The sequence below is a fragment of the Amycolatopsis anabasis genome, from assembly GCF_009765355.1.
Taxonomy (GTDB): Bacteria; Actinomycetota; Actinomycetes; order Mycobacteriales; family Pseudonocardiaceae; genus Amycolatopsis; species Amycolatopsis anabasis.
In genome coordinates this window covers 1-55,405 of record NZ_VTHK01000046.1, presented here as the reverse complement: position 1 = coordinate 55,405, position 55,405 = coordinate 1, and the positions used below count along the sequence as shown (strand labels likewise).

At 70.3% G+C, this 55,405-nt stretch carries 56 protein-coding genes (1 of these 56 cut by a window edge); 31 read left to right on the top strand and 25 right to left on the bottom strand.

What is annotated here, in order from left to right:
* Positions 1-2,324 carry the 5' portion of a GH92 family glycosyl hydrolase gene (locus FXO23_RS38810; RefSeq protein WP_179956994.1) on the bottom strand. The gene continues 1,942 nt to the left of window position 1, outside the view, so the window shows 2,324 of its 4,266 coding nt (coding positions 1-2,324); it begins with the start codon at positions 2,322-2,324; the stop codon falls past the left edge of the window.
* Between the two features lie 240 nt (positions 2,325-2,564).
* Entirely contained in the window at positions 2,565-3,422 is an 858-nt protein-coding gene (locus FXO23_RS38805; RefSeq protein ID WP_158891770.1) for a helix-turn-helix domain-containing protein, read from the bottom strand.
* 101 nt (positions 3,423-3,523) lie between these two features.
* Between FXO23_RS38805 and FXO23_RS38800 the strand changes: the two genes are divergently transcribed.
* A complete protein-coding gene (locus tag FXO23_RS38800) occupies positions 3,524-4,129 on the top strand; it encodes an NADPH-dependent FMN reductase (RefSeq protein ID WP_158891768.1) in 606 nt (201 codons plus the stop codon).
* Between the two features lie 69 nt (positions 4,130-4,198).
* Here FXO23_RS38800 and FXO23_RS38795 read toward each other — a convergent pair whose 3' ends face one another.
* The 5 genes from FXO23_RS38795 to FXO23_RS38775 all read right to left on the bottom strand — a co-directional run bounded on the left by FXO23_RS38795 (position 4,199) and on the right by FXO23_RS38775 (position 8,821).
* A complete protein-coding gene (locus FXO23_RS38795; protein ID WP_158891766.1) occupies positions 4,199-5,338 on the bottom strand; it encodes an epoxide hydrolase family protein in 1,140 nt (379 codons plus the stop codon).
* A 49-nt stretch (positions 5,339-5,387) separates the two neighbouring features.
* Positions 5,388-5,675, bottom strand: a complete 288-nt coding sequence (locus FXO23_RS38790) for a hypothetical protein (RefSeq protein WP_158891764.1) — start codon at positions 5,673-5,675, stop codon at positions 5,388-5,390.
* Positions 5,676-5,741: 66 nt separating this feature from the next.
* Positions 5,742-7,037, bottom strand: a complete 1,296-nt coding sequence (locus tag FXO23_RS38785) for a M20/M25/M40 family metallo-hydrolase (protein ID WP_158891762.1) — start codon at positions 7,035-7,037, stop codon at positions 5,742-5,744.
* Positions 7,030-7,857: a M55 family metallopeptidase gene (locus tag FXO23_RS38780; protein WP_158891760.1), complete on the bottom strand. Its 828-nt coding sequence runs from the start codon at positions 7,855-7,857 to the stop codon at positions 7,030-7,032. The genes FXO23_RS38785 and FXO23_RS38780 overlap by 8 nt, the downstream gene beginning before the upstream one ends.
* 55 nt (positions 7,858-7,912) lie before the next feature.
* Positions 7,913-8,821: an NAD-dependent epimerase/dehydratase family protein gene (locus FXO23_RS38775; RefSeq protein ID WP_246258278.1), complete on the bottom strand. Its 909-nt coding sequence runs from the start codon at positions 8,819-8,821 to the stop codon at positions 7,913-7,915.
* A 335-nt stretch (positions 8,822-9,156) separates the two neighbouring features.
* On the opposite strand from FXO23_RS38775, the gene FXO23_RS38770 reads away from it, so the two are divergent.
* The 6 genes from FXO23_RS38770 (at position 9,157) to FXO23_RS38745 (ending at position 17,019) form a co-directional block, all read left to right on the top strand.
* On the top strand, positions 9,157-10,911 hold the full coding sequence (locus FXO23_RS38770; protein WP_158891807.1) for an ABC transporter substrate-binding protein: 1,755 nt from the start codon (positions 9,157-9,159) through the stop codon (positions 10,909-10,911).
* 12 nt (positions 10,912-10,923) lie between these two features.
* Entirely contained in the window at positions 10,924-11,955 is a 1,032-nt protein-coding gene (locus FXO23_RS38765; RefSeq protein WP_179956993.1) for an ABC transporter permease, read from the top strand.
* A complete protein-coding gene (locus FXO23_RS38760; RefSeq protein ID WP_158891755.1) occupies positions 11,952-12,860 on the top strand; it encodes an ABC transporter permease in 909 nt (302 codons plus the stop codon). The genes FXO23_RS38765 and FXO23_RS38760 overlap by 4 nt, the downstream gene beginning before the upstream one ends.
* Positions 12,857-14,506: a nickel ABC transporter ATP-binding protein NikE gene (gene nikE, locus FXO23_RS38755; protein WP_158891753.1), complete on the top strand. Its 1,650-nt coding sequence runs from the start codon at positions 12,857-12,859 to the stop codon at positions 14,504-14,506. Before FXO23_RS38760 ends, nikE begins: the two co-directional genes overlap by 4 nt.
* A 98-nt stretch (positions 14,507-14,604) precedes the next feature.
* Entirely contained in the window at positions 14,605-16,230 is a 1,626-nt protein-coding gene (gene mptB / locus FXO23_RS38750) for a polyprenol phosphomannose-dependent alpha 1,6 mannosyltransferase MptB (protein WP_179956992.1), read from the top strand.
* A gap of 60 nt (positions 16,231-16,290) precedes the next feature.
* Positions 16,291-17,019: an MBL fold metallo-hydrolase gene (locus FXO23_RS38745; RefSeq protein ID WP_158891751.1), complete on the top strand. Its 729-nt coding sequence runs from the start codon at positions 16,291-16,293 to the stop codon at positions 17,017-17,019.
* On the opposite strand, the gene FXO23_RS38740 is transcribed toward FXO23_RS38745, so the two are convergent.
* Entirely contained in the window at positions 17,016-17,936 is a 921-nt protein-coding gene (locus FXO23_RS38740) for an SDR family NAD(P)-dependent oxidoreductase (RefSeq protein ID WP_158891749.1), read from the bottom strand. The two genes, FXO23_RS38745 and FXO23_RS38740, sit on opposite strands and share 4 nt — an antisense overlap.
* A 90-nt stretch (positions 17,937-18,026) precedes the next feature.
* On the opposite strand from FXO23_RS38740, the gene FXO23_RS38735 reads away from it, so the two are divergent.
* The 8 genes from FXO23_RS38735 (at position 18,027) to FXO23_RS38700 (ending at position 25,942) form a co-directional block, all read left to right on the top strand.
* A complete protein-coding gene (locus FXO23_RS38735; RefSeq protein ID WP_158891747.1) occupies positions 18,027-18,725 on the top strand; it encodes a TetR/AcrR family transcriptional regulator in 699 nt (232 codons plus the stop codon).
* Between the two features lie 14 nt (positions 18,726-18,739).
* Positions 18,740-19,867 carry an FAD-dependent oxidoreductase gene (locus FXO23_RS38730; RefSeq protein WP_158891745.1) on the top strand — a complete coding sequence of 376 codons (1,128 nt, stop codon included), beginning with the start codon at positions 18,740-18,742 and terminating at the stop codon, positions 19,865-19,867.
* Positions 19,868-20,020: 153 nt separating this feature from the next.
* The gene (locus FXO23_RS38725; RefSeq protein ID WP_158891743.1) at positions 20,021-21,388 is read left to right on the top strand and encodes an MFS transporter; all 1,368 of its coding nucleotides are present in this window, start codon (positions 20,021-20,023) and stop codon (positions 21,386-21,388) included.
* A gap of 81 nt (positions 21,389-21,469) precedes the next feature.
* Complete coding sequence (locus FXO23_RS38720) at positions 21,470-22,192, top strand: GntR family transcriptional regulator (protein ID WP_158891741.1); 723 nt, start codon at positions 21,470-21,472, stop codon at positions 22,190-22,192.
* Positions 22,193-22,320: 128 nt separating this feature from the next.
* Positions 22,321-22,863 (top strand): thiamine pyrophosphate-binding protein, encoded by a 543-nt coding sequence (locus tag FXO23_RS38715; protein WP_158891739.1) that lies wholly within the window; start codon positions 22,321-22,323, stop codon positions 22,861-22,863.
* A 3-nt stretch (positions 22,864-22,866) separates the two neighbouring features.
* Positions 22,867-23,451: a thiamine pyrophosphate-dependent enzyme gene (locus tag FXO23_RS38710; RefSeq protein WP_158891737.1), complete on the top strand. Its 585-nt coding sequence runs from the start codon at positions 22,867-22,869 to the stop codon at positions 23,449-23,451.
* Positions 23,448-24,809, top strand: a complete 1,362-nt coding sequence (locus tag FXO23_RS38705) for an aldehyde dehydrogenase family protein (RefSeq protein WP_158891735.1) — start codon at positions 23,448-23,450, stop codon at positions 24,807-24,809. The genes FXO23_RS38710 and FXO23_RS38705 overlap by 4 nt, the downstream gene beginning before the upstream one ends.
* Complete coding sequence (locus FXO23_RS38700; RefSeq protein ID WP_158891733.1) at positions 24,806-25,942, top strand: mandelate racemase/muconate lactonizing enzyme family protein; 1,137 nt, start codon at positions 24,806-24,808, stop codon at positions 25,940-25,942. Before FXO23_RS38705 ends, FXO23_RS38700 begins: the two co-directional genes overlap by 4 nt.
* Before the next feature lie 5 nt (positions 25,943-25,947).
* On the opposite strand, the gene FXO23_RS38695 is transcribed toward FXO23_RS38700, so the two are convergent.
* Complete coding sequence (locus FXO23_RS38695) at positions 25,948-26,376, bottom strand: TIGR03668 family PPOX class F420-dependent oxidoreductase (protein WP_158891731.1); 429 nt, start codon at positions 26,374-26,376, stop codon at positions 25,948-25,950.
* Positions 26,377-26,390: 14 nt separating this feature from the next.
* On the bottom strand, positions 26,391-26,789 hold the full coding sequence (locus FXO23_RS38690; protein ID WP_158891729.1) for a DUF4326 domain-containing protein: 399 nt from the start codon (positions 26,787-26,789) through the stop codon (positions 26,391-26,393).
* 115 nt (positions 26,790-26,904) lie between these two features.
* Between FXO23_RS38690 and FXO23_RS38685 the strand changes: the two genes are divergently transcribed.
* Complete coding sequence (locus FXO23_RS38685; RefSeq protein ID WP_158891727.1) at positions 26,905-27,780, top strand: helix-turn-helix domain-containing protein; 876 nt, start codon at positions 26,905-26,907, stop codon at positions 27,778-27,780.
* The gene (locus tag FXO23_RS38680) at positions 27,777-27,959 is read left to right on the top strand and encodes a DUF397 domain-containing protein (RefSeq protein ID WP_158891725.1); all 183 of its coding nucleotides are present in this window, start codon (positions 27,777-27,779) and stop codon (positions 27,957-27,959) included. The genes FXO23_RS38685 and FXO23_RS38680 overlap by 4 nt, the downstream gene beginning before the upstream one ends.
* Here the strand turns inward: FXO23_RS38680 and FXO23_RS38675 are convergent.
* Both FXO23_RS38675 and FXO23_RS38670 read right to left on the bottom strand, forming a co-directional pair.
* Positions 27,937-28,845 (bottom strand): S66 peptidase family protein, encoded by a 909-nt coding sequence (locus FXO23_RS38675; protein WP_158891723.1) that lies wholly within the window; start codon positions 28,843-28,845, stop codon positions 27,937-27,939. The two genes, FXO23_RS38680 and FXO23_RS38675, sit on opposite strands and share 23 nt — an antisense overlap.
* Positions 28,842-30,782, bottom strand: a complete 1,941-nt coding sequence (locus tag FXO23_RS38670; protein ID WP_158891721.1) for a prolyl oligopeptidase family serine peptidase — start codon at positions 30,780-30,782, stop codon at positions 28,842-28,844. Before FXO23_RS38670 ends, FXO23_RS38675 begins: the two co-directional genes overlap by 4 nt.
* A gap of 75 nt (positions 30,783-30,857) precedes the next feature.
* On the opposite strand from FXO23_RS38670, the gene FXO23_RS38665 reads away from it, so the two are divergent.
* Positions 30,858-31,433 (top strand): DUF3090 domain-containing protein, encoded by a 576-nt coding sequence (locus FXO23_RS38665; protein ID WP_158891719.1) that lies wholly within the window; start codon positions 30,858-30,860, stop codon positions 31,431-31,433.
* Between the two features lie 7 nt (positions 31,434-31,440).
* Positions 31,441-32,247: an SCO1664 family protein gene (locus FXO23_RS38660; RefSeq protein WP_246258277.1), complete on the top strand. Its 807-nt coding sequence runs from the start codon at positions 31,441-31,443 to the stop codon at positions 32,245-32,247.
* A gap of 31 nt (positions 32,248-32,278) precedes the next feature.
* On the opposite strand, the gene FXO23_RS38655 is transcribed toward FXO23_RS38660, so the two are convergent.
* Together FXO23_RS38655 and FXO23_RS38650 are read right to left on the bottom strand one after the other, a co-directional pair.
* Complete coding sequence (locus FXO23_RS38655) at positions 32,279-33,139, bottom strand: alpha/beta fold hydrolase (protein WP_179956991.1); 861 nt, start codon at positions 33,137-33,139, stop codon at positions 32,279-32,281.
* Positions 33,140-33,172: 33 nt separating this feature from the next.
* A complete protein-coding gene (locus tag FXO23_RS38650) occupies positions 33,173-34,558 on the bottom strand; it encodes a pyridoxal phosphate-dependent decarboxylase family protein (protein WP_158891715.1) in 1,386 nt (461 codons plus the stop codon).
* 93 nt (positions 34,559-34,651) lie between these two features.
* On the opposite strand from FXO23_RS38650, the gene FXO23_RS52765 reads away from it, so the two are divergent.
* On the top strand, positions 34,652-36,472 hold the full coding sequence (locus tag FXO23_RS52765) for an MBL fold metallo-hydrolase (protein ID WP_425484948.1): 1,821 nt from the start codon (positions 34,652-34,654) through the stop codon (positions 36,470-36,472).
* Positions 36,473-36,524: 52 nt separating this feature from the next.
* Positions 36,525-37,154: a flavin reductase family protein gene (locus FXO23_RS38635; RefSeq protein WP_158891711.1), complete on the top strand. Its 630-nt coding sequence runs from the start codon at positions 36,525-36,527 to the stop codon at positions 37,152-37,154.
* On the opposite strand, the gene FXO23_RS38630 is transcribed toward FXO23_RS38635, so the two are convergent.
* Positions 37,155-37,964: an SDR family NAD(P)-dependent oxidoreductase gene (locus FXO23_RS38630; protein WP_158891709.1), complete on the bottom strand. Its 810-nt coding sequence runs from the start codon at positions 37,962-37,964 to the stop codon at positions 37,155-37,157.
* An 86-nt stretch (positions 37,965-38,050) separates the two neighbouring features.
* Here FXO23_RS38630 and FXO23_RS38625 point away from each other — a divergent pair, with 86 nt between their 5' ends.
* The 4 genes from FXO23_RS38625 to FXO23_RS38610 all read left to right on the top strand — a co-directional run bounded on the left by FXO23_RS38625 (position 38,051) and on the right by FXO23_RS38610 (position 41,470).
* On the top strand, positions 38,051-38,653 hold the full coding sequence (locus tag FXO23_RS38625; protein WP_158891707.1) for a TetR/AcrR family transcriptional regulator: 603 nt from the start codon (positions 38,051-38,053) through the stop codon (positions 38,651-38,653).
* 11 nt (positions 38,654-38,664) lie between these two features.
* Entirely contained in the window at positions 38,665-39,471 is an 807-nt protein-coding gene (locus FXO23_RS38620) for a DUF3097 domain-containing protein (protein WP_158891705.1), read from the top strand.
* A gap of 84 nt (positions 39,472-39,555) precedes the next feature.
* Positions 39,556-39,987, top strand: a complete 432-nt coding sequence (locus tag FXO23_RS38615) for an NfeD family protein (RefSeq protein WP_158891703.1) — start codon at positions 39,556-39,558, stop codon at positions 39,985-39,987.
* A 28-nt stretch (positions 39,988-40,015) separates the two neighbouring features.
* Entirely contained in the window at positions 40,016-41,470 is a 1,455-nt protein-coding gene (locus tag FXO23_RS38610; protein ID WP_158891701.1) for an SPFH domain-containing protein, read from the top strand.
* A gap of 67 nt (positions 41,471-41,537) precedes the next feature.
* Here FXO23_RS38610 and FXO23_RS38605 read toward each other — a convergent pair whose 3' ends face one another.
* Positions 41,538-41,732, bottom strand: a complete 195-nt coding sequence (locus tag FXO23_RS38605) for a ferredoxin (RefSeq protein ID WP_158891699.1) — start codon at positions 41,730-41,732, stop codon at positions 41,538-41,540.
* Between the two features lie 3 nt (positions 41,733-41,735).
* Positions 41,736-42,938: a cytochrome P450 gene (locus FXO23_RS38600; RefSeq protein ID WP_158891697.1), complete on the bottom strand. Its 1,203-nt coding sequence runs from the start codon at positions 42,936-42,938 to the stop codon at positions 41,736-41,738.
* A gap of 221 nt (positions 42,939-43,159) precedes the next feature.
* On the opposite strand from FXO23_RS38600, the gene FXO23_RS38595 reads away from it, so the two are divergent.
* Positions 43,160-43,882, top strand: a complete 723-nt coding sequence (locus FXO23_RS38595; protein ID WP_158891695.1) for a GbsR/MarR family transcriptional regulator — start codon at positions 43,160-43,162, stop codon at positions 43,880-43,882.
* On the opposite strand, the gene FXO23_RS38590 is transcribed toward FXO23_RS38595, so the two are convergent.
* The 3 genes from FXO23_RS38590 to FXO23_RS38580 form a co-directional block, all read right to left on the bottom strand.
* Positions 43,864-45,219, bottom strand: a complete 1,356-nt coding sequence (locus tag FXO23_RS38590) for an MFS transporter (RefSeq protein WP_158891693.1) — start codon at positions 45,217-45,219, stop codon at positions 43,864-43,866. The two genes, FXO23_RS38595 and FXO23_RS38590, sit on opposite strands and share 19 nt — an antisense overlap.
* 386 nt (positions 45,220-45,605) lie before the next feature.
* The gene (locus FXO23_RS38585) at positions 45,606-46,439 is read right to left on the bottom strand and encodes a helix-turn-helix domain-containing protein (protein WP_246258276.1); all 834 of its coding nucleotides are present in this window, start codon (positions 46,437-46,439) and stop codon (positions 45,606-45,608) included.
* Positions 46,440-46,464: 25 nt separating this feature from the next.
* Entirely contained in the window at positions 46,465-46,983 is a 519-nt protein-coding gene (locus tag FXO23_RS38580; RefSeq protein ID WP_158891689.1) for a DUF6879 family protein, read from the bottom strand.
* A gap of 348 nt (positions 46,984-47,331) precedes the next feature.
* Here FXO23_RS38580 and FXO23_RS38575 point away from each other — a divergent pair, with 348 nt between their 5' ends.
* Complete coding sequence (locus FXO23_RS38575) at positions 47,332-47,898, top strand: TetR/AcrR family transcriptional regulator (RefSeq protein WP_158891687.1); 567 nt, start codon at positions 47,332-47,334, stop codon at positions 47,896-47,898.
* Position 47,899: 1 nt separating this feature from the next.
* Here FXO23_RS38575 and FXO23_RS38570 read toward each other — a convergent pair whose 3' ends face one another.
* Complete coding sequence (locus FXO23_RS38570) at positions 47,900-48,664, bottom strand: SGNH/GDSL hydrolase family protein (protein WP_179956990.1); 765 nt, start codon at positions 48,662-48,664, stop codon at positions 47,900-47,902.
* 69 nt (positions 48,665-48,733) lie between these two features.
* On the opposite strand from FXO23_RS38570, the gene FXO23_RS38565 reads away from it, so the two are divergent.
* Complete coding sequence (locus tag FXO23_RS38565) at positions 48,734-48,922, top strand: hypothetical protein (RefSeq protein ID WP_158891685.1); 189 nt, start codon at positions 48,734-48,736, stop codon at positions 48,920-48,922.
* Between the two features lie 9 nt (positions 48,923-48,931).
* Here FXO23_RS38565 and FXO23_RS38560 read toward each other — a convergent pair whose 3' ends face one another.
* Positions 48,932-49,807 carry an enoyl-CoA hydratase/isomerase family protein gene (locus FXO23_RS38560; RefSeq protein WP_158891683.1) on the bottom strand — a complete coding sequence of 292 codons (876 nt, stop codon included), beginning with the start codon at positions 49,805-49,807 and terminating at the stop codon, positions 48,932-48,934.
* Between the two features lie 96 nt (positions 49,808-49,903).
* Between FXO23_RS38560 and FXO23_RS38555 the strand changes: the two genes are divergently transcribed.
* Positions 49,904-50,371 carry a winged helix-turn-helix transcriptional regulator gene (locus tag FXO23_RS38555; protein ID WP_158891681.1) on the top strand — a complete coding sequence of 156 codons (468 nt, stop codon included), beginning with the start codon at positions 49,904-49,906 and terminating at the stop codon, positions 50,369-50,371.
* A gap of 6 nt (positions 50,372-50,377) precedes the next feature.
* On the opposite strand, the gene FXO23_RS38550 is transcribed toward FXO23_RS38555, so the two are convergent.
* Both FXO23_RS38550 and FXO23_RS38545 read right to left on the bottom strand, forming a co-directional pair.
* On the bottom strand, positions 50,378-51,595 hold the full coding sequence (locus FXO23_RS38550; protein ID WP_158891680.1) for an RNA polymerase sigma factor: 1,218 nt from the start codon (positions 51,593-51,595) through the stop codon (positions 50,378-50,380).
* Positions 51,595-51,951, bottom strand: coding sequence for a YciI family protein (locus tag FXO23_RS38545; protein WP_158891678.1), 357 nt, complete (start codon positions 51,949-51,951; stop codon positions 51,595-51,597). Before FXO23_RS38545 ends, FXO23_RS38550 begins: the two co-directional genes overlap by 1 nt.
* A 451-nt stretch (positions 51,952-52,402) precedes the next feature.
* Here FXO23_RS38545 and FXO23_RS38540 point away from each other — a divergent pair, with 451 nt between their 5' ends.
* Positions 52,403-53,779: an aminotransferase class III-fold pyridoxal phosphate-dependent enzyme gene (locus FXO23_RS38540; RefSeq protein WP_158891676.1), complete on the top strand. Its 1,377-nt coding sequence runs from the start codon at positions 52,403-52,405 to the stop codon at positions 53,777-53,779.
* A 5-nt stretch (positions 53,780-53,784) separates the two neighbouring features.
* Here the strand turns inward: FXO23_RS38540 and FXO23_RS38535 are convergent, their stop codons facing one another.
* The gene (locus FXO23_RS38535) at positions 53,785-54,618 is read right to left on the bottom strand and encodes a class I SAM-dependent methyltransferase (RefSeq protein WP_158891674.1); all 834 of its coding nucleotides are present in this window, start codon (positions 54,616-54,618) and stop codon (positions 53,785-53,787) included.
* 110 nt (positions 54,619-54,728) lie between these two features.
* Between FXO23_RS38535 and FXO23_RS38530 the strand changes: the two genes are divergently transcribed.
* The gene (locus tag FXO23_RS38530; protein WP_158891672.1) at positions 54,729-55,295 is read left to right on the top strand and encodes a helix-turn-helix domain-containing protein; all 567 of its coding nucleotides are present in this window, start codon (positions 54,729-54,731) and stop codon (positions 55,293-55,295) included.
* Positions 55,296-55,405: the final 110 nt, after the last annotated feature.

Below are 55,405 nucleotides of genomic sequence, written 5' to 3'. Positions count from 1 at the left end.
GTGCCCACCATCAGGTTGGCGTAACCGGGGGAGGACCAGCGCGAGATCCAGCCGCCGTCGCGGTACTGCTGGACGAACCCGTCGATCATCTTGCCCGCCATCTCCGGTGCGAACAGCGCATACGCGGGCCAGGTGGTCCGGTAGGTGTCCCAGAACCCGTTGTTCACATACATCTGCCCGTCGACGACCTTCGACCCGGTCTGGGTTGGACTGTCCACTCCGGACTTCGGGGAGACCGGGCTGGCGTACCGGTAGGACGGTTCTCGCGGGGTGCCGACGTTCTCGAAGCCGGAGTTCGGGTAGAGGAAGAGGCGGTACAGGTTCGAGTACAGGGTGGTGAGCTGGTCGGCGCTCGCGCCTTCCACCTCGATCACGCCGAGGACTTTGTCCCACGCCTGCTGCGCCGCGTCGCGGACGGATTCCAGGGAGGCGTTCGGCGGGATTTCGGCGTCGAGGTTCTTCTTCGCCTGGTCGACGCTGATCAGCGAGGTGGCGATCCGCATGGACACCGTCTTCGTGCCGCGGGTGTCGAAGCGCAGGTAGCCGCGGACGTTGTCGCGGCCCTCACCGGGCAGTTTGCTCCCGGCGGAAACGGGTTTGTCGAAGGTCGCGTAGACGAACAGCCGCCCGGCGCCCGCGGACAGCCCGCTCTTCGCGTCGGAGTATCCGGTGACCGTCCCGGCCGCCGGGTCCAGGGTCAGCCCGCCGAGGTTGTTCACGTTGTCGAAGATCAGGCTGTTCTCGTTGCCGGGGAAGGAGAACCGGAACAGCGCGGCGTGGTCGGCAGGAGCGAGTTCGGTCTGGATGCCGTTGTCGAACCGCACGCCGTAGTAGTGGGGTTTCGCGGTTTCGTTGTCGTGGCTGAACGAGAGCGCGCGGGCGGCGCGGTTGGCGTCCGGCACGCCCGCCGCGAGCGAGGGCATGACCTGGAAGCTCTGCCGGTCGCCCATCCACGGGCTCGGTTCGTGACTGGCGCTGAACGCCTGCAGGGCCGGCCGGTTCTGGGCGTTGTTGGCCGAGTGGTAGTCGTAGAGCCAGCTGCTCGACCCGGCGTTGGTCACCGGGGTCCAGAAGTTGAACCCGTGCGGGACCGCGGTGGCCGGGAAGTTGTTGCCGCGGGAGAAGGTCCCGTTGGCGTGCGTGCCGCGGGTGGTCAGCACGTGCTCGGAGGGCCGCTTGCTCGTGGCCGCCGCGGGGGTCGCGCCGGGGGCGATCCGGATGTCGTCCACCCAGCCGGAGAGCTGCGCCGGGCCGGACGGGTTGTCGTAGCCGATCAGGATCCGGTCGATCCGCTTGCCGGTCGCGACCCCGCCGATCGCCGAGCGGATCAGGTTCCACTGGTTGGTGTAGAGCGCCTTTCCGGCGCCCTGCCCGCGCGGCGAGAGGCCGAAACCGTACTGGTCGTGCGCGCCGAGGTCGCTGAGGTAGGTGCCGTCGGTGAACGCGAGGTCGATCGCGACGTTCGTGCTCGGGTACTTCAGGTCGTCCTTGATGAACTCCGGGAAGACCTTGTAGGACAGTTCGGTGTTCGCGGCGACCGGGAGGTCGACGTCGAAGATCTTGTTGAAGGAGTAGCCGCGGCCCGGCCCGGGTTGCGAGCCGCCGTAGTGGAAGGCACGCAGCCCGCTGTACCCGGCGCGGGGTTTGTTCGTGTAGCCCCGGGCCGGGCCGTTGTCCGGGTAGCTGCGCATGTTCGGCAGCGGCGGCGGGGCGGGATCGTCGTTGGCCAGGAGCAGTTCGGCGAGCTGGAGCAGCGGGCCGCCGTTGTTCCGGGTCACGTCGATCCGGTAGTGGCGGTACGCCGCGGTGGGCGGGATCTGGTACTCCTTGGTCTCGAACCGGGCGCCGAAGGACTGGCCGGTCCGCTTGTCCAGATCGGTCCAGGTGGTGCCGTCGTTGGAGCCCTGCAGGGCCCAGTCCTTGGGGTCGCGCTCGGGGGCGTCGTTGGCCGAGGTGACCGCGTAGTGGGTGATCGCCGTGGGCGCGGAAAGCGTGAACCGGGCCCAGCCGGTCGGGGCGAAGGCGAGCCACTTGGATTCGGGGGAACCGTCGACGAGGTTCGCCGCGATCTCGTTCGCGTCGGTGTTCTCGTTGCTGGCGGCCGATTCGGTGACCTTGCCGCGGATGTCCCCCGGAATCGCGGTGCCGTTGGCGCCGTTCACCCCCGCCGCGCGCGGCTTGCCCGTCGGATCGGTGTCCACGGTGTCGACCCAGGTCGGCTGCGGGTCGTTCGCCTCGAACGAGGAGTAGAAGTCCGGGACCGGATCGGCGGCGGCGCTCGTCGGGAGCGTGACCAGACCGGCCGCGGTGACAACGACGGACATCAGCAGGCGCACCACGGGTCGAGCGCTTCGGGGCATCGTTGCTCCAAGGTTCCTGGCGGGGACCGCAGATCACGCGCCGGACCGGGTGGTGCGAGTCGGCGCTCAGGTAGCACAACTCGCCGTGACATCGATGTCAAGATCGACGCGGAAACCTGGCCTGAATCGGACAATTCCCAACCGGTCCGCCCCGGAGTCGTGAGCGGTCAGGCCGGTGAGAACCGGTCCAACCACTCACGACGATCAGCCGTTCACGGCGCGGAGGGCGCCCGGGTGGCGGCCGGCGAGGCGGTCCAGGGCGGCCGAGGTGGCGTCATCGGCGGGGAGGTAGATCAGCATCCGCTGGGCGTCGGCTTCGGGGAGTTCGAGCGTTTCGTAGGACAGCCGCAGCGCGCCCGCCGCGGGATGGGCCCAGCGTTCGACGCCGGTGCGCCGGGGGAGCAGGTTCGGCGCCCGCCACCGATCGGCGAACGCGGCGCCCGCGATCACGGTCAGCTCGTCGGCGAGCTGGGTGATGTGCGCGTCGGGCAGCACGGACTCGGCCTTCAGATGGGCGACCTGTTCGTCGGCGACCCGGTCCCATTCGGGATACAGGGCGCGGGCGCGGTCGTCGGTGAACACGAACCGCGCCAGATTGGGCGTCTCGGCGTCGTCGAGCAGGCCCACCGGCCCGGCGAGTTTCTCGTATCCCGCGGTGTAGGCGAGCACGTCGTTGATCCGGTTGAGCAGGACGGCCGGTCCGGGACCGAACCGGTCGAGCATCGCCCGCACGGCCGGGCGGACCGAGCGGGCCGGTGGCGTGACCGTGGGGCACAACGCGGCGCCGCCCGCCGCCTTCGACAGGCGGCGGAGGTGCACACGCTCGTCGAACGACAGCCGTAGCGCGTCCCCGAGCACCGCCAGCACCTGGGCGGACGGGTGGCGATCACGCCCCTGCTCCAGCCGCGTGAGGTAGTCGACGCTGATCCCGGCGAGCGTGGCCAGTTCGGCGCGGCGCAGGCCGGGCGTGCGGCGCCGCGGCCCGGTGGGCAACCCCACCTCGGCGGGCGTGACGGCCTCCCGGCGCGTGCGCAGGAAGACACCCAGCTCGTTGTCGCTCACATCCCGAACCTACCTGCTCGTCCGAGTCGGAGCGTGGCCCTGCCGGGGCCAGCCTCAACGCGGCCTTCCTCCCCGCCGTCCGCCCACGCAGGGTGAAAGCCATGAGCAATCGCACCCTTCAGCTCGCCGTGATCGTCGCCAGCGTCCGGGAAGGCCGGTTCGGCCCGGCGGTCGCGCGCTGGTTCCGCGAGGAAGCCCGGCAGCACGGGCAGTTCGCCGTGGACGTCATCGATCTCGCCGAAACACCCCTTCCGCTCGCGCTCCCGCCGGTCTCCCCGAAAAACGAGGCCAACTACCCCCGCCCGGCCGGAATGGCCGAGGTGACGGCGACACTCGCGGCGGCGGACGCGTTCGTCGTGGTGACCCCGGAGTACAACCACAGCTTCCCCGCGTCGATCAAGGCCCTGATCGACTGGCATTTCACCCAGTGGCAAGCCAAACCGGTCGGATTCGTCTCGTACGGCGGGCTGGGCGGCGGGATCCGCGCCGTCGAGCAGCTGCGGCTGGTGTTCGCCGAAATGCACGCGGTCGGCGTGCGGGACACGGTCAGCTTCGCCAACTACTGGGAACTCTTCGACGCCGAAGGGCGGCTCGTCGAACCGGAAGGCCCGCAGGGGGCCGCGAAGATCATGCTCGACCAGCTCGTGTGGTGGGCCACCGCGCTGTACCACGCCCAAGCCGAGAACCCGTACCAGGTGGCGGGCTAGTTCAGCCGACGGAGTGGCGGTCACGAGATCGTGGGTTGCCCCAGCGCCGCGGTCGTCGCCTTCGGGTAGCTAGCGCAGGGGCCGGAAGAATTCGCGCAGGTCCTGGGCGAGCAGTTCCGGCTCCTCGCTGGCGTAGAAATGCCCGCCGCACGGCATTTCCGTCCAGCGCCGCACATTGAACCCGCGCTCCGCGTAACTCCTCGGCGGGAACGGGTTCGACATGATCGGGTCGCCCGGCCAGAGCGCGACGGCCGTCGGCACCTCGACGAAGGTCGGATCGGCGGGGGCGTGGTGTTTCGCGTCGTAGTACGGCAGGAACGACGAGCCGATCGTGCCGGTCGCCCAGTACAGGGTGACCGTGGTCAGCAACTGGTCTTTGCCGAACCGCCGTTCCACGTCTCCGCCGCAGTCGCTCCAGGCGCGGAACTTCTCCACGATGTAGCTCGCGAGCCCGGCCGGCGAGTCGTTCAGCCCGAACGTCAGCGTGCTGGGTTTGGTGGCTTGGAACCGGCTGTAGGCGCCTTCCTCCTCGACCCACGCCAGGAGTCCCGCGTAGAACGCCTTCTCCTCGTCGGTTCCCTCCGCGGGATCGACGAGCGGGCGCTCGACCAGCGCGATCGGGTCGATGTGGATGCCCACCACGTTCTCCGCGTGGTGCATGCCCAGGCGGGAGGTGACGTAACTGCCGAGATCGCCGCCCGCCGCGGCGAACCGTTCGTAGCCGAGGTGGTCGCGCATCAGGCTCGTCCACAACCGGGCGATCCCGGCCGAGTTGAAGATGCCGGGCTCGGCTGGTTTGCCGGAGAAACCGAAGCCGGGCAGCGAGGGCACCACCACGTCGAACGCGTCGGCGGGATCCTCGGGGTGGGTCAGCAGCGGAATGACCCGTTCCAGTTCGGCGAACGTACTCGGCCACCCGTGGGTGAGGATCAGCGGCAGCGGGTTCGGGCCGTCGCCACGTTCCCAGACGAAGTGCACGCCGGTGCCGTCGACGGTGACGCGGTGGTGCGACAGGCCGTTGAGCCGTTCCTCCTGGGCCCGCCAGTCGAACGAGGAGAGCCAGTACTCGACCAGTTCGCGCAGGTAGGCGGCGTCGGTGCCGTAGCCCCAGCCCGGTTCGGGAAAGGCACCCGGCCAGCGGGTCGCCACGAGCCGATCCCGGAGATCCGACAGCACGGAATCGGGCACGTGCAAGGTGAACGGCTCCATCGCTTCGCTCCCCAGAAGATCGTTCCTACCGGGAAGTGTGCCAGTCCGCTCAGCAGCACTCCACCGAGTTCGCGTGCTTCGCGCGGCAGTAGGGGCAGAACGGGAGCGCGGCCAGGTACTTCTTGTCGGCGGGAATGCACAGGGCGCCGCAGTCGGACAAATAACCGACCGGCCAGCCGTCGCGGTCGGCTTCCGGTGGCGCGGAGCGGAGTACGAAGTGCTTGGCGCGTTGGGTCATGCCCAGCTGCTCGGCCATCCAATGCCCGACCACCCGCTCTTCGGGCGCCGCGATGCGCACCGAAGTCGTTACCTGTCCACTAGGCCCCTTCGCCTGCATGTGTCGAGGATCGTCCACGGATGGAGATCCGCACCACACCCAGATGGAGATCTCTTCACAAGAAGTTCAGCAGTTCGCCAGAAACCGCTCCAGCACACGTACCCCGAACCGCAACCCGTCGACCGGGACCCGTTCGTCCACGCCGTGTGCCATCGCCCGGTACGGGAAGCCCTCGGGCAGCAGCAGCGGGGAGAAGCCGTAGCACTGGATGCCCAGCGGGCTGAACGCCTTCGCGTCCGTGCCGCCGCCGAGGCAGTAGGGCACCACGACGGCTTCGGGGTCCTCGGCGCGCAACGCGTCGGCCATGGCGGTGAACCACGGCGAGTCCACCGGGGCCTGCACCGCGGGCTGGTTGGCGACGAACTCGCGGTCCACCCCCGCGCCGAGCAGCGCGTCGACCTCGGCCAGCAGCTCGTCCAGCGTGCCGGGCAGCACGCGGGTGTCCACCTGCGCCTGCGCGAGGGTCGGGATGACGTTCACCTTGTAGCCCGCGTCGAGCATGGTCGGGGTAGTGCTGTTGCGGATCGTCGGCCGCACCAGCGCGCCCGCCGGGCCCAGGCGGTCGACGGTGGCGTCGACGTCGGTGAGGTCGACCGGCACCCCCAGCGCTTCGCCGGTGCGGCGCAGGAACGCCTCGACCGCCGGCGTGAGCCGAATCGGCCACCGGTGCTCGGCGATCCGGTGCAGTGCCCCGACGAGCCGGATCACCGCGTTCTCGTCGTTGGGCCGCGAACCGTGCCCCGCCCGGCCGCGGGCGGTCAGCCGCAGGTGCGCGGTGCCGCGCTCGGCGGTGGCCACCGGGTACAACCGGACGGTCCGGCCGTCGGCGGCGGGCACGTGGTAGGTGTACCCGCCGGATTCGCTGATCGCGGCCGCGCACCCCTCGAACAGGGACCGGTGCTCGGCGGCCAGCCAGTGCGCGCCGTATTCGCCGCGGTCCTCCTCGTCGGCGACGAAGGCGAGCACGAGGTCGCGCCGCGGCCGCAGGCCGGACGCGACGACCGCGAGCACCATCGCGCAGAAGTCCTTCATGTCGACCGCGCCCCGGCCCCACAGGTACCCGTCCCGGATCTCACCGGAGAACGGCGGCACCGACCAGTCGCTCGCCTCGGCGGGCACCACGTCCAGATGTCCCTGCAGCAGCAGCGCGGGCAGGCTGGGATCGCGACCGGGAATCCGCGCAATGACGTTGGCGCGCCGGGGAGCGCTCTCGATGATCTTCGACTCCACCCCGGCATCGGCGAGCACGCCCGCGACGAACTCCGCCGCGTCCCGTTCGCCCGCGGAGTCGCCGTTGCCGCGGTTCGTGGTGTCGAAGCGCACCAGCGACGCGCACAGTTCGACTACGTCTGCGTCAGCCATATTTCCCCTGCACTGCACCGGCCGCGATCGCGGTGACCACCTTGAACGCCTTCATCGCCTCGGTCATGGTCGCCGCGTCGAACCCGACCCGGCGGACGTCGATCTGCTCGACCGTGGGGATCACCGCGGTCGCCTGCGCGAGGTGGCTGGCGTCGAACTCGACCTCGATGCGGTGCGCGCCCTCGGCCGGGGCGCCGCGGCCCGCGCGGGCCATCCCCTCGGCGGCCGCGGTGGTGAGCAGTTCGGCGGTGCGGGCCGGGGGCAGGCAGATCGCCGCGTACCGGCTCACGCATTCCTTGACCGCGACCAGTTTCGCCCGCGGCGCGTAGTCGCGGGCGTCCTCGCAGGCCAGGTCGTCGCCGGTCACCACGAGCACCGGAACGCCGTACTCGGCGGCCAGGCCCGCGTTCAGGCGGCCCTCGCTGGCGGGCACCCCGTCCAGCCAGACACCGGTGATCTGGTTCTCCAGGTAGGTGTGCGAGAGGACGCCGTCGAACCCGGCGCCGGCGTGGTAGCCGAGGAAGACCACGCCGTCCACACCGGAATCGATGCCCTGCATCATCGACAGCGGTTTGTGGCGGCCGGTGAGCATCCGCGCCCGCGGGTCGAGGTCCTCCAGCAGCAGGTTGCGCTGCGAGGAATGCGCCTCGTTCACCAGCACGTCGGTCGCGCCGCCGTCGAAGAGCCCGGCGATGGTCGCGTTGACGTCCCCGGTGAACAGCTTGCGGAAGCGCTGCCACTGCTCGGTCCCCGGTACGACGTCGTCGGTCCAGGTGACGCCGGTGGCGCCCTCCATATCCGCCGAGACCATGATCCGCATGCTCCGACCGTAGCGTCTCGGGTGTCATCGCGCGGCAAGTGGTCTGAACCTTGAGCTAGCCGACCGCGGCCAGGCCTTCGTGGCAGGACGGGAACCGCGGTGCCCAGCCCAGCTCCCGCTTCGCCTTCGCGTTGGACAGCCGGATGCGGGTGCCGACCATGAGCGCGTGCAGGTACGGGGTGGTGCGGAGCAGCCAGGCCGGCACCCGGCGCGGGGCGGGCGCACCGGCGGCGGCCGCGAGCGCGGTGACGTACTCGTCGAAGCCGAGCGGATGGTCGTCGACGACGTTGTAGGCCTGACCGCCGCGGCCGCGCTCGAGGGCGGCGACCGTGGCCGCCGCGGCGTCCTCGATGTGCACGGGCGAGGTGACCCCGGAGGGCCGGGGCACCGGCAGCATCCGCTTGCGCGCCTGGTCCATCAGCTTGCGCGTGCCCGGCTCGGGCCCGTAGAAGAGGCCGTACCGCAGGGCGATGCCTTCGATCCCGTCGGCGGAGAACACCTGGTCCTCATTGGACCGCATCGAGCGCAGGTGGACGTCGAACTCGTCGCCCGCGAGCTCGCCGAAGGGCTGGTCCTCGGTCACCCAGCCGTCGCCGTGGTCGCGGTAGCCGTAGCCGAGGAAGAAGGACTGGGTGACGAACCGGGTCGCGCCCACCTGCTCGGCCGCCCGGAGCAGGTGCGCGGTGCCGGTGTCGCGCAGTTCGTCGGTGGCGTGGAGGTGCCGGTGCGCCACCGGGGTCCGGGTGAGCGCGGTGGCCTGGTGGATCACCGCGTCCGCCCGGTGGCCCCGGAGCGCCGTGAGCAGGCCGGGTTCGTCCAGCACGTCGGCGAGCACGGCCTCGGCGCCCGCGTCGGCGACCCGCCGGGCGCCGCCCGCGGACCGGGTGAGCGCCACGACCGAATGTCCCGCCTCGACGAGGCGGGGGAGCAGCGCGCTGCCCAGGGTCCCCGTCGCTCCAGCCAATACGACCTTCATTTCCCTGCCTCCGACCCGCTGAACTCGATTGACGATCTGTTCAGCGGACGAGATTCCGGCCCGGGATGTGACAGCGGAGGCGGAAGTTGGGTGACGTAACGCAACAAGGTCTAGACCATGGGTGAACGTGCTGCCACGGGAAGGCAACGAATAGGCACCTACTGCGGTGGGGATATATTGCGCCCTTCCTCGGGTATGTGTTTAGTTTTCCGCCTCAGGGCGAGCTGGGGCGAGCCCGTTTTGAGCTGATTAGGGGTGGTCAAGTGCGTTTCACCAGCAGGCGGGGCGGCCAAAGAGCCGTCGTGATCCTGGCCGCGGTGACGATGGCGGTGGGGCCGTTCGCGGTCCCCGGGTCGGCGCAGGGGCAGGGAGGGAAGACGCTGCGGGTGGCGCTCGTGCAGCAGATCGATCACCTCAACCCGTTCACCGCCGGGTTCGCGTCCAGCTCGATGATCGGCCGCATGGCCTACGAGTTCCTCACCCTGCCCTCGGCCGAGGACGCGACGCCGACCGGCGGGCTGGCCGAGAAGTGGGACACCTCGCCGGACAAGCTGACCTGGACCTTCACCATCCGGCAGGGCGTGAAGTGGTCCGACGGGAAGCCGGTCACCGCCAAGGACGCGGCCTACACGTTCAACCGGATCATGACCGACGAGAAGGCCGCCGAGGCGAACGGCAACTACGTCACCGGCTTCGACACGGTCACCGCGCCCGACGACCGGACGCTGGTCATCAAGACCAAGCAGCCGCAGTCGACGCTGACCTCGCTGGACGTGCCGATCGTGCCGGAGCACGTCTGGAGCGGCATCCAGGACATGGCCGACCCGAAGACCGACACGCCCGAGGTCGTCGGGATCGGTGACGGCCCGTTCCTGATCACCGAGTATCGCCCGAACGAGGTCGTCAAGCTCAAGGCCAACCCGGACTACTGGCGGGGCCGGGCGAAGATCGACGAGCTGCAGTTCATCAAGTACGACAACGCCGACGCCGCGGTCAACGCGCTGAACAACGGCGAGGTGGACGTCGTCAACCGGCTGACCCCGGCCCAGTTCGAGTCGCTGCAGAACAAGAGCGGCATCACGACCAACAAGGCGCCCGGCCGCCGGTACCGCGAGATGCTGATCAACCCGGGCGCGCAGAACGTCGACCGCCAGCCCATCGGCGACGGCAGCCCGGTGCTCAAGGACGTCCGGGTGCGCAAGGCGATCGCCCAGGCCATCGACAGCAAGACCATCGTGGACAAGGTCCTCGGCGGTTACGGCGAGGTGGCCACCGGATTGATCCCGCCGGTGTTCGCCAAGTACCACCTGTCCCCGGAGGAATCGGGCAAGGCTCCGTTCGACCTGGCCGCGGCCAGCCGGGCGCTGGATCAGGCCGGATACCCCAAGGGCGCGGACGGCGTCCGGGTCTCCCCGGACGGCAAGCGCCTCGAGTTCCGGCTGGTCGGCCGGGCCAGCGAGAACTTCGCCCAGCGCGCCGCGGACTACGTGACCGGCTGGCTGGGCGAGATCGGCATCAAGGTCACCAAGCAACTCGTCTCGGACAACGAGGTGGACGAGAAGACCAACGCCGGTCAGTACGACCTGGCCTTCTCCGGCTACGCGACCAACCCGGACCCGGACTACACGCTGGCCAAGCAGACCTGTGCGAAGCTGCCCACGGCCTCCGGCGGCGGCAGCAGCGCCTCGCTGTTCTGCGACCCCGAGTTCGACAACCTCTACCAGCAGCAGATCGTCGAGATCGAGCCGGACAAGCGGGCGGCCATCGCCAAGCGGGCCCAGCAGCGCTACAACGACCAGGCGCCGAGTGTCGTCATCGAGTACGACAACGTGCTGGAGGCCTACCGGTCGGACAAGTTCGCCGAGTTCACCAAGCAGCCGAAGTCCGGCGGCCCGATCGTGGAACAGCTCGGCTACTGGAGCATGTACGGCGCGACCCCGGCCGAAGAGGGCTCCGGCGCGGGCGGCGGGAGCAACACCGGCCTGTGGATCGGCATCGGCGTCGCCGCCGTCGTGATCCTGGTGGCCGGTGGCGTGTTCGCGGCCCGGCGCGGCAAGTCCGCGGACGATCGGGAGTAGGGGCGCAAGGGGTTGACCGAGATTTCGAGCTCGCTCGAGCAACCGGACGCACTGGGCGACCCGGACGAGCGGCGAGGTGGTACCGGCACGGCCAGGTTCGTCCTGACCAAGATCGCGGAGGGGCTGGGCAGCCTGGTCCTGGTCGTGGTGCTGGGGTTCCTGCTGTTCCGCATGATTCCCGGCGATCCGGTCGCGACGATGACCCGCGACCGGCCGACCAGCCCGGAACAGCTGGCCCAGCTGCGCGAGAAGTACGGCGTGGACAAACCTCTGGCACAGCAGTTCGTCGACTACATCGGCGGGCTGCTGCGCGGGGACCTCGGTGACTCCTACGTCTACACGCGACCGGTCGTCGACCTGATCGGCGAACGGTTCTGGCCGACCATCCTGCTGGTCGGCACGGCGACCATTCTCGCCGTGCTGCTCGGCCTGTGGCTGGGCGTGCGGGCGGCCTGGCGGCGCGGCAGCCTGTTCGACCGCACGCAGACCGGGATCGCGCTGACGTTCTGGTCGATGCCCCAGTTCTGGCTGGGCATCCTGCTGCTGACCGCCACCTCGGGGCTCTTCCCGAGCCGGGGCATGCGGTCGGCGGACATCCCGGACGGGTTCTTCGCCCAGAGCCTGGACGTGCTGCACCACCTGGCGCTGCCCTGCGTCACCCTGCTCGCGGTGATCTACGCGCAGTACATGCTGGTGATGCGGTCCTCGCTGCTCGGCGAGATGAACGCGGAGTACCTGGTGACCGCGCGCGCCAAGGGGCTGCGGGACGATCTGGTCCGGCGGCGCCACGCGGTGCCCAACGCGCTGCTGCCCACGGCCACCCTGATCTTCCTCCAGTTCGGCCTGGTCGTGTCCGGCACGGTCACCGTGGAAACCGTGTTCTCCTGGCCCGGGCTGGGCCTGCTCACCTACGAGGCACTGCGCGGGCCCGACCTGCCGATGCTGCAAGGAGTCTTCTTGGTTCTCGCCGGTTCGGTGATCGTGATGAACCTGCTCGCGGAACTGCTCTACCGCGTGCTCGACCCGCGGGTGCGCACGCAATGACCGCGCAGGCGACCGGCGCGCGGGCGATCGCCTGGCAACGCCGCGCGGCCGCGATCGGGCAGACCTGGCGGGAGTTCGCGACGAACCGGGGCGGGCTGGCCGGGCTGTTCCTGCTCGGGCTGATCGTGGTGCTGGCGTTGCTGGCCCCGCTGATCACCGACTCGTCCGGGCTCGACGTCACCAAGGCGACCGGGAAACCGCTGGCGGCGCCCGGTGGCGACTTCCTGCTCGGCACCGATCCGGACGGCCGCTCGGTCCTGCTGCTGACGTTCTGGGGCGCCCGGGTCTCCCTGCTCGTCGGTTTCGCGGCGACCGTGCTGTCCGTGGTGATCGGCACGCTGGTGGGCATCACGGCGGCCCACTTCGGTGGCTGGGTGTCGGCGATCCTGTTGCGCTTCACCGACTTCTTCCTCGTGCTGCCCTCGCTGGTGCTGGCGATCGCGCTGTCCACCGTGCTGCCGCACGGGCTCGGCACGATCATCGTGGCCATCGGGCTCACCTCGTGGCCGAGCACCGCGCGCCTGGTCCGCGCGCAGACGCTGACCATCGAGAGCCGGCCGTACATCGAGCGCGCCAAGGCGCTCGGCGGCGGCCACCGGCACATCGTCGGGAAACACGTGCTGCCCGGTGTGATGCCGCTGGTGCTGGCGAACACCACACTGGTCGTCGGCAACTCGATCATCGCCGAGTCCACGCTGTCCTTCCTCGGCCTGGGCGACCCGACCGCGGTGTCCTGGGGCTCCATGCTGGCGACCGCGGTGAGCTCGGGCGCGGTCAGCAAGGGCGCGTGGTGGTACCTGCTGCCACCGGGCCTCTCGATCGTGGTGATCGTGCTGTGCTTCACCCTGGTCGGCCGCGCGCTGGAAACCGTGCTCAACCCACGACTCAAGGGGGAGCACTCGTGACCACCCCGTTGCTGGAACTGAAGAACCTCGGCGTCACCTACCGCACGCGCAGCGGGGAAGTGCCCGCGGTGCACGACGTGAACCTGACCCTCGCCCCCGGGGAAACGCTCGGGGTCGCGGGGGAGTCCGGCTCCGGCAAGTCGACCATGGCGATGAGCGCGCTGCGCCTGCTGCCGTCGGCGGCCACCGTCTCCGGTGAGATCCTGCTCGACGGCGAGGACGTGCGGACCATGCGCTGGGGCCGGCTGCGCGCGGTGCGCTGGGCCGAGGCGTCGGTGGTCTTCCAGGGCGCCATGCACGCGCTGAACCCGGTGCGCAAGATCGGCGAGCAGATCGCCGAGCCGATCCGGCTGCACGCGCCGGACGGCAAGGCGCCGCCGGAACCGCGGGTCAAGGCCCGCGTGGCGGAACTGCTCGAGCAGGTCGACCTGCCGCCGTCCCGGGCCAACGCCTACCCGCACGAGCTGTCCGGCGGGCAGAAGCAGCGGGTGATGATCGCGATGGCGCTCGCCTGCCGGCCGCGGCTGATCATCGCCGACGAACCGACCACGGCCCTGGACGTCATCGTCCAGGCGCAGGTGCTCCGCCTGATGAGCCAGCTGGTCGCCGAACGCGACATCGGGCTGCTCATGATCAGCCACGACCTGTCCGTGCTCGCGGCCACCTGCGCCCGGATCGCGGTGATGTACCGCGGCGAGGTCGTCGAGGAACGGCCGAGTGCCGAGCTGATGGCCTCCCCGGAGCACGAGCACACCCGCGCGCTGGCCGCGGCGTTCCCGACCGTGGGCGACCCGGTCTCGCGGTACGCGCCCGCGACCAGCACCCCGCTCCCGCCCGAACCGGAACGCGGCGACCCGGCCGAACCCGAAGCCCTGCTGGCCGCCGAGGACCTGCGCGTCACCTTCCGGGACCGGACCGGGGCGCGGATCCACGCCGTCGCCGGGGTGGACCTGCGGGTGCACCGCGACGAGATCGTCGCCCTGGTCGGGCAGTCCGGCTCCGGCAAGACCACGCTGGCCCGCACCCTGCTCGGGTTGCAGAAGCCCACCTCGGGCGCGGTGCGGTTCGCGGGGAAGCCGGTGCCGATGACCGGGGCCGGGCTGAAGGCGTACCGGCGGCAGGTGCAACTCGTGCTGCAGGACCCCACCAGCGCGCTGAACCCGCGGCACACCGTGTACGAGGCCGTCGCCGAGGGACCCCGCATCCACGGCCTGGCCGGTGACGAGCGGGGGATCGTCACCGAGGCGCTGGAGTCCGCCGAACTGCGGCCCGCGGAGTCGTTCCTCTCCCGGCTGCCGCACGAGCTGTCCGGTGGACAGCGGCAACGCGTGGTGATCGCCGGAGCGCTCGCGCTACAGCCGAGCGTGCTGGTCGCCGACGAGCCGGTCGCGTCGCTGGACGCCTCGGTGCGCGGCGAGATCCTCGGGCTGCTGCTCCGCCTGCGGCGCGGACTGGGCCTCGCGGGACTGGTGATCACGCACGATCTCGGCCTCGCGTGGAACATCGCGGACCGGGTGGCGGTGATGTACCGCGGTGAGCTGGTCGAGGTGGGTACCGTCGAGGAGGTGCTGCTCGACCCGAAACACGACTACACCAAGTCACTGCTCGCGGCGCTGCCCGGCGGCATCAGCCGGGGCGCGGCGTGAAGAAACGGTGAAACCGCAACCGGTCCGGCGAGCCGATGGCCAAAACCGGCCGCTGCCGCGAGTCCAGATGAGCGCGGTGTGTAATCTCCTTGGACGACATGGCAACCACGACTGACCCCGCACCGGGAGCCGCGAGCAGCGGCCCCGATGCGTCCACCACGCAGGCGCGCCCGGCCGGTGATCCGGTCGACCGCGTCCGGGTGCCCTCGCGCTTCCCGTACCGCACGATCGCGATGGGCACCATCGGCAGCACGCTGCTGTTGCTCGGCGGCCTCGGCGCCGGCGGAATCCTCATCCGGGACCCGGTGCTCGGGCACGGCGCGCTGTCCTGGATCCGGTACGGGCACGGGCGCGTGCTGGCGAACGCGGTGCTGTACCTCGGCTTCGCGCTGGTGGTGTGGGCGTGGGTGCGGCTGGGCCGCTACGTCCTGGCCGGGCGGATCGGCACCCGGCCGATCCTGATCGCCGCGGCCTGCTGGATGGCGCCGCTGCTGGTGTCGCCGCCGCTGTTCACCCGGGACGTGTTCTCCTACCTGGGCCAGGGCGCGCAACTGCTGTACGGCCTGGACCCGTACGCGCACGGGCCCGCGGAGCTCGAGGTCCTGCCGGACGTGGTGCAGAACGTGCATCCGCTGTGGCAGACCACGCCCGCCCCCTACGGCCCGCTGTACCTGCTGGTGGCCAAGACGATCGTGTCGATCACCGGCAACAACATGATCGCCGGGGTGATCGCCACCCGGCTGGTGATCATGCTCGGGCTCGCCGGGATGCTGTTCGCCCTGCCCCGGCTGGTCCGCCACCTCGGCGGCCGCCTGCCGATCACCATGTGGCTGGCCATCGCCAGCCCGATGATGGTCATCCACCTCGTCGGCGGTCCGCACAACGACCTGCTGATGCTCGGTTTCCTGACCACCGGCGTGCTCGCCGCGCTGGAACGCAAGCACGCGCTGGCGATCCTGCTGGTCACGATCGGCACCCTGATCAAGCCGACGGCGTGCCTGGCCCTGCCCTTCCTGGTGTGGGTCTGGGCGAACCACCTGCCCGACGGCAGCCTCTTCCGCCGGTTCGTCCGGGCCGTGGTGCCGTCGCTGGCGATCTTCGGCGTGGTGTTCTTCGCGGGCATCTGGCTCTCGCTCGGCACGCTGAACCCGCTGGGCCTGATCGGGGGCATGCAGGCGCCGAGCCTGATCGCCAACTGGCTGAACTTCCCGACCGGCATCGGCGAGATCTTCTACAACATCGTGCACCTCGTGCTGCCGGTGGAGTCCTCGCCGTTCGTGACCGTGGCCCGGGCGATCGCCTACGGCGTGTTCGCGGTGTTCGGGATCCGGCAGTGGTGGCTGTCCCGGCACGGCGGCAACGAGGCGATCTTCCGGATGGCGGTGACCACCCTGGCCTTCGCGATCCTGCTGCCGCCCACCCTGCCGTGGTACCTGACCTGGGGCTTCGTGATCCTGTCGGCGTTCGCCTGGCGGCGCCGGCACCTCGCGATCGTGGTGGCGGTGTCGGTGTTCCTGGTCCTGGTGTACTACCCGACCGGCGAGCAGGCGCTGTACGACTGGTGGTTCATCGCCCTGGTCGTCGCCGCGAGCCTGTACGGCGCCGCGTCCCTGCTGCGCCCGGATCCGCTCGGCCTGATCGCCGCCTGGCGCAAACAGGTCGCCGCGACCACCGCACCGCCGAAGGCCGGAGACGGGAAAACCGGGGCGCGCCAACAGGTCTAGCCGTCCGCCCAGGGTGAACCGGGCCCACGGGCGCCGGGTGGGGCGCTACCGTCACGCGGCATGGAAATCATTCCGCTGCGCGCCGAGCTGCACCTGATCAAGCCCGCCTTCGGCCAGACCTACCTGTGGCGGGACGGATCCGAGCTCACCCTGGTGGACACCGGCATCCCCGGCTCCGGCCCGGACCTGGCCGCCGCGTTCGCCGAACTCGGCTTCCGGCGCGCCGATCTGCGCCGGATCGTGCTCACCCACTGCCACGAGGACCACGCCGGATCCGCCGCCGAGGTGCGCGGCTGGGGCGAGGTCGAGGTGCTCGCGCACCGGCTGGACGCCCCGGTGGTCCGCGGTGAACGGCCCCGCGCGGAACCGGTGCTGACCGAACCGGAACGCGCGCTCGCCGAACAGTTCGCCGGTTTCCCGAGCGTGCCACCGTGCCCGGTGGACACCGAACTCGACGACGGCGACACGATCGGGTTCGGCGGGGGAGCCCAGGTGATCGGCACGCCCGGGCACACCGACGGCAGTATCGCGATCCGGCTTCCCGCGCACGGCGTGCTGTTCACCGGCGATCTGGTGGCGAACTCCGCCGAGGGCCCGCTGCTCGGTCCGTTCAACACCGACCGGGCCCGGGCCCGCGAATCGTTCGTTCGGCTGGCCCAGGTGCCCGCCGAACTGGTCTGCTTCGGGCACGGCGACCCGCTGATCGGCGCGGAAGGCGCCGCGGCGTGGCGCGCGCTCGGGGAACGCTGCCAAGGCGGCCCGGACGCGGTTCCCGATCCGCTCGGCTAGCACCCCGGCTCGACGCCGGTCAGCTCGGCGCTGGCGGCCCACAGGCGCGCCGCGACCTCGGTGTCGGCCAGGGCGCCCCGCACGGGTTCCCGCCTGGGCGCACCCCGCAGACCGAACACCCGGGGACCCCACAGCTGCCCGCCGGTCACCGCGGGATCGAGGACCGCCCGGACCGCGGGCCACGCGGCGGATTCCTTGCCCTGGAGGAAAACCCGTGCGGGCAGGCCGCGCAGCCGGTCGCCGGTGGTGCGCACGTGCACCGGCGGGCGGGACGGGGTGAGGGAGTCGAGCGCCCCGCCGGGATGGGTCACCACGCTCAGCGTCGTGCTGCCCGCGGCCCGCAGGCGGCGGTCGAGTTCGAAGCCGAACAGCATCTGCGCCAGTTTCGACCGCGCGTAGGTGCGCTTCGGCTGGTAGTCCCGGGTGGTCTGCAGATCGTCAAGGTCCAGCCGCGCGGACTTGCCCACGAAGCTGCCGGTGGTGACGACCCTGCTCCCGGACGCGGCCGCGAGCACCGGCCCCAGCCAGTGGATCAGCGCGAAGTGCCCGAGGTGGTTGGTCCCGAACATCAGCTCGTGGCCCTCGCCGGTTTCGCGGCGCTCCGGCTGGTCGAGCAGCACTCCGGCGTTGCACACGACCGCGTCGAGACGGTCCGGCTCCAGCGCGTCCGCCGCGGCCTTGAGCGTGGAGAGATCGGCGAGATCCAGCCGGAGGTGCCGCACCCGCGCGCCGGGAACGCGCGAGCGGATCGAGGCCATCGCGCCTTCGGTCTTCGCCGGGTCCCGGCTCCCGAGAACGACGGTGGCCCCGGTCCCCGCGAGTTGCTCGGCGACGAAGTAGCCGATCCCCGCGTTTCCTCCGGTGACCAGGAAGTTCCTGCCCTCGGCACGCGGCAGCCGCCGCACATCCCACGTCATGTCCCCACCCGCTTCCTGCTCCGCCGCGTGTCGACGAACACGTTCGGAGCGAACTTGTTCGTAACGAACATGTTCGCTACGCTTGACGACATGGTATCCCACTCCGACGCACCGCGAAGCCGCCGGGAACGCCCGGCGAAACCGGCCCTGACCCGGGCGGGCATCATCGCGACCGCGGTCGAGCTCCTGCGCACCGAAGGCCTGGACCGGGTCACCATGCGCCGCCTGGCGCAGGAGCTCGACACCGGCCCGGCCTCGCTCTACGTGTACGTCCGCAACACCGCCGAACTGCACGCGGCGGTGCTCGACGCGCTGCTCGGTGTGGTCGACCTGAGTCCGGTCGAGGCCGGCGGCGACTGGCGTGATCGGCTGGTGCGGGTCCTGACCTCGTACACCGCGGTGCTGTTCGAGCATCCCGGCCTCGCCCAGTCGGCACTGCTGGCCCGCCCGTCCGGGGAGCACTACCTGAACCTGGTCGAGGCGTTGCTGTCCCTGCTGCACGAAGGAGGCGTCCCGGCCGACCGCGCGGCCTGGTCGGTCGATCTGCTGCTGCAGTTCGCCACCGCGACCGCGGCCGAGCACGCCACCGCGGACCGGGCTCCCCAGGAGGACTGGGACGCGCTCACCGCCGCGGTGCGGGGTGCTTCCGCCGAAACGCATCCGCGCATCGCCGCCCTCGGCGCCGAACTGCTCTCCGGCCCCGGCGAGGCCCGGCTGGAGTGGGGTTTCCGCGTGCTGCTCAACGGTACGGCGCACACGCCCCGGCCAGTCGCCGAAGACCACTCGTGAAAGGGGAACCCGCAATGTCCGAACACCAGCCGATCGCCGTGATCGGCGCCGGGCTCGGCGGTTTGACGCTGGCCCGCGTGCTGCACCGCAACGGGATCGAGGCGGCCGTCTACGACCTCGACGCCGCACCGACCGCCCGCGGCCAGGGCGGCATGCTGGACATCCACGAGGACTCCGGCCAGGTCGCGCTCCGGGCCGCCGGACTCCACGACGAGTTTCTCGGGATCATCCATCCCGGGGGCCAGGCCATGCGCATCCTCGGCAAGGACGCGGAAGTCCGGCTGGCGGACTCCGACGACGGCGGCGACCGGCCGGAGGTGAACCGGAGCGACCTGCGCGACCTCCTGCGCACCGCGCTGCCCGGCGACACGATCCGGTGGGGCGCCAAGGTCACCGCCGCCCGCCCGCTCGGCGACGGCCGCCACGAGGTCGCCCTCGCCGACGGCGGCACGTTCACCACCGACCTGCTGATCGGCGCCGACGGGGCCTGGTCGAAGGTGCGGCCGCTGGTCTCGAACGCCACCCCCGCGTACTCCGGCCTGTCCTTCGCCGAAGCGCACCTGCTCGACGCCGACACCCGCCATCCGGACAGCGCCGCCCTGGTCGGCTCCGGCATGATGTTCGCGCTCGGCGAGGAGAAGGGCTTCCTCGCCCACCGCGACGGCAGCGCGCTGCACGTCTACATCGCGCTGAAGGCCCCCGCGGACTGGGCCACCTCCGGCGCCCCGGCGGCGAAATCGAGCCTGCTGGCGCACTTCACCGGCTGGAGCGGGCGGCTGCGGGCACTCATCGCCGACAGCGACGGCCCGCTCGTCCCGCGCCCGATCCACGCCCTGCCGATCGGCCACCGCTGGGCCCGCACCCCCGGCGTGACCCTGCTCGGCGACGCCGCCCACCTGATGTCCCCGTTCGCGGGGGAGGGTGCCAACCTCGCCATGCTCGACGGCGCCGAACTCGCCACCGCGATCGCGGCGCATCCCGGCGATCCCGAAAAAGCACTGGCGTCCTACGAGGAAACGCTCTTCCCCCGCAGCGAGGCCGCCGCGGCCGAGTCCGCGGCCAACCTCGACCTGTGCTTCCGCCCGGACGCACCGCGGGGACTGGTCGAGCAGATGGCCGGTTACCGCGGCCAGATCGGCTGACGCCCGCAGTCGCGGGCCGTCAGCCGATCGCCTTGTTTCCTCGCTTGCCTGAGCATGTGCCGATAAGTAGCATGCCACTACTCACGACTGGCATCCAACTCTGCTTCGGTGGGTTGCCAAGGTCCTTTTTGTCACCGTCGACAGGAGGTCAAGATGGCGCGTGCAGGCGAGAAGTCCCCGGACGATTCACCCCGGGCCGCCACCATGCGGAAGGTGACCCGCAGGGTCGTCCCGGTGCTGATGCTCGGCTACATCGTGAGCTACATCGACCGGATCAACATCAGCTTCGCGAAGTTCGGGCTGGAGCAGAGCTTCGGCATGACCGCCGCGCAGTACGGGTTCGCGGCGGGGATCTTCTTCGTCGGGTACGTGCTCGCCGAGGTCCCCAGCAACATGATCATGGTGAAGGTCGGGGCCCGGATCTGGCTCAGCCGGATCATGGTGACCTGGGGGATCATCGCCGCCGCGATGGCCTTCGTGCCCAACGTGGAAATGGTCTACGTGCTGCGATTCGTACTCGGGGTCGCGGAGGCCGGGTTCTTCCCGGGCATCCTGCTCTACCTCACGCGCTGGTTCCCGAACGCCGAACGCACCAAGGTGATCGCGACCGTCATGGTGGCCATCCCGCTCGCCGGGGTCATCGGCAGCCCGTTCAACGGCTGGATCCTGTCGGCCTTCCACGACTTCCTCGGCCTCGACGGCTGGCGCTGGGTGTTCCTGATCGGCGGGCTTCCCGCGGTGCTGCTGGGCATCGTGTTCTTCCTGACCGTCACCGAGCGCCCGGCCGACGCCCGCTGGCTCACCGCCGGGCAGCGGGACTGGCTGGTGTCGACCCTCGCCGCCGAGGAGAGTGAACGCACGACCACCGCCCCGCCGAGTCACCGCGCGGTGTTCCGCAACAAGAAGGTCATCGCGCTCACCGCGGTGTACTTCCTGCTGCAATGCGGCGCGTATCCGCTGACCTACTGGATGCCCTCGGTGATCAAGGACGTCGGCCGGACGCTGACCAGCGTCCAGGTGGGCTGGCTGTCCGCGGTGCCCTTCCTGCTCGCCGCGATCTGCATGTACCTCTCCGGTCGCCTGGTGCGGGACGAGCGTTCGTCGAAGCCGGTCATGATCGCGCTCGGCATCTCGGTGGTCACCTTCATCGTGACCGCGGTCAGCCTGGGCACCCCGGCGCTGGCGTTCTGCGCCATCACGATCGCGACCATGGCCGCGCAGACGGCCAAACCGCTGTTCTGGTCGCTGCCCACGGCCTTCCTGGCGGGCGCGGGCGCCGCGAGCGGCATCGCGCTGATCAACTCGCTGGGCAACGCCGCCGGGTTCGTCAGCCCCTTCGCGGTGGGCTGGATCCAGGACGCCACCGGCGGGAACGCCGGGCTTTCGATGACCGTGATGATCCTCGCCAACGTCCTGGCGATGGTGGTGATCGCCGCGCTCTGGCGGTCCGCCCGGCGGGCGCCGGGAAAGGCGGCGAACCTTCCGGTCCCGGACGTGTCCGGCCCGTCGCCGAGCAGGTAGCGGCTATGCTGTGAGGCCCGGCCCACGGCCGAGCGGGCCGGGCCGCGTACCTGCTTGCTCGGCCGTGGGCCGGGGAGTCACTTGACCTCAGATGCGCTAGCCGAGAGCAAGTCCGAGCAGATCGCCGCGGACATTCGCGACGCGATCCGGGACGGTCAGCTCCAACGCGGGGTGCTCTACTCGTCGCGGGAACTGGGGGAGCGGTTCGGGGCGTCCCGGACCCCGGTGCGCGAGGCCTTGCTCAAGCTGGCGGACCTGGGCCTGGTCAAGATCGAACGCAACCGCGGCGCCCGGGTGCTCGGCCCGGACGGGCGCGGCATCGTCGAGCTGTGCAGCCTGCGCGTGCTGCTCGAGCCGCCCGCGTGCCGGAGCGCCGCCGCGGTCATGACCAGCCGCGACGACGAGGCGCTCGCCGCCGAGTTCCAGATCATGGAGGACCGCGCGGACGGCGGACCCGAATACTTCGCCGCCGACGAGCGCCTGCACGATCTGATCCTGCGCGCGAGCGGAAACCTGCGGCTCGCGAAGTTCGTCGCCGAACTGCGGCAGACGCTGACCCTCGACGGGCGGCACAGCGTGCCGCGGTACCAGCCGGTGGAAACCGCGCTGAAGGACCACTGGGCGATCATCGAAGCCCTGCGGAAACGGGACGGAGTCGCGGCCGAACGGGCCATGCGCAAGCACATCGTGCGGTCCGGGGACCTGCTCGTGGCGCATTCCAGCGAGGACAACCGGGGCCTGGTCGCGGAGTGGCGGCGCTGGGTCGAGGTCACGGTGCCCGAGGGCGACCAGATCACCTTCTGACCGACACCTGTGCGGAGAACGGAATTCGACCTAGCTCACATACTCTAGTTGCATGCTACTCGATCTGAGTAGTACGTTACCGGTGTTCGAGCGCCTGCGGGCGGAGCGTTTGGGAGAAAGGACTTCCGTTGAGTTCACCGTCCTATTCGGCGTCGGTCGCCCGAGGTGTCTGGGCGTCCGGCGCGGATCTCGTCGGCTACATCCCGTCCGTCAGCGTCGCCCCGGTCATCGCCGAACTGGTCGCGTCCGACGGTGGCGAGGACGGCGTGTCCGCCCGCGTGTTCCCGCTGTCCCGCGAGGAAGAGGCGATGGGCGTGCTCGGCGCGCTCCCGCTCGCCGGCAAGTTCGGCGCGATCGTCATGCAGGACAACGGTTTCGGCAACGCCCTCACCGCGCTGACCACGTTCAACCTCGCCTACCACCTGCCCCTGCTCGTGGTGGCGAACACGCGGGGCGGGCTCGGCGAGTACAACTCGATGATCCACACGCTGTGCCAGCACGTGCCCGAACTGCTGGACCGGCTCGGGGTGCGGGTGTTCGAACTCGACCGGCGCAGCGACCCCGAAGACTGGGCGGCGGTCGTCACCGAGGCGGGGGCGCACGCCCGCATGACCTTCCGCCCGGTGGTCGTGCTCGCGCATTTCTGGGCTACCGACGGAAAGGCGGCGTGACAAGTGAAACGCATCGAGGCACTGGAGATCCTCGCCGCCGGGACCGAGGCTTACCCGGTCGTGGTGACGTGCGCGGCGTCCAGCCGGGAACTCGCCGCCGTCGCCGATCGCCCCAACCACCTGTACCTGCTGGATTCGATGGGGCTCGCCGGTTCGGTGGCCACCGGAATCGCGCTCGCCCTGGCCGATGCGCCGGTCGAACGGGTGGTCACCATCGAAGGCGACGGTTCACTGCTGATGAACCCGAACGTCCTGCCCACCGGCGGCTACCTCCGGCCGGAGAAACTCCTGGTCGTCCTGCTCGACAACGGCGTGTACGGCGCCACGGCGAACCTGCCGACCCACGCCGGGCGCGTCGACCTCGGCGATCTCGCCGCCGCGTCGGGCTGGCGCGTCGCCCGCGCCGAGGACGCCGACACCCTGCGCGCCGAGTTCGCCAAGGCGCTCGCGCTCCACGGGCCGGTGTTCCTGCACGTCCGGATCGAGGCCGGAAACGCGACCGGGGTGCCGAAACTGCTGGAGGATCCGGTGATCCTCGGGCGCCGCTTCCAGGACTGGCTGGCCGCGCGAACCGGGGGCGGCCGGTGAACGCGATCGTCACGATCAACCCGGCCACCGGCGCGGAACTCGCCGAGCACCCGGTCACCAGCGAGCCGGAACTGTCCACTGTGCTCGATCGCGCGATCGGCCGGGTCGGCGCCGGTGACCGCGCGGCCTGGCTGCGCGCGCTGGCCGCGCGGCTGCGCGCCGGTGCGCCCGAGTTCGCGTTGCTGATCACCACCGAAATGGGCAAACCGCTCGACCAGGCCCGCGCCGAACTCGAGAAATGCGCCAAGGCCTGCGAGTACTACGCCGACCGGTGCGCCGAGCTGACCGCGCCGCAGCCGGTCGACGTCGCACCGGACACCGGATTCGTCCGCGCCCTGCCACTCGGCGTGGTGCTCGCGATCATGCCGTGGAACTACCCGTTCTGGCAGGTGTTCCGCTCGATGATCCCGGCCCTCGCGGTCGGGAACAGCGTCGTGCTCAAACACGCGGACAACGTCACCGGCAGCGCCCGGACGGTCCAGGCGCTGTTCGACGAGGTGTGCGAACCGGGCGTGCTGACCGCCGTGATCCTGCCGCCGGAGCGGATCGGGCCGCTCATCGACGATCCGCGGATCGCGGCCGTGGCGTTCACCGGAAGCAACCGGGTCGGCGCGATCGTCGGCGCGCGGGCGGGTGCGGCGGTCAAGAAGACCGTGCTCGAGCTCGGCGGCTCCGATCCGTTCATCGTGCTCGCCGACGCGGACGTCGAGGCCGCGGCCCGCGCCGCGATCCGGTCCCGGTTCCTCAACGTCGGCCAGAGCTGCATCGCCGCGAAACGGCTCATCGTGGACGGTTCGGTGCGGGACGAGTTCGTCGACGCCGCGGTGGCCGAACTCGGCAAGCTCGTGGTCGGCGATCCGGCCGCGCCCGGCACCGACCTCGGCCCGATGGCCCGGATCGATCTGCGCGACGAACTGCGCCGCCGGCTCGACGACACCCTCGCCGCCGGGGCGCGGCTGCTGGCCGGTGGCGATCCGGACGACCGGCCCGGGGCCTGGTTCACCCCGACCCTGGTCGAAGTCCCCGACCCGGACAATCCCGCCTGCACCGAGGAGACCTTCGGGCCGCTCGGCGCGGTGCTCGAGGCGGACGGCGAGGACATGGCGATCGCACTGGCCAACGCCTCCAAGTACGGCCTGAGCTGTTCGATCTGGACCCGCGACGAGGACCGGGCCCGGGCACTGGCCACCCGGATCGCGGCCGGTTCGGTCTTCGTCAACCGGATCTCCGAATCCGATCCCCGCCTCCCCGTCGGCGGCGTCAAGGCGAGCGGCCACGGCCGGGAGCTCGGCGTCCACGGCGCACTCGAGTTCGCCAACATCCAGGCCGTCCGACTGTCCACAAAGGAGCAAGCATGACCATCGAGCACATCCGGGCCCGCGCGCTGGCGATCCCGGTGGACAAGCCCACCCGCATGTCCAATCGCGACCTGAACAACCGGCACTACGTGCTCGTCGAGGTCACCGACGACACCGGGCGGACCGGCACCGGCTACACCTACGCCGGAACCGCCGGGGGTTTCCTGACCAAAACGGCCGTCGACGATCTGCTCGCGCCGGTGTACCTGGGCGCGGACGCCGACGACATCCTCGGGTTGTGGGGCCGCGCCTACCAGGAGACGCTGCTCGCCGGGCGGCGCGGCGCGGTGATCCGGGCGCTGTCGGCGCTCGACATAGCGCTCTGGGACCTGAAAGCCAAACGCGCCGGGCAACCGCTCGCGCGGCTGCTCGGCGGATCGACCGCGCCGCAACCCGCCTACGCCTCCGGCGGCTACTACCGGCCCGACGAGGGGGAGTGGACCGAAGCCATCGGCCGGGAGATCGCGTTCAACACCGCGCAGGGCTTCACCGACCACAAGATCAAGGTCGGCGGGTTGCCCGTGGCCGAGGACGCGCGGCGGGTCGCGGCCGCGGTCGAGGCGATCGGCGGGTCCGGACGGCTCGCGCTGGACGCCAACAACGCCTACCGGTCGGTGCGCGAAGCGCAGGTCGCGATCGAGGCGTTCGAACGGGCCGCGGGGGACATCCCGTTGTGGTGGTTCGAGGAACCGCTCTCGCCCGAGGCGATCGCCGGGCACGCCGAACTCGCGAGCCGGATCCGCACCCCGGTCGCGACCGGGGAGATCCACCAGACGCGCTGGGAGTTCCGCGGCCTGATCGAGGCGCGGGCCGCCGCGATCCTGCAGACCGACGCCGGGGTCGTCGGCGGGGTCACCGAATGGCTGCGCGTCGCCCACACCGCGGACAGCTTCGGCCTGCAGATGGCCCCGCACTGGCACCACAACCTGCACGTCCACCTGACCGCGGCGGTGGCGAACCCGCTGGTGGTGGAGTATTTCGCGCTGGAGAAGGGGATCTACAACTTCGAACTCCTGCTCGAACCGGACACTCGGCTGGCGTACCGCGACAACCAGGTGTTCGTGCCCGACCGGCCCGGACTGGGGATCGAATTCGACGAGGACGTGGTCGCGAAGTTCGAAATCGGCTCCTGAACTCCTCAGGCTCCCGCGCCCTCCGACGCGGCCCAGCCCCGCCAGGCGGTGACCTCGGTCCGCACCACCGCGCCCCGCGGCGGGTGCTCGCGGTATTGCGGATACTTCGCCCGCAGTGCCGCGATCGAGGTCGCCCGGTCTTCGGTGAGGATCCTGGCGACGCCGTCGGCGCGGACCCACCACAGCCGCGACCAGTCCTCGTCGTAGGCGTCGGCCAGGAACCCCACCGCCGGATTGGCTTCGATGTTCCGCAACCGCCGCAGATTCGTGCTGCTCTTGGGTTTGTGGTCGACGGCGAAGACGATCACGTCCCGCTCCGGCACCGCGAACGTGACCGGCACCAGATGCGGCACCCCGTGTTCGTCCGCTGTGGCCAATCGCGCGACCCGGGCCGCGGCGAACCACTCCCGGGCGATCTCCTCCGCCAACCGCATGCCGCTACGGTAGTTCAGTCCGCGCGGGACGCGAGCACGTCGGCGTGGCACTGCTGGGGAGCGCACCAGCAGCCCAGGGCGCGGCCGCGCAGTTCACCCCCGCGCAGCCGCCGCAGCAGTTCGGGCTGCTCGTCCAGCCACTCCTCGTAGTGCCGGACCGAGGCCGCCCGGTCGGTCTTGGCCTCCTTGACGAACGGGCTGGCGAAGTCCGATTCCGGCCACGAATGCCGGGTCCCGCCGTGGCCGACGTAGGTCAGCAGCCCCTCGGCGTGCAGCCACGGCACGAGATGGCGGTGCGGACCGTTCTTCCGGACGTTCACCACGGTGGCGTGCCCGGCGAGAACCCGCTCCGCCCGGTTCCGCTCGTCCTCGGTCCAGCCGGTGGCCTCCTCCGGCAAACTCCTGCTGGTCATATTCGTCAACGATACTGAATGCGGACCGTTGACGAATTGGCAACGGCGCATCCGTTGCGGTGATTCGGCCGCGTCGCACGACCGGTGCGCTGACCTGGGGTTCTAGGTTGGCGGTATGAGCCGCAAACCGCTTCACCCGTTCGCGTCGCAGGTGCGCGAGTTGGGCAACGAGTTGAGGCAGATCCGGGAACGGTCGGGCCTGACGTTACGCGAACTCGCGCGGATCTTGCACGTCGACAAGAGCAAGGTGTCGCGCTGGGAGAACGGCGAGCGCGCGATGTCCGAACTGGAGGTCGCGATGTACCTGGGAGCATGCCGCGCGACAGAGGATGAGCGCAACCGGCTGCTTCGGCAGGTGCGAAGCCTTGACGACGGCGCCTGGGTTCGGCCGAACGGTGCCGAGATACCGAATGAACTGCAGTCACTGATGTTCCACGAATGCACCGCGGCGGCTATCACTAGCTATGAGCCTATGGTCATTCCGGGGCTCCTTCAGACCGAGGAATACACGCGCGCACTCTTCCGCTGGGCTGGCACGATGACCGACGACGAAATCGAAGTTCGGGTCCGAGTGCGCCTCGCCAGGCAGAGGCTTCTGAACCAACATTCACCACCGCAGTGCACTTTCTTCATCCACGAACATGCCTTCCGGGCGATGGTAGGTTCGGCGCGCATCATGCACGAGCAGTTGATGTACCTGGTGCTGATGGGTGCTCAGCCGCACTGCACCATCCGGGTAGTCCCACATTCAGCCGGACCATGTGGTGCTTTCGGCGGCGCGTTCAGACTGATGCGCTACGCCGAGCATCGGAGTGTCGTATATGCCGAGAACCACATGCTCGGTGTCTTCATCGAGGACAGTCCGAATGTTGCTTCCTATGAAAGGATTGAAGACAGGCTCGGTGAAATCGGAGTAGTTGGGAGACAATCCCGAGAGTGGGTTGCCAAATTGGCAACGGCGTACAGCCGAGCGGAGGGCGGAGCGAGATGAGCGATCTGGTCTGGCTGAAGAGCAGCTACAGCGGGGTCGAGAACAGTAGCTGCGTCGAGGTCGCCGTCGCTGACCAGGCCGTTGCCGTGCGGGACTCCAAGAATCCGGCCGCGGGATACTTCGAGGTCAGTCGTTCGGCGTGGCGGGCGTTCCTGGTCAGGACAGCGCGGGTTCGGTGAGGATCAGGGTTCCGGCGTCGGCGTCCAGTTCGGCGGGGACGCCGAGCGGGATGGTGGGGGAGCGGGGCACGTGCCCGAACCCGAGTTCCCACGCGATCGGCACGCCGAGGGGCGCCAGGCGGTCCACCATGAGGGCGCGGACCTTGGCGGGGTCGCCGCATTCCGCCCAGGATCCGAGCGCGATCCCGGTGACCCGGTCGAACCAGCCGGTGCGCAGCAACTGGGTCAGCATCCGGTCCAGCCGGTAGACGTCCTCGGTGACGTCTTCGAGCACGGCGATGGCGTCGGCCTCGGGAGCCCGGTGTTCCGGGGCGCCGATCCCGGCCGCGAGCAGGCTCAGGTTGCCACCGACGAGGACTCCCCGCGCGGCGCCCGGAACGAGCGCGGTCGCCCCCGGCCGGTGCAGGGCCAGTGATCGCTCCGGTTCGAACAGCACGCACCGCAACCGTTCCACCGCCTCGGCGTCGAAATGCGCGGTCGCGGGCATCGGCGAGAACAGCGTGGCCAGTCCCAAGTGGACGGACACCGCCTGGTGCAGGGCGGTGATGTCGCTGGACCCGGCGAGCAGTTTAGGCCCGGCGGCGCGCAGCGCGGGCCAGTCGACCAGATCGAGCATCCGCTGCGCGCCGTACCCGCCGCGGGCGGCGAAGACCGCGGCCACCTCGGGATCGCTCCAGGCGGCCTGGAACTCGGCGGCGCGGTCGGCGTCGCTCGCCGCGAGGTAACCCAGCGACGGGTGTCGACTTCGGACACAGGCGCCCAGCCGGACCCGCAGTCCCCAGGACTCCAGGATCGGGACCGCGGCCTCCAGCAGGCGCTCGGGCACCGGACCCGCGGGCGCGACCAGGGCGACCAGATCGCCGGGGGCCAGTCTGCGTGCCCTCATTTCCTCAGCTCGAGCTGGGCGATCCCGGGGGTCTCGAAGCCGAACACCTGGCCGTAGAAGGAAAGTTCGGCCTCCAGCGCGGTGATCATGGTCTCCGCCTTGCGGAAGCCGTGCTGCTCTCCCTCGAAGGTCAGGTACGCGTGCGGGATCTCCTTTCCGTGCAACGAGGCCACGAACCGGTCGGCCTGCTCCGGCGGGCAGATCTCGTCCTCCAGCCCCTGCAGGAACAGCACCGGCCCGGCCAGCGCCGAGGCGTGGTGGATCGGCGACCGGTCGAAATAGCGGGACGCGGTTTCCGGCAGCGGTCCGATCAGCGAGTCCAGGTACCGGGATTCGAAGTCGTGGGTTTCCCCGCCGTCACCGGTCCATCCGGACAGATCGAGGATCGGGTACTTCACCGTCGCCGCGCGGAAGGTCCGCTGGGTGGTGATGGACGCGGCCGAGGTGTACCCGCCCGCGCTCCCACCGCGCACGGCCAGCCGGTCCGGATCCGCGGTGCCCTCGGCCACCAGCGCCCGGGCCACCGCGACGCAGTCCGCCACGTCGACGACCCCCCACTGCTCGCGCAGCCGCTCCCGGTACCGGCGGCCGTACCCGGTCGAACCGCCGTAGTTCACCGCCACCACGCCGATGCCCCGGCTGGTGAAGAACGCGAAGTCCAGATCGGCCACCGGGTAGTTCCGCCCGGTCGGGCCGCCGTGCACGTGCACCAGGTACGGCGGCAGTTCGCCCTCGGGGGCGGTGTATTCCGGGTTCGCCGGCGGGTAGACGTAGGCGTGGATCGGCTCGCCCGCGGCGCTGGTGAACACCCGCTCCTCGGGAATCGACAGGTACTCCGCGGGCGGCGCCTCGCCGACGTGCGGGTTCACCTCGGACACCGTGCCCGCCTTGAGATCGACGTGCACCACGGCGCCCTCCTGCCGCGGCCCGGCCGCGACCCCGACCACCCCGCCGCCGAACGCGGCCAAGGTCGCCGACCACGCCGACAGGTGCTCGGTCGCGGGCACCGGGGTCACCGACCGGGTCTCCTCGTCCAGCACGGCCAGCCGCCCCGAACTCAGCACCGCGTGGCGGCCCTCGCCGAGCGGGAGGAACCACTGCGAGCCGACCTTCCACAGCGCCCCGCCGAGTTCCTCGGTCACCGGCGCCAGGTTGACCGCCTGGCCGTCCAGGGTGATCCGGTGCAGGTTCCACCAGCCCTCCGGATCGAGCAGTGCCAGCAGCGTGCCGGGGCTGTCCCATTCCACCTGGCAGACCGACACGCCCGGCCCGCCCGCCAGCACCCGGTGCGGGCCGAAGACACCGTCGGCGGCCACCTCGGCGACGCATAATTCCGTTTCGTCCCAGGGCATCGACGGATGGTCCCAGCCCAGCCACGCGGCGTGGCGGCCGTCGGGGGACAGCTGCGGCCCGGTCAGGAAGTGGTGGCTCGCGGACAGCACCCGCGGCCCGCTGCCGTCCAGCGGCAGCGCGACGAGATCCCGCCGCACGTCCGCCCGGCGGGCGCCGGTGCTCTGTTCCCGGACCGCCCACACCTCGCCGTCCGGACCGGGATGCAGGTCGCCGTAACGCACGGCCTGCGGCGAACCGGGCACCGGTGCGATCGGCGTCACGTCGCCGGTGTCGCGGTCCCGGACGTAGACCCGCTGGTCGTCCCAGTGGGTGAAAACGATCTTGCGGCCGAGCACGGTCCACGGCCGGCCGCCGTACTCGTGCAGGCGGTTGCGCGCGTTCCAAGGTGCGGGGAGCAACTCCTCCACCGCGCCCGAGGCGCCCGCCCGGACCAGCGCCAACCGGCCGCCTTCGGCCGGCCGAGCCTCCGCCCACCACACCTCGCCGTCCACCACGTCGAGCCATTGCGCGTCCCCGCCCGCGGCGGCGACATCGGCGGCTGTGATCGGCGATCCCCAGGTTCCATATGGCGCGATTCTCTGCACCAGCACACCCTAGGTGAACCGAAGCCGGGGCGGCAGATGCCGATCATGCATGCGTACCTTAGGGTCGAGGGTGCCATGGCTCGCGTAATTCACGTCTTCCGCCAACCCGACCGGTTCGTTGCCGGGACCGTCGGGGAACCCGGCGACCGCACCTTCTACCTCCAGGCCTCCGAGGACGTCCGCACGATCAGCGTGACGATCGAGAAACAGCAGGTCGCGGTGCTCGCTGAGCGCCTCGAGTCGCTGCTCGCCGAGGTCGCCAGCAGATTCGGCGCGGAAGTGCCGGAACAAGTCCCCGAGGAGTTGCTGGACGTAGACCCGCTGGACGTGCCGGTCGAGGAGGAGTTCCGGGTCGGCACCATGGGCCTCGGCTGGGACGCCGAGAGCAGCGCGGTGGTGATCGAGCTGCTCGCCATCACCGAGGGCGAGGTCGACGAGACCGTCGTGCTCGACGACACCGAGGAGGGGCCGGACGCGGTCCGGGTGTTCCTCAGCCCCGCCGCCGCCCGCGCGTTCGCCGAGCGCGCGGACCGGGTGGTCAACGCCGGCCGCAAACCGTGCCCGCTGTGCGGGGAACCGCTCGACCCGGCCGGCCACATCTGCCCGCGGCAGAACGGCTACCGGCGCGACACCGAAGTCGCCGAGGATTGAGCCGCAGGTGGCGCAGCCTTCCATCGACGCGACCGGCCCAGAGGCGAAGGAACTGGTCGGTCACGGCCGCATCGAGGTCGAAGGCCGGCTGGTCGACGCGTCCAACGTGACCCTGTTCTGCACGATCGAACTCGACGGCGTGCAGGGCAACGCGGTGTACAAGCCGGTCGCCGGGGAACGGCCGCTGTGGGACTTCCCGGACGGCACGCTCGCCGGTCGCGAAGTGGCCACCTACCTGATCGCCGAGGCGGCCGGGCTGGGGCACGTCCCGCCGACCGTGCTGCGGGACGGCCCGTTCGGCGTCGGCATGGTGCAGCTGTGGGTCGAGACGAACGACGACGACCTGGTCGACGTGCGCGCGCCGGACGAGGTGCCCGAGGACTGGCGGGTCGTGCTGCACGCGCACGACCGGCTCGGCGAACCCGCGGTCCTCGCGCACGCCGACCATCCCGGCGTCCGCGACCTGGCCGTGCTGGACGTCGTGGTGAACAACACCGACCGCAAGGGCGGGCATGTGCTGGCCGGGTCGGACGGCCGGATCTACGGGGTCGACCACGGGATCTGCCTGCACACCGAGCCGAAGCTGCGCACCGTGCTGTGGGGCTGGGTGGGCGATCCGCTGCCGGAAGAGTCCACCGGCAAACTGCGCGCGCTGCCCGGACTGCTCGACGGTCCGCTCGGCGAGCAGCTCGCGGTCCACCTGACCGGCGCGGAGATCCGGGCCGTGCGCGCCCGGGCCGAACGGCTGGCCGGGGAGGGCGTCTTCCCGGAACCGGGCGACGACTGGCGCGCGATCCCCTGGCCGCTGTTCTAGAGCTGAGGGGTCGTGAGTGGCGCGGGCGGTTCTAACCGGCCGACCTCCAGCTTTCCTTGAGCGACCCCAGGATTTCCCGGGCGTGCGTCCACACGATCGCGCCGCCCGCGTCCGGCAGCACGGTCCGGCGTGCGGACGGGATGCGCCGCGCCAGGAACGCGCCGCGGTCGGGGGAGTGCACCGGGGAGGTGTCCCGCTCGCCGTACCAGAGGTCGACCGGGACCGTGATCTTCGCGGGATCGAACGGCCAGCGGCTCATGGTGAGCACGAGATCGCGGACGTAGCCGCCCGGCCCCTGGGCGAAGCCTTCTTCCAGCGCCCGCCGGTAATGCGGCGCGAACGCCGGATCGGTGTAGACGCGCCGGTCGGTCTCCGAGCTCATGGTGACCGTCAGCTCCGCGAGCGTGCGCGCGTCGGCCCGTTCGGCGAAGGAAGCCGCGAACCCGTCCGGATCGGCGGCGACCGCGTCCACCATGGCCCGTACGTCCGGTTCGAGCAGTCCGATGACCGCCGGATGGGCGAGTTCGTCTCCGATCGCGGCGGCGGCCACGGCCGTGCCGATCCCGGCCGCCGCGCAGGCCAGCGCGAACGGCGTGCCCTGCGAGTTCGCCACGATCCCGAATTCGCCGAGCTGTTCGCGTTCGGCGAACGCATCGACATCGGCCGCCCACGAGAGCAGTGTGCGTCCCGGATCGGGATCGGACGCGCCCAGGCCCGGGCGGTCCAGGGAGATCAACCGGATCGCCAGCTCGTCGAGCACGTCCGCGCCGAAACCCAGGTGACGACTCGTCCCCGCGCCGGGGCAGAACAGCACCGGGGTCCCGTGCTCGGGTCCCCACTCCGCCCACCCCAGCATCCGCTCGCCGGGCAGTTCGGTCCGTCCCCGCCGCATTGGCGCCACCACCCCGAAATTCACCCGATGATCTTATTGCGCCGCGGCTCGCAGCGTCTCGGCAATTACGTCCACATCGGCCTCGGTGGTCCGCCAGTTGCTGAACGCCGCGCGGATCGCGGGAATGCCGTCGTACACGGTCGGCGTCACGAACGCGGCGCCGGATTCGGCGACCTTCCGCACAACCTCGGCGACGCGGTCCTCGGCCGGATCGCCCTCGACCGTGAAGCACACGACGTTCAGGCGCACCGGGGCCAGCAGCCGCAGCCCGGGCAACCGGTCGACGACGGCGCCGAGCTTGCGCGCGCAGGCGATGGTGCGTTCGACGATGTCCCGGTGGCCGGACCGCCCGTAGGCGGCCAGGGTGAACCAGGTCGCCAGCGCGCGCAGGCGGCGCGAGTTCTCCGGCACCAGGTGGAGGAAATCCGGATCGTCCCCGGGCCGGCCCAGATAGGCGGCCGCGTTCTGGAACACCCGCACCTGCAGATCCCGGCGCCGGGTGAACACGACCGCGGCGTCATAGGGAACGTTGAGCCATTTGTGCAGATCGACGCAGATCGAATCGGCCTCGGCCAGGCCGCGGACGCGGTCGGCGTGCTCGGCGGACAGCCCGGCGAACGCCCCGAACGCGCCGTCCACGTGCAGCCAGAACGGGTAGCGCCGCCGGAGTTCGGCGATCGCGGCGAGGTCGTCGAAGTCGACGGTGTTCACCGTGCCCGCGTTGGCCACCACGATCGCAGGCCGCCCGGCCAGCGCGTCCAGCCGTTCGGCCAGCGCCGCGAGATCGACGGACTCCCGGCCTGGTGGTGTGGGCACCGGGTGCAGGCTGTCCCGGCCGAGCCCGAGCATGCTCAACGCCTTGTGAACGCTGGAATGCGGCGTGCCGGAAAGCACCTCGACGTGCCCCAGCGCCCCGGCTCCGGCCTGCGCGACCGAGACTCCCCGGCGTTCGCCCAGCCATTCCCGGCCGATCGCGAGCCCGGCGAAGTTGGCGGTCGTCGCGCCGGTGACGAACGCCCCGCTGTGCGCGTCGCCCAGCTCGAGGAGTTCGGCGAGCCAGCCGAGTGTCTCGTGTTCCAGCTCCGCCGCCGAGGACCCGCCCGGCGACGCGGCGTTCTGGTCGAACACCGAGGTCAGCCAGTCACCGGCGATCGAGGCCGGGGTCGCCCCGCCGGTCACGAAACCGAGGTAGCGGGGGCCCGCGCTGGCCGAGAACCCCGGTTGCCAGCGCTGCGCGAACCACGCGAGCGCCCCCTCGGCGCCGGACCCGTCGACCGGCAACGGCACGCGGGCCGGTGCGTCGGACCGGGTGGCGACCGGACGGGACTCGACCCCGGCGAGGGCTGCCGCGGCGAGGTCGCGGGTGGCGTCCAGGAGCTGGGGCAGGCGGCCGAGGTCCGCGGCGAGTTTCGGGTGCACGGTTCGAACCTAGGATCGCGGGTGGTCCGCGGTCGCGGGCCAATACCCGGAAACTGGCCTGCTCTTCCCGGAAACCGATGGCAGGCTGGACCCATGAACCGCCGGGTGTCCTATCGCGACAGACTGACCGCCCCGCTCCCGCAGCCCCGGGACCTGCTGCGGATCCTGCGCGAGGGCGGGTTCCGCGGATCGGCGGCGAACGCCGACCGGATCCCGGTGCTGCGCACGGGCCTGCCCGAACTGCTCCCCGGCGCCGCGAGCTGGACCTGGGTCGGCCATTCCACCTACCTGGTCCGGATCGGCGGCGCGACCGTGCTCACCGATCCGGTGTGGTCGGCCAGGATCACCGGGGTGCCGCCCCGGCTGACCCCGCCCGGTCTGGCCTGGGCGGAACTCCCGAAGATCGACGCCGTGGTGATCAGCCACGACCACTACGACCACCTCGACGCGCCGACGATCCGCCGGTTGCCGAAGGACACCCCGATCCTGGCCGGGCTGGGGCTGGGCCGGTGGTTCCGCCGCCGGGGCTTCGCGGCCGTGACCGAACTGGACTGGTGGGAGAGTGCCGAGGTCGCCGGGCTGCGCTTCGACTTCGTCCCGGCGCACCACTGGAGCCGCCGCGGCGTGCGGGACACCTGCGCGTCGCTCTGGGGTGGCTGGGTGATCACCGCGCCGGACGGTATGCGCACCTACCACGCGGGCGATTCCGGTTATGGCCACCGGTTCGCCGAGATCGGCGAGCGCTACCCGGGGATCGAGGTCGCGATGCTGCCGATCGGCGCCTACGAACCCCCGCTGGTTCATGCGCCCGGTGCACATGGACCCGGACGAGGCGGTCCGCGCCCTGGAGGACGTGGGCGCCCGGCGGCTCGCGTCGATGCACTGGGGCACGTTCGTGCTGACCCGCGAACCGGTCGACGAGCCGCTGGCCCGGATCCGCAAGGCCTGGGCCGCCGCGGGCCGCGAACCGGACGACCTGTGGGTGCTCGCCGTGGGGCAGAGCAGAACCCTGCCGGGCACATGACCGGCGTGGTGCTCGACGAGGACGCCCGGACCCGCCTGTTCGATCGGTTCGGCCCGTCCGTCACGTCCTGGTGCGACGAACTCCCGGCCCTTGTGGACCGGCTCACCGGGCGCTGGGGCATCCGGGTCGTCGGTGCGATGCCCGGCAACACCGGACGCACCTTGCTGTGCCGGGACGCCGCCGGACGGTCGGTCGTGCTCAAACTGACCCCCGAACGGGACATCGCGGCCACCGAAGCCGCCGCGTTGCGCGCGTGGGCGGGTTGCTCCCGCGTGGTCGATCTGATCGACACCGACCTGGACGCCGGAGCACTGCTGCTGCGCGGAATCGTGCCCGGCACACCGCTCGACACGATCGACGGCCCGCTGCCGCTCGCCGCGGTCGGCGCGATGCTGGGCGAGCTGGCCTCGGTCACCCCGCCGCCGGACACGTTTCCGAGCCTCGCACGCCGGGTCGAGTTCATGTTCGCGCTGGCCGAGCGGCGCCGGCGCGGATCCCCGGGGGAATCGCGGCTGCCCCTGCCGATGCTGCGCCGCTCCCGGGCCGCCGCGCTGGAACTCGCCCACGGCGGCCCGGTGGCGTTGCTGCACGGCGATCTGCACCCCGGCAACGTGCTCGACGGCGGCCCCGGGAATCCCGCGGTGCTCATCGACCCGCGGCCGTGCGTGGGCGATCCGGCGTTCGACGCGGTCGACTGGGCCGTGCTCCCGCTCGCGGAAGGCGAGGAGCTGACCGACGGGATCGACGCCCTGCGCGAACACCTGCCGACGCTCGACGCGGACCGGGTGCGCCGGTGGTGCGCATGCCTCGCGGTGCTCGTGGCGATGGGGAAACTCCGCCGGACCGGGCCGGACGCCCACACCGACGCCCTGCTGCGGTTGGCCCCGTAGCCCGGATTCGCTTCGGCGCCAACCGAAACGAACCGTGCCTAGGGTCGCGAACATGACCACCGAGAACCTCGCCGACCCGGCTTCCGGCCACCTGGCGATCACCCCGAAGATCCTCTACTTCGGCACCCCGGTCGCCCTGCTGAGCACCGAAAACCCGGACGGCACCGCGAATCTGGCCCCGATGTCGTCGGCCTGGGCGCTGGGCCGGACGGTGGTGCTCGGCCTGGCCTGCGACAGCCGCACCGCGGCCAACCTGGCCGACCGGCCGGACCTGGTGATCAACCTGCCCGCTCCGGACCAGTGGCGGGCGGTGGAACGCCTCGCCCCGCTGACCGGAACCGATCCCGTGCCCGCGCGCAAACGGGACCGGTTCCGCCACGAACCGGCGAAGTTCGCGGCCGCCGGGCTGACTCCGCAACCGGCGGAACGAGTGCGGCCGCCGCGTGTGGCCGAATGCCCGCTCCAGCTGGAAGCCCGCGCCGACCGCGCCCGGCCGGACGTCACCGGCGAGTTCCGGATCGTCGAAGCGTCCGTGCTGGAGGTCCACGCCGCGCCCGGAATCGTCGTGCCCGGCACGCACCACGTCGACCCGGGCCGGTGGAGCCCGCTGATCTACAACTTCCGGCACTACTTCGGGCTCGGCGACGAACTCGGGCACAGCTTCCGTTCCGAGACACCGTGATCACGTGCGGATCGGCGCGAGGAGCCGCTCGGTTTCGGTGTGCAGCCGCTCGGCCTCCGCGCGGTCGCGGTCGGTGCTGCCCAGCGGGAGCCGCTTCCGGCCGCGGTAGGCGGTCAGCGGTTCCTCCGGCGGGTTCGCGATCAGTTCGACGATCGGCTCGACGGCCCGCTCCACCGGTGTGCCGAGCAACCGCACCAACACGGTCGTCAGCAGGCGGGCCGCGCGGTTCAGGTCGCCCTGGAGGCTCGTGCGCACCAGGTTCGCCGGGCCGTAGAGGACATAGCGGACGCGGCCGCCCAGGCGCAGACCGGAGAGTTCACCGGCGCGCCTGCTCTGCAGGTTCGCCGCCTTCCAGGTGAACCCGGCGGCCAGCTGGAGATCGTCCCAGCGCATCGCGTCCTTCGGCGCGCCGGGGACCGTGGTGTCCACGATCAGCGGCCGCCCGGCCTCGTTCAGCGCGGGGGCCAGGCCGGTGGCCAGCAGGTAGCGGCTCAGGTAGTAGAGCGCGAAGGTGTGCTCGAACCCCTCCTCGGTGACCACCCGGCGCCGGTGCACGTACGCCGCGGCGAGCACGAGGGTGTCCACCACCGGGAACCGGTCGCGGATTTCGGCGACCGCGCGCAGGTTCTCCCGGACCGACCGGAGATCGGCCGCCACGAAATGCGCGTCCCCGCCCGCCTCGGCCACCAGGGCGTCGAACTTCTCCCGGCTGCGCCCGAGCACGACCACGGTGTCGCCGCCGCGCAGGAATCGCGCCGCCAGCGCCCGCCCGATCCCGTCGGTGCCACCGGAAATGACCACGGTCGCCATACCCAGATCCCTTCTGTTTCGGAACATGTGTTCCGGAACAACCGTACCGTATCGGAACACGTGTTCCGCAACGGTAGGATGGGGCCGTGGCCACCACCCCCCGACGCCGCCGCTGGGACGCGACGCGCAACCACGACCAGTTGCTGGAATCGGCCGCCGGCGCCTTCGCCGAACGCGGCCTGTCCGTGGACGTGCGGGAGATCGCCCGCGAGGCCGGGGTGGGGGTCGGCACGCTGTACCGGCACTTCCCGACCAAGGACGATCTGCTGCGGGCGGTCCTCGAACCGGACCTCGCCGAATGGGCGGATTTCACCGCGGAAGCCAACGGGACCGAGGACGCCTGGCAGGGCCTGTGCCTGTTCGTCGAGCGCACGCTCGAGCTGATGGCCAAGCGGCGCGCGATGCTCGACGGCCTCTCCGGCGCGGCGAGCGATTCGGCCGCGTTCGAGGCCTGCCACGCGCACCTGCGCGACGCGCTCGAGGGCCTGGTCACCCGCGCGCACCGGCAGGGCACGCTCCGCCGGGACGTCTCCGCCGGCGACCTCGGGCTGCAGATCCTGGCGCTGGGCCGGATCGTGCAACTCACCGCCGCCGAAGACCCCGGCCGCTGGCGCAGGCACCTCGGGTTCGTCCTCGACGGACTGCGCGCCCGGCGTGGCGACGGGACGCGGCAGCACCCGACTCGCTAGCGTCGCGGACCGTGCGATCCCACTCCTATGACGACGTCCTGGCCGGACCGCGCAAGCGCAAGATCCCCGAGGTCGAAGCCGAGCCCGGCCTGGTGGTCGAGGAACCGGGCGGATTCTGCGGCGCGGTCGTCCGGATCGAGTACGGCAACGTCGTGCTGGAGGACCGGCACGGCAAGCACCGGGTCTTCCCGCTGAGCCCCGCCGGATTCCTGCTCGAAGGCAAGCCGGTCACCCTGATCCCGGCGAAACGGGCGGCCCGGCCGGAGCGCGAGATCTCCGCGTCCGGTTCGGTCCGGGTGCAAGGCCTCAAGGCGCGCACCGCCCGGGATTCCCGGATCTGGGTGGAGGGCAAGCACGACGCCGAACTCGTCGAACGGGTCTGGGGCCACGACCTGCGGGTGGAAGGGGTCGTGGTGGAGCCGCTGGACGGGGTGGACGTGCTCGCCGAACGGATCTCCGAGTTCGGCACCGGCCCCGGTCGCCGGCTCGGCGTGCTGGTGGACCATCTGGTGCGGGGGAGCAAGGAATCCCGGCTGGTCGACCAGATCTCCGACGAGAACGTGCTGGTCACCGGCCATCCGTACGTCGACATCTGGCAGGCGGTGAAACCCGCGTCCGTCGGCATCCGGGAATGGCCGGCCGTGCCGCGCGGCCAGGAGTGGAAGCAGGGGATCTGCGCCGCGCTCGGCTGGGGCGAGCCCTACCAGGGCTGGCAGCGGGTGCTGGCCGGGGTCAGCAGTTTCCGCGATCTGGAGACGCCGCTGATCGGGGCCGTCGAGCGGCTGATCGACTTCGTGACCCAGCCCGAGGAGTCCTGATCGGGTGCGGCACCGAAGGTCACGCGTAGGTCACGTCGAGTCGTACGCTGGGTGCGTGCAGTCACTTTCTGAGACGATGGCCGCATGACGGCGGCACTCATCTGGCTGATCATCGGCATCGCCTTCATGGTGGCCGAAGTACTGTCCGGCGATCTCGTGCTGATCATGCTGGGGGTGGGCGCGCTGGCGGGCGCGGGCGCGGAGGCACTCACCGGCAACCCGTTCATCGACGTCGCGGTGTTCGGCGTGGTCTCCGTGGGCCTGCTGGTGCTCGCCCGCCCGGCGCTCAAACGACGGTTCATGATCGGTGCCGGGGTGCGGATGCACACCGACGCGCTGGTCGGCACCCGGGGCGTAGTGCTGTCCACTGTAGACAGCGAAAACGGCCAGGTTAAGCTCGCCGGCGACACGTGGTCCGCCCGCAGTCTCACCGAAGGTGATCGAATCGCCCCCGGAACCACGGTCACCGTGGTAGAGATACGAGGCGCCACCGCCGTCGTTTCGGAAGAGCCGTAGGCACGCAACCGTCGAAAGGGATGCAAACTTGGGAACCGCAGCGATCATTGTTGTCGCGGTCATCGCCCTCTTCGTGATCGTCACGGTCGCCAAGGCGATCATGGTGGTCCCGCAGGCCCAATCGGCGGTGATCGAGAGACTGGGCCGGTTCCGGACGGTGGCCTCGCCCGGTCTGAACTTCCTGGTGCCGTTCTTTGACAAGGTGCGTGCCCGCATCGACCTGCGCGAGCAGGTCGTCTCGTTCCCGCCGCAGCCGGTGATCACCGAGGACAACCTGACCGTGTCCATCGACACGGTCGTCTACTTCCAGGTCACCGACTCGCGTGCCGCGGTCTACGAGATCTCGAACTACATCGTCGGTGTCGAGCAGCTGACCACCACGACCCTGCGGAACGTCGTCGGTGGGATGAGCCTCGAGCAGACGCTGACCTCGCGTGACTCGATCAACAGCCAGCTGCGCGGCGTGCTCGACGACGCGACCGGCCGCTGGGGCATCCGGGTCGCCCGGGTCGAGCTGAAGGCCATCGACCCGCCGCCCTCCATCCAGGACTCGATGGAGAAGCAGATGCGCGCCGACCGGGAGAAGCGCGCGATGATCCTGACCGCGGAAGGTCAGCGGGAATCGGCGATCAAGACCGCGGAAGGTCAGAAGCAGAGCCAGATCCTCGCCGCCGAGGGTTCCAAGCAGGCGGCGATCCTGGCCGCCGAGGCGGAGCGGCAGTCGCGCATCCTGCGGGCGCAGGGTGAACGAGCCGCGCGCTACCTGCAGGCGCAGGGGCAGGCCAAGGCCATCGAGAAGGTGTTCGCGGCCATCAAGGCCGGTCGGCCGACCCCGGAAGTCCTTGCCTACCAATACCTGCAGACGCTGCCGCAGATGGCGCAGGGCGACGCGAACAAGGTCTGGATGGTGCCGACCGACTACGGCAAGGCGCTCGAGGGGTTCGCCCGCGCGCTGGGCGCCCCCGGCGACGACGGCGTGTTCCGGTACGAGCCGCCGAAGGAGGACATCCCCGACAAGCCGGACCTCGACGACGAAGAGGTGTCCAGCTGGTTCGACACCTCCACCGACCCGAAGGTCGCCGAGGCCGTGCGGGCCGCGGAAGCGGTGGCGCGCAAGGAAGTCGACGGCCCGCTGTCTTCTTCGCGTCCGGCCCCGCCGGTTCCCGGGCTGAGCGGCGGGGCCACCGCCGCCCCGGCCGAGGAGCCCGAAGCCGAGCCCGAGGAGCCGGCACCGTCGAAGCCGGAACTGCCCAAACGGCAGCAGGGCGCGCAGACCCCGCCGCACCAGCAGCAGCAACAACTGCCGCCCGCGCCGCCGCACCAGCCGCCCACGCCGCAGGGCGGGCAGCAGTTCGGCACGCCGTCGAGCAGCCCGTTCCCGAGCCAGCAGCCCGGCCAGTACGGTCCGCCGAGCAATCCGTTCCCCAGCCAGCAGCCGCCCTACGGCGGCCCGCAGGGACCGCAGGGCGGTCCGCAGCGCTAGCCGGAACTTCCGCCGTAGGGGTGGCACTTTTCGCGAAAAGTGCCACCCCTCCAAGCATGTCCGGGCATTACTCCGCGAACGTGATCGCCCCGGACGGGCACACCTGAGCGGCTTGTCGTGCCGCCTCCTCGTCCTCGGGGAGCGGGGTGGAAGTCAGCAGCACCACCCGGCCGTCCTCGGCGTCCTGATCGAATGTTTCCGGGGCGGTCAGCGTGCACATCCCGGCGGCGACGCACCGCGCCCGATCCACGGTGATCTTCATCGGTTACGCCTCGTCCCAGGCGACCGGAAGCCGCTGCACCCCGTGGATGAGCCCGGCACGCATGGGGATCTCCTCGGGCGGGACGGCCAGGCGCAGCGTCGGGAACCGGTCGATCAGTCCCCGGAAGGCGACCCGCATCGCGACCCGGGCCAGCTGCTGCCCCAGGCACTGGTGGACGCCGTGCCCGAAAGCCACATGTCCGGTCGCCTTGCGGCGCAGGTCCAGGGTGTCGGGATCGGCGAACTGCTCCGGGTCGCGATTGGCGGCCTGGAGCGAAATGGTGACCGTGTCCCCGGCCTTGACCAGCCGGCCGCCCAGTTCGACGTCCGCCAGCGCGGCCCGTGCGCTGGTGTGGGTGATGGTCAGGTAGCGCAGCAGTTCCTCGACCGCCCGTTCGGTGAGATCGGGTTCCGCGCGCAGGGCGGCGAACTGGTCCGGATTGCTGAGCAGGGCGAAGGTGCCCAGCGCGATCATGTTGGTCGTGGTGTCGACACCGGCGCCGAGCAGCGTGGCCCCGATGTTGGTGAGCTCCTCGTCGGTGAGATCACTCTCCAACAGGCCGCTGAGCAGGTCGTCGGTGGGCTCGGCACGTTTGGCCAGCACCAGTTCGCGCATGTACTCCTGAAGCGCGGTGAGGGCCGCGACGAAATCCTCGCCGGGCTCGTTGCCCACGGTCACGATGGCGTTGCGCTGGAACTCTTCCCGGTCCGCGTAAGGAACTCCCAGCAGTTCGCAGATCACCATCCCGGGAATGGGCTGCGCGAACGCCTCCACGAGATCGGCCGGTGGGCCTTGCCGTTCCATGAAGTCCAGGCGTTCGGCGGTGAGCTGCTCGATGTGTTCGGTGAGCTGGCGCATCCGGCGGACGGTGAACTGGCCGGTGAGCAGCGGCCGGTAGCGAGTGTGCTCGGGCGGGTCCATGTCGGTGAAGGCTCCCGGCGCGGCCGGAGGGGCCTCCTCGCCCATGGCCAGGTCCGGGAACGGCATGTGCATGAGCTCGGTCCGGGCGCTGAACCGGGAATCGGCCAGCACCGCACGGGCCAGTTCGCGGCTGGTCACCAGCCAGCCCTGATGTCCGTCCGGATAGGACAGTCGGCTGATCGGCTGTTCGGCGCGAATCCGAGCCAGCTCAGCGGGCGGGTCGAAGGGGCATCCCGGAGGGCGCGTCACCGGCAGCGGCGATGCCTCGGGGAGGGCATTGGTCATCTCGGTTTCCCCCACTTCGTGGAATTGACGACATAAGAAAGGCTACGTTGCGTTTATGTGTACGACAACTTCTAGATCGAAGAATTCCCTGATATGCCTGGTAAAACTCGCGAATTGTTGCAATGGTCTTGCCGATGAATGCAACTTTGCCCCAAAGGTCGTTGCAATGTGATGCCGGTGAACGCACACTTGACCCGTTGACCATCGGGAGGCGAGCACGAATGCCGGGAGGCAGGCTGACCCACCAGGACCGCCGCCGCATTGCTTCGGGACTGGCCGAGGGACTCGGGTACGCGGAGATCGCCCGGCGACTGGGGCGTCCGACGTCGACCATCACGCGGGAAGTGATGCGCAACGGCGGAGCCGCGGACTACCGGGCGGATCAAGCACACCGGGCGGCCGGGCAGCGCGCCCGGCGCCGGAAGCCGGTTCGGTCTCCGGCACAACCGCCCGTGCTCGAAGACACGGTCGGGCGCGATCCCGAAGCAGTGCGGGACTTCGAAGAACGGTTCACCGCGGTGATCCTCCAAACCGGACTTCCCCGGATGGCGGCCCGGGTCCTGGCCAGCCTGTACGTCACCGACAGCGGCTGCCTCACCGCCGCCGAACTGGTCCAGCGCCTGCGGGTCAGCCCGGCGTCGATTTCCAAGGCCATCGGCTATCTCGAGGGCGACGGGCTCGAACTGGTCCGGCGCGAACGCGGTGGTGGGCGGCGGGAACGCTACATCGTCGACGACGACGTCTGGTTCCGGGCGTGGCTGGCGAGCGCCCGGGCGAATGATCTCTGGGCGGACACCGCCCGGCAGGGGGCCGCGGTGTTCGGCACCGACACACCCGCCGGCGCCCGGTTGGACGCGATGGCGGAGTTCTTCGGGCTGGTCGGGCAGGACATGGCCGGCGTGGCCGAGCTGTGGTGGCAGAACTTTCAGGAACGCCGGAGGTAGGTGGCGTCGTCGGTGATGTCCGCGCGGGAACGGTCGGGCAGGAACCAGCAACTCAGCACGGTCACCACCGCCGCGAGCACGATGTAGATCGAGATGGAGAACGGCGTGCCGGTCGCGTGCAGCAGCCAGGTCGCCAGCAGCGGCGCCGGCCCACCGGCGAACACCGACGCGAGCTGGTAGCCGAGCCCGGCGCCGCCGTACCGCAGATGCGTCGGGAAACTCTCGCCGATCAGCGCCGCCTGCGGCCCGTACTGCATGGCGTGCGGAATCATCGACACCACGACGGCGACGAAGATCAACGCGGGCGCGCCGTTCTCCAGCACCGCGAAGTACGGGAAGGCGAGCAATCCGGTGAGCACCGCGCCGGTGAGGTAGACCCGTTTGCGCCCGAGGCGGTCGGACAGCTGGGAGAACCAGGGGATGGTCGCCAGTTCGAGCGCGGCGGCGATGAGCACCGCGTTGAGCACGAAGGTCTTGGACAGGTCGCGTTCGGACACCACGTACACCAGCACGTAACTGGTGAACAGGTAGAACGGCATCTGCTCGCTGAAGCGCAGGCCCGCCGAGAGCAGGATCTCGCGCCAGTGGTGGCGGACCACCTCGACGACCGGGCTGCGCGAGGTCCGCTTTTCCGCGACCACCGCGGCGAACATCGGCGTCTCCAGGATCCGCAGGCGGATCACCAGGCCGACGCCGACCAGGATCAGGCTCGCCAGGAACGGCAGTCGCCAGCCCCAGGAGTCGAACGCCGGCTCGGGCAGTACGGCCGAAAGCAGGGTCATCCCGCCGGTGCCGAGCACCAGGCCGACCGGCACGCCGATCTGCGCGAAACTGGCGAGCAGCCCGCGGCGGCGCTGGTCGCCCCATTCCATCGCGAGCAGCACCGAACCACTCCATTCGCCACCGATCGCGATGCCCTGCACCAGGCGCAAGGTGACCAGGATCAGCGGCGCGGCGAAACCGATCGTTTCGGTCCCGGGCAACAGCCCGACCACGCCGGACGCGATGCCCATCAGCAGCAGCGTGATGATCAACGTGGCCTTGCGGCCGATCCGGTCGCCCCAGTAGCCGAAGATCGCCGCCCCGACCGGGCGGGCCGCGAACCCGACGGCGTAGGTGGCGAACGACTGCATGGCCCCGGCGTAACTGCTGGAGGCGGGGAAGAAGAGTTGCGGGAAGATCAGCGCCGCGGCGGTGTTGTAGAGGAAGAAGTCGTACCACTCGATCGTCGTCCCGATCGCACTGGCCAGCGCCGCGCGCCGCACCTGCGTGCCACGTTCGGCCTCCCGCTGGCGCGCACCGAGCGCCCGATGTGCTTCCTCTTCACCGAGAACCACGTTCTACACCTCCTGTGACGGCCGTCACCTGGACGTGTACCTTCTCATGCGGTCCCCGCCCCGGAAACCCGTCGAGACAAAACCGTTCCCGAGCAGCCCCCGTGAGCCGGATCGTGGAGGTACTGGAGCGACAACCACAACTCCGCCTGCCGCTGAGCGGTCCGCACCTCCGCCGAGCCGATCTCCTGTACGCGGTAGTCTTGATCGTCCAGTTCGGAGCACAGCAGCCACGGGAACCTACCGCTCGGCGTCGCCTTGAGAAGCCATGTGCGGTCTCCCCATTTCAACCGGTAGGTGTTTCGGCCGAGAACTGCCCACTTGCGCTGTTGTCGTCCTTGCCCAATCACAACTGGGACCGTAAAACGTGCGATTATTCGATTGCGAGTTCAAGTCACCGTCTCGAATAATTCACGCTCTCGCATAAATTCTTCCGCCAGCGCGCGAAGAAACGCGGTACCGTGGTCTCCGGCGAGAGCATGACTGAGGAAATACTCGAACAAGCTCAGATGATAGGACACGTCCCGTGGATCACGGAGCACAACTTCACCCGAGAATAGTTCCGCGGCGACCAATCGATCGTCGTATATCGCGAAGACGTTCAACGGCGAGGCGCGAACTTTCACTGATTGCGGAATGATGGCGATATGAACGTTCGGAAGTTCTGAAATGCAAGCCATGTGGACGCATTGGCGTGCTAGGACAGCCCGGTCCACGCGTTGCCATCGCACGGCGTGCTCGGGCATCAGGAAAATGAATGTGCGCGACTCGTCCTGCAACACCACTTGACTCTCCACACGGGCCGCGACGGCTCGCTCCCGGTTCCAGGAGACGTCGCCCGGAACGGTCGGCGTCAGGACTTGGCGCGCGTACTCCTCGGTCTGCAGCAGCCCGGAAGGAATGGCTGGCAGAAACTGCCGGACAGTCGTCGAGGACTCGGCTAAAGCTTTGAGTTCGGCCTGCTGCCGCCAGAGGCCCATCTCGGCGGCAGCGCGCCAGGACACGTGCTGGACGTTCGCTCGGCGAGCCAGTGCGACGAGCTCTCGCCCCACCTCGGGCGGTACTTCAAGCGCTTTGAGAATGCGTTCGACATCTATGACAGTCGGAAGGATACGGCCGCGTTCGATGCGACTGATCTTCGATTGGGACATCGAACATCGAACGGCCAGTCTCTCGCCGGAAAGATTGGCTGCCTTGCGCAGCTTCCGCAGAGCGTCGGCCAAGGTCGGCTCGCCGGGCTCCCGTCCATCAGGTCCGAGCATATTCGCTGAACGGCACGGCGTGTTTCAGTGCTGTTTCCCGCCATACGAGATATGTCGGTACGTCGTTCGTGTTGTCCACTAGTTCGAGATTGGCCAACGTACCGTCCTGGTTGAAGTTCAGGTGAACCACTGTCGAGTCGTCGAACAGCCAGAAATCCTGGTCCGACAGCCCCAGATCGCCCTCGGTCAAATCGAGGATTCGGATATCCTCGCCCGCCTCCACGTTCCCGGGAATTCCCCAAGCCAGTTGATAGCGCTGGTAGTCCGTGAGCGGCTGGCGGACCGTTCTGACTCGACCGATGGTCTTACCGGCTGCGACGTACTCCCGCACTTCCTCGTGCCAGTCCTCGTTGTGCTCCGGCGGTTTGGGTTCTCCTGCCAGGAATCGAGCGATGTTCGCCTGTTCGCTGGGCATGGTGTAGACGGGCTGGGTCTCGAACCTCCACGCGGACCGCTGGTAGTTGTCGAAGTAGGCCGAGAAGGTGGCCCCGTCCAAGATGGTCACGCAAGTCCTCCGTCTGCCTCCAGCGACCGCAAGGCAGCTTTGAGTACGGGCAACGGTAGCTCCACGGCCATCTCCCCGGGGCCGAGCGTCAAACCTTCCGCATTGGTTACGGGGGTGCCTTGCGCCACTCCCGTTCCCCGATCGGTCACGTAGACCGTAGGGCAGGTTTTCTTGTCGCATCCAGCTACCGTGCGTAGTTTCATGGTTACTTGACTATCACACTCCGGGCGATTAACGGAGGAGCCAGTCACGGTCTCGCATGAAGTCGCCCCGGTCGCGCCACTAGTCGTCGAGACGAACCGTTCCCGAGCGGTCCCGGCGTCACTGGGCGGGCCTACGATCGACGGCGTGGATGAAGCGAAGCCGTTGCGGGCGGACGCGCGGCGCAACCGGGCTCGTGTGCTCGAGGCGGCCGAAACCGTGTTCGCGCGCAAGGGAACCTCGGCGCCGACCGAGGAGGTGGCCAAGGCGGCCGGGGTCGGTATCGGCACGGTTTTCCGGCATTTCCCGACCAAGGAAGCATTGCTCGAGGCGGTGCTGCTGGACCGGATGCGCAGGTTCGCCGAAGAAGCCGAATCACTCGGCGCCGCCGAGGATCCGGGCGGGGCGTTCTTCTCCTTCCTCGGCACCTGGGTCGAAATGGCCTCGGCCAAGAACGCCTACAGCGACGCGCTCGCCGCAGCCGGGGTCGACATGCCCGCACTGGGTTCGCAGGTGGGCCAGCAGGTGCGCGCCGCGCTGGGCACCCTGCTAGACCGCGCCCAGGACGCCGGGGCGGTCCGCCGGGACGTCGGGGTGACCGACCTGATCGCGCTCATGGTGGGTGCGTCCCGCGCCGCCGAGTACGTCGGCGCCGATCCGGCCGCTCGGGACAAGGCGCTCGCGGTCGTCTTCGACGGGCTCCGCCGGGGCTGACCTAGCGCGGGGTGACCGGCAGCAGGGCGGGCCGCTTCGCGCTGATCGCGTCGCCCGAGGATTCCCCGCGCAGGCGGCGCTTGACCCAGGGCAGCGCGTATTCCTTGCCCCACTGGAGGTTCTGCGCGCGCCGCTCCCGCGGGGTGAACACCGGCCGGGGACCGAGCGCGGCGGGGGAGAGGCTGTGCTCGACGCCCAGGGTCTCGAGAACGGCGATCGCGATCTCGGTGTGCCCGAGGGCGTTGAGGTGCAGCCGGTCGGGCGCCCACAGCCGCCGGTCGCGCAGCTGACGCATCGCCCACATGTCCACGATCAGGGCGCCGTGGCGGGCGGCGATGCCGCGCACGTGCTCGTTGTAGATCGCGGCGCGGCCCCGCATCTTGCGGAAGAGCCGATCTTCCACACCGTCGACACCGGTGAACAGCACCACCGTCGCGCCGGTCTTGACCAGGCGGGCGACGGCATCGTCGTAGTCTTCCGCGAGCCCGTCGATGTCGACCTTCGGGCGCATCAGATCGTTGCCGCCGGCGTACAACGTGACCAGATCCGGCTCGAGCGCCAGTGCGGGCTCCAGCTGTTCGGCGAGCACCTGGCGCAGCAACCGGCCGCGGATCGCCAGGTTGGCGTAGCGCAACTCCGGCTCGCGCGCGGCCAGCTGCTCGGCCGTGCGGTCGGCCCAGCCGCGCACCCCGTTCGGGTAGGCCGGATCGTCGTCACCGACCCCTTCGGTGAAGGAGTCCCCCAGGGTCACTAAGCGCTTGCTCATGTCGACCACTCTATGTGGTCGGTGAGGTAAGGGTTGAAATGCACAAAGCCCTTACCGCAGGCTGACCCCATGCCCGACGACCTGTGTCCCCGCTGCGGTTGGCCGCTCGCGGAACTGCCCTCCTCGACCCGTTCCGTGCACCCCGTGTCGAGCGGCCGGGTGAGTTACCGCCGATGCGTGTGCGGGAGTTGGCTGCTGCAGCTCAACGGCCGGATCGCCGGGGCGACCCGGTCCGTGCTGGAACCTCAGGACGGCTGACGCGCATGCTCAGGAATCCGCCCAGAAATCGCGGGCCAGGCCCCGGCGCCGCTGCCAGAGCGCACCCTTCGCGGCGAAGTCCCGCAGCCCGTCGCCCTGATCCGCGTCCGGGACTCGCCAGACGCCGTTGACCGCGGTCGTCACGCCCACCGACAGCACCTCGAAACCCTGCGCGGTGTGGAGATCGGCCTCCACGCCGCGGTTGATGATGAACTTCAACTGCCGCACCATCTGCTGGTTCTTCGACAGCAGCACCTCGACGAGCTCGGCCACCTCCGCTTCGAGCCGGTCGTCGGCGACCACGCGGTTCCACAGCCCGAGTTCCCAGGCCCGCGACGCCGGATGCAGCGCGCCGAGGAGGTTCACCTCCTTGGTCAACCGCCGCCCGATCAGCCGCGACATCCGCGTGGTGCCGCCCCAGCCCGGAGTGATGCCCACGTCGACCTCCGGCATACCCCAGCGCGCACGCTCGGTGGCCACGACGAAATCGCACGCCATCGTGATCTCCAGGCCACCGCCGACCGCGTACCCGTCGACCGCGGCGATCGTCACCTTGTCCAGTTCCTCCAGGGTGTTGGCCATCGCCTGGTACACCCGCACGCGGCGGATCGCCTGGTTGAGATCGGCCGATTCGGAGTCCAGCAATCCGGCGAACTCCACCAGGTCGTCCCCGGCGCAGAACGTCCCACCGGCGCCGGTGAGCACCAGGACCTTGATCGTGGTCGACCGCTGAACCAGGGTGATCGCCTCGAACAGCTCGTCGCTGAGCGCCATCGACAGCGCATTGCGCGCCTCGGGCCGGTCGAGCGTGATCCGCGCGACCGGCCCGTCCTCCTCGAACCGCAGGAACCGGAAGCCGTTTTCTGTCCGGGTGGTGGTCGGCAAGGCAATCCTCCTCCGCGAAAGGCACCATCTCGATGGCCAAGTAGTATCTTGGAGAGACTAGTTACGCAAGGAGACCAGAAAGGAGGGAGAAACTAGTTGCCCACCGGTAACCAGCACGCCGTCCCGCACGCCAAACGTCATCCGGACGGCATCGAGAAAGCGGTCCAAGCGGTCGGCGACCGCTGGTCGCTGCTGATCATCCGGGAGTGCTTCTACGGGGTGCGCCGGTTCGGCGAAATGACGCGCAACCTCGGGATCGCGCGGAAGGTCCTGGCGACCCGCCTCAAGGAACTCATCGCGCTCGGCCTGCTCGAGCGCCGCCGGTACCGGACCGAGCCCGACTGGTACGAATACGTCCTCACCCCCGCCGGGCGGGACCTCTACGGCCCGATCGCCGCGCTCCTGCATTGGGCGGACCGGCACATGCCCGATCTCGGCGAGCCGGTCCGCCTGCACCACATGCCCTGCGACCACGACACGCACGCGGTCGTCGTCTGCGCCGTGTGCCGCGCGGAACTCGACGCCCGTGACGTCGAGGCGCGGCTTCCGCGCGGGACTGCCTGACCGGGATCAGGTGAGCGATTCGCGGCCGCGGCGGAGCAGTTCGCGTTCGGCGGTGTTCTCGGTCCGGGCGAGTGCCGCGTCGTATGCCCGGGCCGCCTCGGCGGTGCGGCCCAGGCGCCGGAGCAGATCGGCGCGGATGGCGTGGAACAGGTAGTAGCCGTCGAGGTCGAGGGCGTCCACCAGGGCGAGCACCGGTTCCGGTCCGTCGACCTCGGCCACCGCGACGGCACGGTTGAGCGCCACCACCGGGGTCGGCGCGCACGCCAGGAGCTGGTCGTACAGCTGGACGATCTGCCGCCAGTCCGTCTCGGCCGCGGACGGCGCGTCGCTGTGCACGGCGTTGATCGCCGCCTGGATCTGGTAGGGCCCGGGCCGATCGCGCCGGAGGCAGCGCCGGACGAGGACCTGACCCTCGGCGACGAGTTCGCGGTCCCAGCGGCCACGATCCTGGTCGGCCAGCAGCACGAGACCGCCGTCGGGCGTGGTGCGGGCGTCGCGCCGCGAATCGATGAGCAGCATGAGCGCGAGCAGGCCCAGCGCCTCGGGTTCGTCCGGCATCAGTTCGACCAGGAGTCGGCCCAGCCGGATGGCCTCCGCGCAGAGTTCTTCGCGCACCAGCCGGTCACCCGAACTGGCGGCGTAGCCCTCGTTGAAGATCAGGTACACCACGGCCAGCACGCTGCGCAGGCGATCCGGCAGATCGGCCTCGTCCGGGACGCGGTACGGGATCCGGGCGTCGCGGATCTTCCCCTTGGCGCGGACCAGCCGCTGGGCCATGGTCGGCTCGGCCACCAGGAAGGCGCGCGCGATCTCGGCGGTGGTGAGCCCGCCCAGCAGCCGGAGCGTCAGCGCCACCCGGGCGGCGGGGGCGAGCGCGGGGTGGCAGCAGGTGAAGATCAGGCGGAGCCGGTCGTCGCGCACGGCACCCTCCTCGGCAGGTTCGTCACGGGTGTGCAGCACGGCGGCCTGGGCGTGCCGGTCCTCGCGGGACGCCTCGCGGCGGAGGCGGTCGACCGCGCGGTTGCGGGCGGTGGTGATGATCCAGCCCGCCGGGCTCGGCGGCAGACCTTCGGACGGCCACCGTCGCACCGCCGTGGTGAACGCGTCCTGGACCGCGTCTTCGGCGATGTCGATGTCGCCGAAGACGCGGACCAGGACTGCGATGGCGCGGCCGTATTCCGCGCGGAACACGTGCGCTATCTCGGCCGCGGAAACCCCGGTCACTAGCAGGACTCGCCTTCCTGCATGGGCCTGACCTCGATCGGCAGCAGTCCGATCGCCTCGGCGAGCTTGCGCCCCCAGCCGAGCGCGGAGTCGAGATCCGGCGCCTCGATGATCGTGAACCCGCCGATGTGCTCCTTGCCCTCGAGGTACGGGCCGTCGGTCATGAGCACCTCGCCGTCCTTGGGCCGCAGCACGGTGGCCGTGCTCGCCGGGTGCAGGCCCGCGGAGAAGACCCACGCCCCGGCGGCCCGGAGTTCGGCGTTGAACTCGTCCAGGTTCCGGACGATCGGTTCCAGGACCTCGGGCGGGGGAGTGCCACCGTCGGGTTGGTAGATGCTGAGCAGGTATCGGGTCATCGGGTCCTCCTCCGGGTTGCCGGGTTCTCACCCCCTATACGAACAGCTCCCGGCCGGATCGACAGTCCGGCACGATGTGTTCGCGGAGATTCTTCCGGGCCGGACCGGCTAGCCGGAACACCGCGCACGGCGGCTCCTCGCCACTCCAACGGATTAGGCAACCGCCTCGAATGGATTAGTTAAATGGCCTCCGAAATATAGGGAAATCAACACAACCTAGGCCTGAATTCCCAGCGCGTTGACATGGTTGGAAACACCGCCTTACGCTTTTCGGCGGATGCGTGTGACATAGTCGTGCACAGTGTCCCGAGGGGGTGTGTGAGCACATGCCGGACCAGGAACCAGCGCCGCCAGAACTCCCGCCGACCGGCTCCCGGTGTCCATTTCGGACAGTCGTGTTCGGGCCCGGCGAATCGCTCGCCCATGCGATTGTCCGGGGAGGGGACCGTCGATGGATCTGTTCACCGACCTGACCGCGCAGTCCCGGATGGTCGGCAGCATGCCCGGCACCGAGATCCTCGCCCGCGCCGCCGCGGTCGCCGCCCGCCCGTTCCGGCCACTGCGCGCCGACCGGCTGGCCGCCGAGCGCCGGGTGTTCACCAATCGCACGCCAGGTTCGGCCCGGCTCTTCCGGCGCGGCCAGGGCATCCTGGCGCTGGGGAGCGAGCACGTCGCGCCGCTCGCGTCGCCGTATCCGCTCTTCCTGGACCACGGCAACGGGAGCAACGTGGTGGACGTCGACGGCAACACCTACGTCGACAACATCCTGGCCGGTGGCGCGCTCGTCCTCGGGCACAACCACCCCGGACTCACCGAGGAGGTGGTGAACCTCCTGCGCACCCGGACCGGATCCCACGGGCACCTCGACGAGTACGAACTACTCGCCGCCGAACAGATCCGCGCGATCTTCCCGGCCGCGGAGGCGGTGCGGTTCACCAGTTCCGGCACGGAGGCGACGCTGGCGGCCGCGCGGCTGGCCCGCGCCTTCACCGGGCGCGAGCGGATCGTGAAGTTCCGCGGGCACAACCACGGCTGGGGCGACCAGTTCATGGTCGACGCCGAGGTGCACCCGCACCGCTTCGACGAGCTCGAGCGGGCGCTGGCCGGGGACGAGGTCGCCGCAGTGATCGCCGAGCCGTACGGCAGCGGCACCGGCCTGGTGCCGTTCCCCGACGGCTTCCACGAGCAAGCGCGGGAACTCGCCGCAACGCACGGCACCCTGTACGTGTTCGACGAGGTGGTGACCGGAACCGGGGCGGGACTGGGCGGCGCGCAGACCGCGCTCGGGGTCACCCCGGACCTGTTCACCCTGGGCAAGGGGCTGATGAACGGCTACCCCTCGTGCGGGGCGGTCGCCGGTCGCAAGGAGATCGTCGGCACCGGCGCGACCGAGGCGCTCGGCGGAGGGCCGTTCGCGTTCCTGGACGGCGCCTTCGCCGGGAACGTGCTTTCGGCCGCCGCGTGCTACCACACGCTGACCGAACTGACCCGCACCAACGCCCTCGCCGCGGCGACCGCGGTCGCCGCGGAGCTGACCACGCGGCTCAACCAGCTCTTCGCCGACACCGGGGTGGATTTCTTCGCCTACCACTTCGGCGCCATCCTGCGCATCGAGCTGACCGCCGGGCACGCGATCCCGCTCGAGGACGGCGAGGCAGTCGCCGAGGCCAGCGCGCGCCGGGACGTCCTGGCCGATTACATGATCCCGGTCGCCAACGCCGGAGTGCTTTCCCGGCAGGGGCGGGACATGGTCTCCTGCGCCCACACCGCCGCCGACGTGGCGAAGGTGGTCAACGCCTACGCCCACCTCATCGACTGCCTCGCCTGACCCGATCAGCGCTCGGCTCGGCGTCCGAAGTGGACGGTCTTCGCGGTCAGCACGAACAGGTCCGCGCGCCGGTCGACTCCCGCCGGGTCGGCCGGATCGAGCAGCCGGTCCAGGGTCGCCACGTCCTCGGCGTCCAGGCGTTCCTCGGCCCCGTTGCGAAACCGCTCCAGCCAGCGCCGGACCGTGCGCCGCGGCCCGTCGGCCAGGGGCGCGGGATGGTCCACCAGGAAGGTCTTGCTCCGGACTTCGGCGAGCCCGGCGGCACGCAGCATGCCGGGCCAGTCCTCGACCACCGACACCGATCCGGGCAGTTCGGCCCGCATCTGGTTGAAGCCGTCCGCCATCGCCACGTCCAGCCGGGCGTGCAGCCCGGGGCGTCCGAAGCCCAGGTCACGCGGCAGCCAGCGGGGCGGGAGCCCGCCCTCGACGATGGCCAGCACGCCGCCGGGCTCGAGCAGCCCGGCCAGCTGGTTCAGCGCGTCCTGCTGGTCACCGACGTGGTGCACGACCTGCCCGGACCACACCAGATCCGCCGGGGTGAGCCCGGCGAGCCCGTCCGGGAACTCGGCGACCTGGGTCCGCAGCTTGACCCCGAGCCGTTCGGCTCGTTGCTCGGCGTGGGCCAGCAGTTCCGGCGCGCCGTCCACCGCGGTGACCTCGGCCTGGTCGAACGCGGCCGCCATCAGGCAGGCCGCGACTCCCGGGCCGCTGCCGATGTCCAGGATGCGCCGCGGGGTCAGGTGCTCCAGTTCGGCGAGGGCTTGCCGCACATACGGGCTGTTCGTCTCGGCCTCGAGCTCCAAGTGTTCGGCCATCGCGGCCCAGTCGTGGTGGTTCATCGCACCGGCTTCCTGTTCGTGGTGTTCCCCAGGTGAGGGCTCCTGGTACCACCATGCGGCAGAGCGGAGCGACTTGACAAACCTTGTTGCTGTTTCTGCAAAATGGCGGGATGGACGAAGTACTCGCCGCCGTAGGGCCGAGGCTCAAGCACATCCGGCAGCATCGCAAATGCACGCTCACGGCGTTGTCGGAGGCCACCGGGATCTCGGTCAGCACGCTGTCCCGGCTGGAGTCCGGCCAGCGGAAACCCAGCCTGGAACTGCTGCTGCCGATCGCCCACGCGCATCAGGTGCCGCTGGACGAACTGGTCGGCGCGCCGCCGGTCGGCGACCCGCGGGTGCGGTTGAAGCCGGTCAGGCGCGGGGACAACACGATCGTGCCGCTGACCCAGCAGCCCGGCGGGCTGCAGGCGTTCAAGATGATCATGGGCCCCAGCCGCAGCGAACCCGACCCACGCACGCACGAGGGCTACGAATGGATGTACGTGCTCAGCGGGAAGCTGCGCCTGGTGCTCGCCGAGCACGACGTGGTGCTCAAGGCGGGGGAGGTCGCCGAGTTCGACACCCGGCTGCCGCACTGGTTCGGCAGCACCGGTGAGGCGCCGGTGGAGATCCTGAGCCTGTTCGGACCGCAGGGTGAACGCATGCACGTCCGCGCGAAACCCCGAGGCCACTAGCCGAGTAAGTCCCAAATCCTGGCGGTGTCTGGAGCCGGTCGTGAGTGTTCCGGCCGGTTCTATTGATTCGTAAGGCAAATATGGCGTGTCAGTCTGCGGCGTAGCGGGTT

What these genes read in the sequence shown, in the direction of transcription:
- FXO23_RS38800 (WP_158891768.1), top strand. Translation starts at nt 3,524, where the DNA reads ATGAGCAATCGCACCCTTCAGCTCGCCGTGATCGTCGCCAGCGTCCGG.
- FXO23_RS38795 (WP_158891766.1), bottom strand. Translation starts at nt 5,338, where the DNA reads ATGGAGCCGTTCACCTTGCACGTGCCCGATTCCGTGCTGTCGGATCTC.
- FXO23_RS38790 (WP_158891764.1), bottom strand. Translation starts at nt 5,675, where the DNA reads ATGCAGGCGAAGGGGCCTAGTGGACAGGTAACGACTTCGGTGCGCATC.
- FXO23_RS38785 (WP_158891762.1), bottom strand. Translation starts at nt 7,037, where the DNA reads ATGGCTGACGCAGACGTAGTCGAACTGTGCGCGTCGCTGGTGCGCTTC.
- FXO23_RS38780 (WP_158891760.1), bottom strand. Translation starts at nt 7,857, where the DNA reads ATGCGGATCATGGTCTCGGCGGATATGGAGGGCGCCACCGGCGTCACC.
- FXO23_RS38770 (WP_158891807.1), top strand. Translation starts at nt 9,157, where the DNA reads ATGGCGGTGGGGCCGTTCGCGGTCCCCGGGTCGGCGCAGGGGCAGGGA.
- FXO23_RS38760 (WP_158891755.1), top strand. Translation starts at nt 11,952, where the DNA reads ATGACCGCGCAGGCGACCGGCGCGCGGGCGATCGCCTGGCAACGCCGC.
- mptB (WP_179956992.1), top strand. Translation starts at nt 14,605, where the DNA reads ATGGCAACCACGACTGACCCCGCACCGGGAGCCGCGAGCAGCGGCCCC.
- FXO23_RS38745 (WP_158891751.1), top strand. Translation starts at nt 16,291, where the DNA reads ATGGAAATCATTCCGCTGCGCGCCGAGCTGCACCTGATCAAGCCCGCC.
- FXO23_RS38740 (WP_158891749.1), bottom strand. Translation starts at nt 17,936, where the DNA reads ATGACGTGGGATGTGCGGCGGCTGCCGCGTGCCGAGGGCAGGAACTTC.
- FXO23_RS38735 (WP_158891747.1), top strand. Translation starts at nt 18,027, where the DNA reads ATGGTATCCCACTCCGACGCACCGCGAAGCCGCCGGGAACGCCCGGCG.
- FXO23_RS38730 (WP_158891745.1), top strand. Translation starts at nt 18,740, where the DNA reads ATGTCCGAACACCAGCCGATCGCCGTGATCGGCGCCGGGCTCGGCGGT.
- FXO23_RS38725 (WP_158891743.1), top strand. Translation starts at nt 20,021, where the DNA reads ATGGCGCGTGCAGGCGAGAAGTCCCCGGACGATTCACCCCGGGCCGCC.
- FXO23_RS38700 (WP_158891733.1), top strand. Translation starts at nt 24,806, where the DNA reads ATGACCATCGAGCACATCCGGGCCCGCGCGCTGGCGATCCCGGTGGAC.
- FXO23_RS38695 (WP_158891731.1), bottom strand. Translation starts at nt 26,376, where the DNA reads ATGCGGTTGGCGGAGGAGATCGCCCGGGAGTGGTTCGCCGCGGCCCGG.
- FXO23_RS38690 (WP_158891729.1), bottom strand. Translation starts at nt 26,789, where the DNA reads ATGACCAGCAGGAGTTTGCCGGAGGAGGCCACCGGCTGGACCGAGGAC.
- FXO23_RS38685 (WP_158891727.1), top strand. Translation starts at nt 26,905, where the DNA reads ATGAGCCGCAAACCGCTTCACCCGTTCGCGTCGCAGGTGCGCGAGTTG.
- FXO23_RS38680 (WP_158891725.1), top strand. Translation starts at nt 27,777, where the DNA reads ATGAGCGATCTGGTCTGGCTGAAGAGCAGCTACAGCGGGGTCGAGAAC.
- FXO23_RS38675 (WP_158891723.1), bottom strand. Translation starts at nt 28,845, where the DNA reads ATGAGGGCACGCAGACTGGCCCCCGGCGATCTGGTCGCCCTGGTCGCG.
- FXO23_RS38665 (WP_158891719.1), top strand. Translation starts at nt 30,858, where the DNA reads ATGGCTCGCGTAATTCACGTCTTCCGCCAACCCGACCGGTTCGTTGCC.
- FXO23_RS38655 (WP_179956991.1), bottom strand. Translation starts at nt 33,139, where the DNA reads ATGCGGCGGGGACGGACCGAACTGCCCGGCGAGCGGATGCTGGGGTGG.
- FXO23_RS52765 (WP_425484948.1), top strand. Translation starts at nt 34,652, where the DNA reads ATGAACCGCCGGGTGTCCTATCGCGACAGACTGACCGCCCCGCTCCCG.
- FXO23_RS38635 (WP_158891711.1), top strand. Translation starts at nt 36,525, where the DNA reads ATGACCACCGAGAACCTCGCCGACCCGGCTTCCGGCCACCTGGCGATC.
- FXO23_RS38630 (WP_158891709.1), bottom strand. Translation starts at nt 37,964, where the DNA reads ATGGCGACCGTGGTCATTTCCGGTGGCACCGACGGGATCGGGCGGGCG.
- FXO23_RS38615 (WP_158891703.1), top strand. Translation starts at nt 39,556, where the DNA reads ATGACGGCGGCACTCATCTGGCTGATCATCGGCATCGCCTTCATGGTG.
- FXO23_RS38605 (WP_158891699.1), bottom strand. Translation starts at nt 41,732, where the DNA reads ATGAAGATCACCGTGGATCGGGCGCGGTGCGTCGCCGCCGGGATGTGC.
- FXO23_RS38600 (WP_158891697.1), bottom strand. Translation starts at nt 42,938, where the DNA reads ATGACCAATGCCCTCCCCGAGGCATCGCCGCTGCCGGTGACGCGCCCT.
- FXO23_RS38595 (WP_158891695.1), top strand. Translation starts at nt 43,160, where the DNA reads ATGCCGGGAGGCAGGCTGACCCACCAGGACCGCCGCCGCATTGCTTCG.
- FXO23_RS38570 (WP_179956990.1), bottom strand. Translation starts at nt 48,664, where the DNA reads ATGAGCAAGCGCTTAGTGACCCTGGGGGACTCCTTCACCGAAGGGGTC.
- FXO23_RS38565 (WP_158891685.1), top strand. Translation starts at nt 48,734, where the DNA reads ATGCCCGACGACCTGTGTCCCCGCTGCGGTTGGCCGCTCGCGGAACTG.
- FXO23_RS38545 (WP_158891678.1), bottom strand. Translation starts at nt 51,951, where the DNA reads ATGACCCGATACCTGCTCAGCATCTACCAACCCGACGGTGGCACTCCC.
- FXO23_RS38540 (WP_158891676.1), top strand. Translation starts at nt 52,403, where the DNA reads ATGGATCTGTTCACCGACCTGACCGCGCAGTCCCGGATGGTCGGCAGC.
- FXO23_RS38535 (WP_158891674.1), bottom strand. Translation starts at nt 54,618, where the DNA reads ATGAACCACCACGACTGGGCCGCGATGGCCGAACACTTGGAGCTCGAG.
- FXO23_RS38530 (WP_158891672.1), top strand. Translation starts at nt 54,729, where the DNA reads ATGGACGAAGTACTCGCCGCCGTAGGGCCGAGGCTCAAGCACATCCGG.